At 52.5% G+C, this 57,671-nt stretch carries 47 protein-coding genes and 1 tRNA gene (2 of these 48 only partly in view); 22 read left to right on the top strand and 26 right to left on the bottom strand.

Annotated features, from left to right (window positions below; genetic code table 11):
* Window positions 1–1,646, bottom strand: the 5' portion of a protein-coding gene (locus tag GmarT_RS10965; protein ID WP_052301282.1) for a PSD1 and planctomycete cytochrome C domain-containing protein. 778 nt of this gene lie to the left of the window's left edge; 1,646 of the gene's 2,424 nt are visible here — the first part of the coding sequence; it begins with the start codon at window positions 1,644–1,646; its stop codon lies off the left edge, out of view.
* Window positions 1,647–2,000: 354 nt separating this feature from the next.
* Between GmarT_RS10965 and GmarT_RS10960 the strand changes: the two genes are divergently transcribed.
* Window positions 2,001–6,677 (top strand): PQQ-binding-like beta-propeller repeat protein, encoded by a 4,677-nt coding sequence (locus GmarT_RS10960; protein ID WP_002648851.1) that lies wholly within the window; start codon window positions 2,001–2,003, stop codon window positions 6,675–6,677.
* A 64-nt stretch (window positions 6,678–6,741) separates the two neighbouring features.
* On the opposite strand, the gene GmarT_RS10955 is transcribed toward GmarT_RS10960, so the two are convergent.
* The 5 genes from GmarT_RS10955 to purD all read right to left on the bottom strand — a co-directional run bounded on the left by GmarT_RS10955 (window position 6,742) and on the right by purD (window position 12,312).
* Window positions 6,742–6,812, bottom strand: a tRNA-Gly gene (locus GmarT_RS10955).
* 78 nt (window positions 6,813–6,890) lie between these two features.
* On the bottom strand, window positions 6,891–8,429 hold the full coding sequence (locus GmarT_RS10950) for an FAD-dependent oxidoreductase (RefSeq protein WP_002648852.1): 1,539 nt from the start codon (window positions 8,427–8,429) through the stop codon (window positions 6,891–6,893).
* A gap of 56 nt (window positions 8,430–8,485) precedes the next feature.
* Window positions 8,486–10,153: a glycine--tRNA ligase gene (locus GmarT_RS10945; RefSeq protein ID WP_002648853.1), complete on the bottom strand. Its 1,668-nt coding sequence runs from the start codon at window positions 10,151–10,153 to the stop codon at window positions 8,486–8,488.
* An 80-nt stretch (window positions 10,154–10,233) separates the two neighbouring features.
* Window positions 10,234–10,995, bottom strand: a complete 762-nt coding sequence (locus GmarT_RS10940) for a 2-phosphosulfolactate phosphatase (RefSeq protein WP_002648854.1) — start codon at window positions 10,993–10,995, stop codon at window positions 10,234–10,236.
* A gap of 45 nt (window positions 10,996–11,040) precedes the next feature.
* Window positions 11,041–12,312, bottom strand: a complete 1,272-nt coding sequence (purD, locus tag GmarT_RS10935; protein ID WP_002648855.1) for a phosphoribosylamine--glycine ligase — start codon at window positions 12,310–12,312, stop codon at window positions 11,041–11,043.
* A 480-nt stretch (window positions 12,313–12,792) separates the two neighbouring features.
* Here purD and GmarT_RS10930 point away from each other — a divergent pair, with 480 nt between their 5' ends.
* From GmarT_RS10930 to GmarT_RS10920, 3 genes are all read left to right on the top strand, one after another.
* The gene (locus GmarT_RS10930) at window positions 12,793–13,806 is read left to right on the top strand and encodes an aspartate-semialdehyde dehydrogenase (protein ID WP_002648856.1); all 1,014 of its coding nucleotides are present in this window, start codon (window positions 12,793–12,795) and stop codon (window positions 13,804–13,806) included.
* 103 nt (window positions 13,807–13,909) lie between these two features.
* Window positions 13,910–15,181, top strand: a complete 1,272-nt coding sequence (lysA, locus tag GmarT_RS10925; RefSeq protein WP_002648857.1) for a diaminopimelate decarboxylase — start codon at window positions 13,910–13,912, stop codon at window positions 15,179–15,181.
* Between the two features lie 420 nt (window positions 15,182–15,601).
* A complete protein-coding gene (locus GmarT_RS10920; protein WP_002648858.1) occupies window positions 15,602–17,845 on the top strand; it encodes a HEAT repeat domain-containing protein in 2,244 nt (747 codons plus the stop codon).
* 170 nt (window positions 17,846–18,015) lie between these two features.
* Here GmarT_RS10920 and GmarT_RS10915 read toward each other — a convergent pair whose 3' ends face one another.
* Window positions 18,016–19,383 carry a TlpA disulfide reductase family protein gene (locus GmarT_RS10915; RefSeq protein WP_002648859.1) on the bottom strand — a complete coding sequence of 456 codons (1,368 nt, stop codon included), beginning with the start codon at window positions 19,381–19,383 and terminating at the stop codon, window positions 18,016–18,018.
* A gap of 336 nt (window positions 19,384–19,719) precedes the next feature.
* A complete protein-coding gene (gene nagB, locus GmarT_RS10910; RefSeq protein WP_002648860.1) occupies window positions 19,720–21,618 on the bottom strand; it encodes a glucosamine-6-phosphate deaminase in 1,899 nt (632 codons plus the stop codon).
* A gap of 316 nt (window positions 21,619–21,934) precedes the next feature.
* Between nagB and GmarT_RS10905 the strand changes: the two genes are divergently transcribed.
* Together GmarT_RS10905 and GmarT_RS29490 are read left to right on the top strand one after the other, a co-directional pair.
* Window positions 21,935–22,699: a PIG-L deacetylase family protein gene (locus GmarT_RS10905; protein ID WP_002648861.1), complete on the top strand. Its 765-nt coding sequence runs from the start codon at window positions 21,935–21,937 to the stop codon at window positions 22,697–22,699.
* A 38-nt stretch (window positions 22,700–22,737) separates the two neighbouring features.
* Window positions 22,738–22,908: a hypothetical protein gene (locus tag GmarT_RS29490; protein WP_002648862.1), complete on the top strand. Its 171-nt coding sequence runs from the start codon at window positions 22,738–22,740 to the stop codon at window positions 22,906–22,908.
* 75 nt (window positions 22,909–22,983) lie between these two features.
* Here the strand turns inward: GmarT_RS29490 and GmarT_RS10900 are convergent, their stop codons facing one another.
* The 5 genes from GmarT_RS10900 to GmarT_RS10880 all read right to left on the bottom strand — a co-directional run bounded on the left by GmarT_RS10900 (window position 22,984) and on the right by GmarT_RS10880 (window position 29,450).
* On the bottom strand, window positions 22,984–24,345 hold the full coding sequence (locus GmarT_RS10900; RefSeq protein WP_002648863.1) for an MFS transporter: 1,362 nt from the start codon (window positions 24,343–24,345) through the stop codon (window positions 22,984–22,986).
* Between the two features lie 27 nt (window positions 24,346–24,372).
* On the bottom strand, window positions 24,373–25,284 hold the full coding sequence (locus GmarT_RS10895; RefSeq protein WP_002648864.1) for a dihydrodipicolinate synthase family protein: 912 nt from the start codon (window positions 25,282–25,284) through the stop codon (window positions 24,373–24,375).
* Between the two features lie 44 nt (window positions 25,285–25,328).
* Window positions 25,329–26,729: a hypothetical protein gene (locus GmarT_RS10890; protein ID WP_002648865.1), complete on the bottom strand. Its 1,401-nt coding sequence runs from the start codon at window positions 26,727–26,729 to the stop codon at window positions 25,329–25,331.
* Between the two features lie 61 nt (window positions 26,730–26,790).
* A complete protein-coding gene (dgoD, locus tag GmarT_RS10885) occupies window positions 26,791–27,969 on the bottom strand; it encodes a galactonate dehydratase (protein WP_002648866.1) in 1,179 nt (392 codons plus the stop codon).
* Between the two features lie 215 nt (window positions 27,970–28,184).
* The gene (locus GmarT_RS10880; protein WP_002648867.1) at window positions 28,185–29,450 is read right to left on the bottom strand and encodes a tetratricopeptide repeat protein; all 1,266 of its coding nucleotides are present in this window, start codon (window positions 29,448–29,450) and stop codon (window positions 28,185–28,187) included.
* A 251-nt stretch (window positions 29,451–29,701) separates the two neighbouring features.
* Here GmarT_RS10880 and glyA point away from each other — a divergent pair, with 251 nt between their 5' ends.
* Together glyA and hisD are read left to right on the top strand one after the other, a co-directional pair.
* Window positions 29,702–30,943 carry a serine hydroxymethyltransferase gene (gene glyA, locus GmarT_RS10875; protein WP_002648868.1) on the top strand — a complete coding sequence of 414 codons (1,242 nt, stop codon included), beginning with the start codon at window positions 29,702–29,704 and terminating at the stop codon, window positions 30,941–30,943.
* Between the two features lie 18 nt (window positions 30,944–30,961).
* The gene (gene hisD, locus GmarT_RS10870) at window positions 30,962–32,338 is read left to right on the top strand and encodes a histidinol dehydrogenase (protein WP_002648869.1); all 1,377 of its coding nucleotides are present in this window, start codon (window positions 30,962–30,964) and stop codon (window positions 32,336–32,338) included.
* A gap of 149 nt (window positions 32,339–32,487) precedes the next feature.
* On the opposite strand, the gene GmarT_RS29485 is transcribed toward hisD, so the two are convergent.
* Complete coding sequence (locus tag GmarT_RS29485) at window positions 32,488–32,634, bottom strand: hypothetical protein (RefSeq protein WP_187782357.1); 147 nt, start codon at window positions 32,632–32,634, stop codon at window positions 32,488–32,490.
* Between the two features lie 125 nt (window positions 32,635–32,759).
* On the opposite strand from GmarT_RS29485, the gene GmarT_RS10860 reads away from it, so the two are divergent.
* From GmarT_RS10860 to GmarT_RS10845, 4 genes are all read left to right on the top strand, one after another.
* Window positions 32,760–33,143, top strand: a complete 384-nt coding sequence (locus GmarT_RS10860) for a hypothetical protein (protein WP_002648870.1) — start codon at window positions 32,760–32,762, stop codon at window positions 33,141–33,143.
* 221 nt (window positions 33,144–33,364) lie between these two features.
* Window positions 33,365–33,643: a hypothetical protein gene (locus GmarT_RS10855; RefSeq protein ID WP_002648871.1), complete on the top strand. Its 279-nt coding sequence runs from the start codon at window positions 33,365–33,367 to the stop codon at window positions 33,641–33,643.
* Window positions 33,627–33,977, top strand: coding sequence for a hypothetical protein (locus GmarT_RS10850; RefSeq protein ID WP_002648872.1), 351 nt, complete (start codon window positions 33,627–33,629; stop codon window positions 33,975–33,977). The genes GmarT_RS10855 and GmarT_RS10850 overlap by 17 nt, the downstream gene beginning before the upstream one ends.
* Window positions 33,974–34,483, top strand: coding sequence for a hypothetical protein (locus GmarT_RS10845; protein WP_002648873.1), 510 nt, complete (start codon window positions 33,974–33,976; stop codon window positions 34,481–34,483). The genes GmarT_RS10850 and GmarT_RS10845 overlap by 4 nt, the downstream gene beginning before the upstream one ends.
* A gap of 826 nt (window positions 34,484–35,309) precedes the next feature.
* Here the strand turns inward: GmarT_RS10845 and GmarT_RS10840 are convergent.
* From GmarT_RS10840 to GmarT_RS10830, 3 genes are all read right to left on the bottom strand, one after another.
* A complete protein-coding gene (locus GmarT_RS10840; RefSeq protein ID WP_002648875.1) occupies window positions 35,310–36,332 on the bottom strand; it encodes a hypothetical protein in 1,023 nt (340 codons plus the stop codon).
* Entirely contained in the window at window positions 36,310–37,233 is a 924-nt protein-coding gene (locus GmarT_RS10835) for a hypothetical protein (RefSeq protein WP_002648876.1), read from the bottom strand. The genes GmarT_RS10840 and GmarT_RS10835 overlap by 23 nt, the downstream gene beginning before the upstream one ends.
* Before the next feature lie 143 nt (window positions 37,234–37,376).
* On the bottom strand, window positions 37,377–37,733 hold the full coding sequence (locus GmarT_RS10830) for a hypothetical protein (protein WP_149302685.1): 357 nt from the start codon (window positions 37,731–37,733) through the stop codon (window positions 37,377–37,379).
* A 994-nt stretch (window positions 37,734–38,727) separates the two neighbouring features.
* Between GmarT_RS10830 and GmarT_RS10825 the strand changes: the two genes are divergently transcribed.
* The 5 genes from GmarT_RS10825 (at window position 38,728) to GmarT_RS10805 (ending at window position 44,900) form a co-directional block, all read left to right on the top strand.
* Window positions 38,728–39,126 (top strand): hypothetical protein, encoded by a 399-nt coding sequence (locus GmarT_RS10825; protein WP_149302682.1) that lies wholly within the window; start codon window positions 38,728–38,730, stop codon window positions 39,124–39,126.
* Window positions 39,127–39,190: 64 nt separating this feature from the next.
* Complete coding sequence (locus GmarT_RS10820; protein ID WP_198139455.1) at window positions 39,191–41,776, top strand: DUF4132 domain-containing protein; 2,586 nt, start codon at window positions 39,191–39,193, stop codon at window positions 41,774–41,776.
* Window positions 41,777–42,388: 612 nt separating this feature from the next.
* Complete coding sequence (locus GmarT_RS10815) at window positions 42,389–43,336, top strand: DUF1559 domain-containing protein (RefSeq protein ID WP_002649318.1); 948 nt, start codon at window positions 42,389–42,391, stop codon at window positions 43,334–43,336.
* Window positions 43,337–44,084: 748 nt separating this feature from the next.
* On the top strand, window positions 44,085–44,333 hold the full coding sequence (locus GmarT_RS30345) for a helix-turn-helix domain-containing protein (protein ID WP_081459636.1): 249 nt from the start codon (window positions 44,085–44,087) through the stop codon (window positions 44,331–44,333).
* A gap of 87 nt (window positions 44,334–44,420) precedes the next feature.
* Window positions 44,421–44,900 carry a VOC family protein gene (locus tag GmarT_RS10805; RefSeq protein ID WP_002649322.1) on the top strand — a complete coding sequence of 160 codons (480 nt, stop codon included), beginning with the start codon at window positions 44,421–44,423 and terminating at the stop codon, window positions 44,898–44,900.
* Window positions 44,901–45,023: 123 nt separating this feature from the next.
* Here GmarT_RS10805 and GmarT_RS10800 read toward each other — a convergent pair whose 3' ends face one another.
* The gene (locus GmarT_RS10800) at window positions 45,024–45,332 is read right to left on the bottom strand and encodes a cyclic-phosphate processing receiver domain-containing protein (RefSeq protein WP_002649323.1); all 309 of its coding nucleotides are present in this window, start codon (window positions 45,330–45,332) and stop codon (window positions 45,024–45,026) included.
* Between the two features lie 438 nt (window positions 45,333–45,770).
* Here GmarT_RS10800 and GmarT_RS10795 point away from each other — a divergent pair, with 438 nt between their 5' ends.
* Window positions 45,771–46,724: a DUF1559 domain-containing protein gene (locus tag GmarT_RS10795; protein WP_002649324.1), complete on the top strand. Its 954-nt coding sequence runs from the start codon at window positions 45,771–45,773 to the stop codon at window positions 46,722–46,724.
* A gap of 225 nt (window positions 46,725–46,949) precedes the next feature.
* Entirely contained in the window at window positions 46,950–47,393 is a 444-nt protein-coding gene (locus tag GmarT_RS10790; RefSeq protein ID WP_002649326.1) for a peptidase associated/transthyretin-like domain-containing protein, read from the top strand.
* Window positions 47,394–47,474: 81 nt separating this feature from the next.
* Here GmarT_RS10790 and GmarT_RS10785 read toward each other — a convergent pair whose 3' ends face one another.
* Window positions 47,475–48,179, bottom strand: coding sequence for a GntR family transcriptional regulator (locus GmarT_RS10785; protein WP_002649327.1), 705 nt, complete (start codon window positions 48,177–48,179; stop codon window positions 47,475–47,477).
* Window positions 48,180–48,385: 206 nt separating this feature from the next.
* Here GmarT_RS10785 and GmarT_RS10780 point away from each other — a divergent pair, with 206 nt between their 5' ends.
* The 3 genes from GmarT_RS10780 (at window position 48,386) to GmarT_RS10770 (ending at window position 51,105) form a co-directional block, all read left to right on the top strand.
* The gene (locus tag GmarT_RS10780) at window positions 48,386–49,291 is read left to right on the top strand and encodes a DUF1559 domain-containing protein (protein WP_002649329.1); all 906 of its coding nucleotides are present in this window, start codon (window positions 48,386–48,388) and stop codon (window positions 49,289–49,291) included.
* 170 nt (window positions 49,292–49,461) lie between these two features.
* Entirely contained in the window at window positions 49,462–49,887 is a 426-nt protein-coding gene (locus GmarT_RS10775; protein ID WP_002649330.1) for a hypothetical protein, read from the top strand.
* An 87-nt stretch (window positions 49,888–49,974) separates the two neighbouring features.
* The gene (locus GmarT_RS10770; protein ID WP_002649331.1) at window positions 49,975–51,105 is read left to right on the top strand and encodes a sialidase family protein; all 1,131 of its coding nucleotides are present in this window, start codon (window positions 49,975–49,977) and stop codon (window positions 51,103–51,105) included.
* Between the two features lie 268 nt (window positions 51,106–51,373).
* Here the strand turns inward: GmarT_RS10770 and GmarT_RS10765 are convergent, their stop codons facing one another.
* From GmarT_RS10765 to GmarT_RS10735, 7 genes are all read right to left on the bottom strand, one after another.
* The gene (locus tag GmarT_RS10765) at window positions 51,374–51,925 is read right to left on the bottom strand and encodes a hypothetical protein (RefSeq protein ID WP_002649332.1); all 552 of its coding nucleotides are present in this window, start codon (window positions 51,923–51,925) and stop codon (window positions 51,374–51,376) included.
* A gap of 324 nt (window positions 51,926–52,249) precedes the next feature.
* On the bottom strand, window positions 52,250–52,816 hold the full coding sequence (locus GmarT_RS10760) for a type 1 glutamine amidotransferase domain-containing protein (RefSeq protein WP_002649333.1): 567 nt from the start codon (window positions 52,814–52,816) through the stop codon (window positions 52,250–52,252).
* 138 nt (window positions 52,817–52,954) lie between these two features.
* The gene (locus GmarT_RS10755; RefSeq protein WP_002649334.1) at window positions 52,955–53,272 is read right to left on the bottom strand and encodes a four-helix bundle copper-binding protein; all 318 of its coding nucleotides are present in this window, start codon (window positions 53,270–53,272) and stop codon (window positions 52,955–52,957) included.
* Between the two features lie 600 nt (window positions 53,273–53,872).
* Window positions 53,873–54,169 (bottom strand): hypothetical protein, encoded by a 297-nt coding sequence (locus GmarT_RS10750; protein WP_044240315.1) that lies wholly within the window; start codon window positions 54,167–54,169, stop codon window positions 53,873–53,875.
* A gap of 72 nt (window positions 54,170–54,241) precedes the next feature.
* Window positions 54,242–55,228 (bottom strand): DUF1559 domain-containing protein, encoded by a 987-nt coding sequence (locus GmarT_RS10745; RefSeq protein WP_002649337.1) that lies wholly within the window; start codon window positions 55,226–55,228, stop codon window positions 54,242–54,244.
* Window positions 55,229–55,593: 365 nt separating this feature from the next.
* Window positions 55,594–56,262, bottom strand: a complete 669-nt coding sequence (gene pcp / locus GmarT_RS10740; RefSeq protein ID WP_002649338.1) for a pyroglutamyl-peptidase I — start codon at window positions 56,260–56,262, stop codon at window positions 55,594–55,596.
* Window positions 56,263–56,364: 102 nt separating this feature from the next.
* Window positions 56,365–57,671: the 3' portion of an SDR family oxidoreductase gene (locus GmarT_RS10735; protein ID WP_002649339.1), read on the bottom strand. Its footprint extends 193 nt past the window's final position; 1,307 of the gene's 1,500 nt are visible here — the last part of the coding sequence; the start codon falls outside the window, past its right edge; it ends in the stop codon at window positions 56,365–56,367.

Here is a 57,671-nt window from a genome sequence, read left to right as displayed (position 1 = left end):
CCCCGACCAAAATGATGCTGCCAGATCCGATTGACAATCACCCGCGATGTCAGCATATTGTCACCATCGGCAATCCACTCCGCCAGTACACGACGTCTGCCTGAAGTTTGTTGATTTTTCCCGGGCGCTGGAATTTTTGCCTGGGTATTACCAAACAGTTCCGGAAAGCCCGGTTCTACCTTATCACCGCGTACGTGCGGATTTCCCCGCAACAGGACAAAGGTTTCACGGGGCTCCTTCTGACTCCGCCTGACGCTGAGTGCTGCTTTCCGGGGAGGTAGTTTTTTGCGTTCTGCTTCCAGCTGTTTTAACTCTTCCTTTAATCCCTGATAGGTCTGACTCTGTTCCGGTTCCAGATATTCTGCCAGTTTTTCTTTAAGCAGTTTGCCCCGTTCACGAGTTTCTGATCGTCGCTGATCGACACCGGGCATCTTTTTGATTGCAGCCTCTTCGATCGCATGCATTTTTTTCTTCAGCTCACTTTTCTGCTGATCGTATTCAGCATACTTCGCCGCCAGTTCCGGAGTGGTAATATCCGTCTGGTTAAACGACAGCTGATCTCCACGTGTCCCATAGGAATTCAAACCATGAAAAAACGCCATGAACCGATAATAATCTTCGTGAGGAACAGGATCGATTTTATGTTCGTGGCAGCGGGCGCAGTTTAAAGTCAGCCCCAGAAAGACCTGGCTGGTCGTGGAAACGATATCATCCAGTTCGTTGTAATAACTCAAAAGGGGATCCGCGGGTTCGTCATCCCACAGGCCGAGACGGTAATAACCGGTCGCAATAATCGTGTCATTCGTTACCTGATCCAGTTCATCCCCGGCCAGCTGTTCTTTAATAAACTGACTGTAAGGTTTATCTTCGTTAAAAAATCGGATGACGTAATCGCGAAATCGCCAGGCATTCGGCTTGTCACCATCCCGTTCGAAACTGTTCGTGTCAGCATAACGTACCAGATCCAGCCAGTGACGCGCCCAGCGTTCCCCATACCGGGGGGAAGCCAGCAGGCGATCGACCAGTTTCTCGTACGCATCAGGAGAGGAATCATTTACAAACTGATCGACTTCCTCCGGAGCAGGGGGCAGTCCTGTCAGATCAAAATAGACGCGGCGGATCAAAGCCACGCGATCTGCGGGAGGAGCAGGCGTCAGCCCTTTTGCTTCCAGCCCGGCCAGGATAAAAGCATCAATCGGATTTTTCACCCACTGACTCTGATTGGTTTCGGGGGGACTTTTCCGCTCTGGTGGTTGAAACGCCCAGTGTTTTTTCCATTCCGCACCCTGCTGGATCCAGTTTCTAAGAACCTGAATCTGTTCGGGCTTGAGTCGCTCTCCCTCAGGAGGCATCTGCAAACTGTCGTCTTTGGATGTGATACGCGCAATCAGCTCACTCTGGTCCGGGTGATTCGGTACAACGGCTGTCGCCTCTGATTCCAGCTTCCTGAATGCCAGCTCGCTCTGATCCAGACGTAATCCACCTTCCTGCACATCAGGTCCATGGCAGGAGTAGCAATGTTTCGCCAGTAGGGGTTGAACCTCCTGCGTGAAATCAACGGGTGTTTTTGCCGATTCTTTCAGCGGGATTTTGTTCGATTCAGCGACACTCACCGTGTTCCATGGCAGACCAGCCCACAAAAGCATCCCGCAAACAACTTTAGCAAAGAATCTGAATCTGCAGTGATTGAAGCAAGGCATGCGGATCTGTCTCTCCCGACTGTACAGTCTTCAGTGAAGGAATTAATACATTCCGTAATCTGTCCAGGATCTTATTTTCCTATTGTCGATGATTCACATGACTTATGTCAATTCAACAATAAACAACCCTAACTTATTTCCTGTACTTGTCATGCGGGCATTTATTATATTGAAGAGGATGGCCTCCTTTTTAAACTAGCCTGTCTGCATTTCCCCGGATTGTGTTATAATGTTACCGCCTGTGTTCGGTGATGCGCTTAATGGCAGGCACCTGTTTCTGATCTGAGGAGAATCCGCAGGATGAATCGATTATTTCCTCCATTCTCGGGATTTCAGTTCCCGAAGAATGTCTCAACCAGAATCTTGCTCTGTCTTGGTGTGGTTCTGTTTTATCCCTGTTTCTATCTACTCTCAGGTGAAAAACAGAACAGGCAACCGCTGCTGGCATTCCTCGACCCGCCAGAACAGAAGGAAGTCCCGGATCAGAGTGAATCGGATCAGTCGGTCTCAGAGGAACGCGAAGCGTTAATCCACCGAATATACAGAAACCGGAACCTGCAGACTCAGTTTGATCGGGCAGAGCAGAAATTCCAGAATCGCGAATTCACTGAAGGAGCTTTACAGCTCGAAAAGCTTCTCGATCACCAGGAAGATTACTTCTTCTGGTCCGATGATCAGCCACGCCCGGTGAATTTCCGCGAACGCACCCGTCAATTGTATTCCCAGTTTTCGCCTCGCTCACTGGCAGACTACGAACGTATCTCGGGGCCTCAGGCAAACCAGTTATTGCAGCAGGCAAGGCAGACAAATGATCTGCGACTCTATGAACTGCTGGCATTACGATTTTTTCCCCTGCGAGCAGGCTTTGAAGCCCTGAATTATTTAGCCACCCATTACATGGAACAGGGTAACTTCGATTTCGCTGCACGCTACTGGGACCTGCTACTTGAAAGCCGTCTGCAACAGTCACGGCTGGAACCGGTTCATTTACTGAAAGCCGCTTTAACCTATCAGCAGTCACATCAGCATGAAAAAACCACACAGATTCTGGAAGCATACGGGACAGCAAAAGTCATCGTGTCCGGTAAAACACTCCGGCTGGAACAGGCGCTCCAGATTCTGGATACTTCGCTCACCGGAGCCTCCTCGCAGCAGAGAAGTGACTGGCCCGTTTCACAGGGTAATCCAAAACGCAACCAGTCCGTCGACGCCAGTCTTCCCTATCTGAACCCGGTCTGGAGCCACCCGATTGGATTGACCGACAAAGACCGTCCACTCGAAACCTTACGCAACTGGGAGACCAAACAGTTTCGGGAAAACCTCTCGACTGCGGTGACGAACCAGCCCATCGCCGTGGATGATCTGGTGATTTATCGGGATTTCAAAGGGATTCGTGCGGTCAATCTGGATTCCGGGAAAACAGCCTGGCTGTTTCAGAGTGCCGGCAGCCTCAGCCAGCTGATTGATCAACTGGAAGAACACACACCCTCTCATTCAACCTATTCCCAGAATCTGCCACTGGAAAAGTTTTATAATTATAACTCCATCTATGGTTCCCTCAGCAGCAATGGCCAGTCTGTATTTGCGATCGACTATTTGCCAGATACACTGCCTCCTGCTCAGGTCAACATGGGACTGCGGAAAGCGACGTCTCATTTTTCCCTCGTGTCCCAGAAGGGGAACCGGTTGGTGGCACTTCCTTTGAACAGGAAACCTGCTGCAGACCGCCAGAAGACAGGCGTGACAGCATCACCTGCAGGCAGCGAAACCGCTGAGTTGCAGACAAAACCGACATGGACTATTGAAGGTTACTATTTCCTCGGGGCGCCATTGCCTGTCGGAAATTATATTTACGCCATTGCTGAACATCACAGTCAACTCTCTATTCTGTGTATCAACCCGCAAAACGGAGCGATTCACTGGAAGCAGGGAATTGCATTCGTGAATCAACCGATTTTCACAGATCGTACCCGCGCCTATATGCACTGTCCGCTAACCAGCAGTCAGGGGGTTCTGGTCTGCACAACCCAGATGGATACTCTGGTCGCCATCGATGCGACAAATGGTGATCTCCTCTGGAACTACTATTATGGCGACGGAGAACAGTACCGCCGGATTTCACAGAAACGGTATTACCGCCCTCTCGCTTTTGGGCATCCCGGTCTGTCGAGTGCCCCCTTAATTGATCAGCATCGCGTGTTTTATCTTCCGACAGGCTCCCCCTATATTCATTGTGTCGATTTAAATACCGGTCTCCCGCTCTGGGAAGAAGTTCACCGCGAAGATGCAGAATATGTCGCCGCGGTGGTCGACGAGACAGTACTGATTGTCGGCTCTGACTATTGCCGAGGCCGGCATATCGAAGATGGGAGAGAACTCTGGCATCTGCACGTCGGTCCTGTCACCGGTAAAGGATTTCTGTCACACAAAAACTACCTGCTGCCCATCAAAACGGGGAGCGTACTCAGTATCGATATTCCCACGGGAAAAGAATCTGGCTTTACCCTGAGTAATACCACACAAATCACAGAGATCCTGAACAGAGATTTTAAACAGAAACTGCGTCAGGGTGCGGCATACGCCTATCAGGGCTCTGCGCAGAAATCAAATCATGACCAGTCCAGGCACAGCTGGTATCCCGGAAATATTATTGCCCATCAAGACAAGGTGATCTCACTGGGGCTCTGGCAGATTGATGCTTTTCCTCAGGCAGAAGCCATGCTGACCAGCTTACCTCAGATCGATCACCAGAGTCTGAATTCGCCCCAAAACCAGGGCAACCAACTGCTAAAAGCAGAGCTGGAGCTGGCGCTGGGTAATTTAAACAGTGCGCAACACAGGCTGGAGACTCTGCTCTCCATTCCCACTGCTGCCAATGTCAAATCACGTTCTGAGTCGCTCTTACGGGAATTGCTCTATGCCGAACTGAATCAGTCGACCCAGGATGAATTTCAGATCCTCGCGAAACTCGAACGGCTTGCCACCACCCCGCAGGAACGAGGTCGTTACCTTTCACGCAAATCCCGATATCTGCTGGAGCAGGAAAACTACCAGGCATTGATGGATGTTGCCGAAGAATTTAAGAACATTGATGTCATTCAGCCCCTGGCGATGGCGGGAGACACCGATCACCTGGTCACCACCAAAAGCCTGATCGCGGGACTGATGGAAAAAGTGACCGCGAAAGCAGATCGAGTAGACCGCGAAGCACTGGATGCAAAAATCACCGATGATCAACAGGCCGCATTGAAAGATGGTTCCATTCCCGCATTGCAGGCGTTTCTCGACACCTATGGCAGCTGGTCACAGGCAGTCGCAGTCCGCAGCAGACTGGCAGCCCGACTGACCGAACAGGGACAGATCCAACAGGCAGAATTCCTGCTGATGCTCAACCGCAGTCATCCCGACGGGCAGATTGCAGCCAATGCCACCTGTGAACTTCTGGAACTCTGGCAGGCGGCAGGGCTGCCTCATGAGGCAGCTGCGTTACTCAGTGAACTGGACAACAAATATGCGCAAGTCATACTCGACACCGATATCACGGGAAAGCAGTATGTCAATCGCTTTGATCGCAGTTCTCAGACCTGGAACATCTTTCAGGCCATGCAGCCACTGAAACACGAGGTCTCTCACCTGATCATTCGCCAGAGTGACCTGGGAACACCATCCCCGGAAATCAGAAATACGTATAAAAATTATGAGCGTAAGTTTCTCCCTCCACCGGAAATCTCTCAACTGCTGTTGAAAGCCGGGGGACAGCTGCATGTCATCAACAAACACGCGGGGCTGACGATTGGAAAGATCGAAGTGTCAGACCGCATTTCCTATCCCTATCATTCACAAAATACCCGCGTCGGTCATTTCATTCCACTCGGCAGCAGCCGCAAGATTCATGGAGTCTCGCTGCTGCAACTGAATGAAGATATTTCGTCGCCGCTCTGGACGAAGGAATTCGATGACTTAAACAACTCGCAATCACTGTTTTACGTTGGTCCTTCCGGGCCGCGTGTCTGTGTTTTCCAATGGGATAATCGTCTGTTCGGATTAAATCCAGCTACAGGGAAAGTCTTGTGGGAACGCAGGAATATCCCTTCCAAATCGGGTTTCCTCAGCGATTCCAGCAAGGGGTTGATTGGTGACCAGCAGGCACTGGTTGCGTTTAATATTAATCGTACGAACTACGATGTCTACAGTACCATTACAGGAGAACTGATTCGAAAAGGAGAGCTGGATTTGAACAGTCGGTCCCGCCACGTCTTCGGCCGCAAGCTGTTCTACGAAACGACATCGACCACTGAAAAACGGGTCCGACTCTGGGACCCGCTGACTGATCAGCACCTGCTCGACGAACCAGTTTCCAACACAAGCCTTTCCGCTCAGATTTCTGAAACAGAGCTTGCCGTCCTGCTGCCTCCCAATCGGCTGCGGGTACTCAATGTGGAAACGGGAGAGACCATCATTGAATCGGTAATCCCTGACGAATACCTGAAAAGCCTCAATAAGTTTATCGGCTTCAAAGATCAGGAACGCTACTACTTCAATTTTTCCTACACTTCACCACGCAGGCGATCCCCGCAAAACGATTTTTACGTCAGCGATTCGTTTCTGAATGTGGTGCATGTCGACAATGATTTAATCTGCATCGATGGGAAAACGGGACAGATTCTCTGGAGCCGCAATCTCCCCAAACGTTCCTGGGTTGATACCTCGCAGTACCAGCTTCCGTTTTTGATCTTTATGAGTAAAATCCGGACGGAATCTCGAACCCGCAGCTATTCATTCCTGCTGGAAATCCTGGATGCCAGTACCGGAGATACGATCGGTTTTAAAGACAATATCCTGAAAGATACGATCCTGCAGCTGCAGATTGATCCCCGCTTTCATAAAATCATTCTACAGGGATTGCATAGTGCCATCGAAATCGACTTCAGTGATAAAGCGAAGTCCCTGGATAGTATCTTTGAGAAGCCACTCTGATCGCAGAAAGAAGATTCAGGCTTGAACTCAATCTCAGTTTCGGGGAAGCAGGGAGTCTGAAAAGAGCGGCTGAAGGGAATCGAACCCTCGTCACCAGCTTGGGAAGCTGGGGTAATACCATTATACGACAGCCGCTGAACTCGGAAGAGACAGATTAAACATCACGCTGGTTCGGGTCAAGCAATTCCGAAGGCAGCATGATCAGTATTTCAATTAACTTTTTACCTGCTGGTTTTCACCGGAGCGAATCAGCTCCAGTTGTTTGGCGACCTCAGGGAAGGGGACCTCGTGAGGCAGTTTCTGCGTGGTCGCTGCCAGAGCAGAAGCAACCCCCGCCGCCTCACCCATGGCCACGGCATTCCCGGTCACCCGATAACTGCTGTGAGCGATGAAATCTCCACTGATGCATCTGCCTGCCATCATCAGGCCGGTCACATCCCGGGCAATCAGTGCCCGCAGGGGAATATCGTAAGGCTTGGATTTGAATGGTTTCTTTTCAATGGCTTTCGTTTTACCAGGATTGGTCGAATGCACGTCAATTCCAAATCGAACATGGCAGATACCGTCTTCGAAGCGTGCTCCGTTTTTCAAATCTTCACTGGAAACATGATAACGTCCCATAATTCGGCGTCCTTCACGGGTGCCGATCTGTTCTGCAGTCGCAATGATCTCGAGATTGGTCCAGGGATCACCGAGTTTTTTCAGGCTGTTGACCAGTTTATGCACTTCACGCCGGGCCTGTAAAGTCGCGTCGGTGACATGGGCAGCATCGATGGCCAGCGTCCCGTATTCATGGTTGGCCATCATCGCAAACAGGCCATCCCGAACCCGAAAAATAGTCGGGCCGCCATAAGAAGGGTCAATCCCCGCCCGCTGAAATTCTGCCAGTAGATTCTTCTTCGGGTTCCCCAGTTTGCGGGGTTCTGCATCTCCTCTTACAAACTGAGCAATCCCATCCAGTGTCACCCCTGTGAGCAGAACCATCAGGCTCATCGGCTGAGTCAACCCGGTACCAGGCTGGCCGAACTCGTAAGCACACCCCGCTTGCGCTGCCAGATCACCATCGCCAGAGCAGTCAATAAACGCCTTGGCTCTCCAGGCCTGCCGCCCCGATTTGGATTCGGTCACAACCACCGACAGACGATTATTAATGTCGGTCACCGCACCCACGACGCGTGTGTGCAATTGAATTTTGACGCCCGCTTCCAGCAACAGATCTTCCAGTAACAGCTTGGTTTTTTCGGTATCATAAGCGACCGAACCGTTGGGCAGGGTATTACTGGCGCCGCGTTCTTCCAGCTTCTGTAACAGCTCCCGCATAATGCCCGGCTTATTCTGGGCATCAATGATCAGCGTTAATGCGCCGGCTGTCCAGACACCACCGATACAGCCATTGACTTCCAGCAAGCGGGTTTTCGCACCACTGCGGGCAGAAGCCAGAGCCGCAGCAACCCCGGCAGGACCACCGCCACAGACGATGACTTCATCTTCCTCGACAATCGGAATATTCCGGGCCGCCTCATGAAAGATTTTCCCATCAGGTGAAACCCAGCCACTGGTCCGTACATGCTGCGCAGTTGAATTCCAGACTGACTGACCGCCTCCGTCAAGTAACAGCGTATTTGACGGACGCGTCACACCATCGACCACCGGTTCTTTTGCAGAAGCCGCATTGGCACCGGCTAAAAAAGCAGCCGTACTGCCAGCGAGATACTTACCGAATACGCGACGGTCTATATTTTCGTTGGTCATACCAGACTCCTCTCGATTCATTTTGCAGGAATAGTTTTTGATACGGACTGATTCATTCAGCCATAAATTCGTTTATGAATCTCTGTTACGACATCGTCAATCGGAATTCTGACCTGTTCCAGTGTATCACGATCACGCAGTGTCACACAGTTATCCTGTTCGGTCTCCCCATCCACTGTCAAGCAGAAAGGTGTTCCAATCTCGTCCTGACGACGATATCGGCGACCGATGGCGCCCTGCTGATCGTAAACGGCTTGAATTCCTGCTGATTTCAAGCGCTGGTAAATGGACGAAGCGATTTCCGGCATTCCCGCTTTTTTGATCAACGGAAAAACGGCAGCTTTCACGGGAGCCAGTCGCGGATGGAATCGCATGACTGTTCGCGTCTGCATATTCCCCTTTTCATCGGGTTGTTCATCTTCGTAATAGGCTTCGCAGAGAAATGCCAGCGTCGCGCGGTCTGCACCGGCGGCGGGCTCAATCACATGCGGTATGAATCGCTCGCGGGTCTGATCGTCAAAGTAGGTCAGATCTTTGCCGCTCCCTTTATATTTGGGTTGACCATGTTCGTTCTTCTCTACGACCAGTTGATCTCCTTCACGTACCAGCTTGCCTTCCATATGCGAACGCAGGTCGAAATCACCACGATGGGCAATCCCTTCCAGTTCGCCATATTCATTCTCTTCCATGAAGGGGAAGGCGTACTCAACGTCTGCCGTTCCCACGGAATAATGCGCCAGTTCTTCCTGGGTATGATCGCGCAAAATCAGGTTGTCTTCTGCAATCCCGTGTTTGATGTACCAGGCATAGCGGCGGTCCCGCCAGTACTGGTACCATTCAAATGACTCATCAGGATGACAGAAGAACTCCATTTCCATCTGCTCAAATTCACGCGAACGGAAAATATAATTCCGGGGTGTAATTTCATTTCGGAAACTTTTTCCGATCTGAGCGATCCCGAAAGGCACTTTGACACGCCCGCTGTCGACCACATTTTTAAAGTTCACAAACATCCCCTGTGCGGTTTCCGGCCGCAGGAACGCGGTTCCTTCTTCACCTGAGAGCGCACCGATGATCGTTTTGAACATCAGGTTGAATTCACGAGGCTCAGTCAGTTCGCCACCCGTTTCCGGACAGCGTGCTTCCAGTTTACCGGTCGCGGGGATATTCGCTTCCGCCAGCATTTTCCGGTACTCCATCAGATTACAGACAGAAATCTGGGGAGTTTCACTGGCGTCCAGACTGTTCTCTTTTTCGTATTCCGCAAGCGCTTTTTCCAGACGTTTGCGTTTGGTTTTGGAGAGTCCTTCCTCGCCGATATCTGCCATGTAGGTTTCACAGGCGACCGGAGTCTGATCAGCAGCATAAGCAACGGCCACCGACACATGGTCGACACGAAACCGGGCTTTGGACTCTTTAGAATCGACCATGAAGTCATGAAACAGGTCAAAGTGCCCGGAGCTTTTCCAGACACTGGGGTGCATGATAATGGTCGTTTCGACCCCCGTCATGGAGAACGGTTTGGGAGCCCCTTCCGGAGCCACCAGTTCGTTGTGGGTGGTAATCATGTCAGACCACCAGGCTTCTCTCACATTTCGCTTGAGCTCGACTCCCAGCGGACCATAATCCCAGAACCCCTGCAGACCGCCGTAAATTTCAGACGACTGAAAAATAAACCCGCGCCGTTTACACAACGCTACGATTTTCTCCATCTCTTTTTTCATTGTTCTGGTCTTCCCTTTTGTCTTCAGTAAGACACTCTCGTAAAACGATTTTATGGTTACTTATTTAAGACAGCAGCGATTCAGCCTGCTGAAGATAACATAATTTTTCCCGATTCGTGACAGAACTCAGGAAGTACCGAGTAACGATCACATTCGGAACATAGTCGAACATCCTCTTCAAAGCCACGTTGAATCAGATTTCGTCCCCCCTGACTGGCACGCATCGCTGTCAGCAATCCACCCGGACCGCTGATCTGCGTTCGATAATAGTCGACGACCATTCTGCTTGCATCATCCAGTGTCAGTTTCTCACTGGTAATTTCCTGCAGTCCCGCAGCAATTGCGCCAGCACACAGACAGTCTTCGCCTGTAACAGCTCCATCTGTCCCCGCACAGACCAGGTAAACAACACCCGAACTTTGACTCAATTCTTTCACCACCGCAGCCAGATTCAAAAACGAACCAATCAGAATGCGATCTGCCTGAACCGCACGCTTCAACGCCCGTGTTCCATTACTGGTCGTAAATACGATCTGTTTGCCAGTAACCATATCTGCAGAGTAACGGGCAGGGGAGTTATCCAGATCGAAACCATCAATCATGATTCCCATGCGTTCTCCCCCGAGTAATACCCCTGAATCAGAAGTTTCACTCAGATTACCGGCGATCTCCTGTGCTTCTTCAATTTCCTGACAGGGAATCACGGCAGCGGCCCCGGCATGGAGCGCTGTCGTAATCGTAGAGGAAGCGCGAAGAATATCGAGGATCACGGCAGTGCTCCCCGAAAAGTCTTCCGGTTGTGACAACACAGGCAGTAAGCAGGTTCGAATTTCATCAGGCATGGCTGATCGAGCACATTCTTTCAATGCTTAAGGGAACTCGGGGGCTCAGCGAGCCTTATCTGAAATATCCTTGCGGCACCAGGCGCCATCCCAGCGGACGCATTTGACCGCCTGATACGCTTTCAGTTTTGCCTGGCTGATGCTGTCACCAATCGCCGTTACACCCAGTACTCGACCGCCGTCGGTCACGACCTGATCGTCTTTCATGGTTGTTCCGGCATGAAACACTTTGGTATCAGGCAGTTCAGCCGCTTCACTCAAGCCGCGAATGACTCTCCCTTTTTCATATTCATCAGGATATCCTTCAGACGCCATCACCACGCAAACTGTCGGCCGTTCATCCCACTCCAGGTCGTCAATCTCGTCCAGACGCTCTTCTGCCGCTGCCAGCAGCAGTTGTGCGAGGTCCGTCTTGAGCCGCATCAGGACCGGCTGGGCTTCAGGATCGCCGAAACGGACATTGAATTCCAGTACCTTGGGTCCCTGATTGGTAATCATCAGGCCGGCATAAAGAACACCGTTAAAAGGACGATCTTCAATTTTCATCACATTGACCATGGGCACGAGAATTTTCTCGATAATCTCGTCCATCAGTTCTGGTGTTACCAGGGGAGCAGGGCTGTAGGCCCCCATCCCACCGGTATTAGGTCCTTTGTCATCATCGTAGGCTGCTTTGTGATCCTGAGATGTTTCCAGAGGAACAATCGTCGATCCACTGACGATTGCCAGAATACTGACTTCCTGACCGATCAGCTTTTCTTCAATAATGACGGTTTTCCCTGCATCACCGAACTCGCGAATTTTCATCAGCGATTTGATGGCATCCAGAGCTTCCTGCTTGGTATCGCAGATCAGAACCCCTTTACCAGCAGCCAGGCCATCTGCCTTGATCACCAGAGGCTGTTCTTCGCGTTCTTCCAGGTAAGCTTCCGCAGCTTCAAAATTGTTAAATGTCTCTGATTTGGCTGTGGGAACATTCGCCTTCCACATCATCTGCTTGGCAAATGATTTGCTGCCTTCCAGTTCAGCGGCTGCCTTGGAAGGTCCAAATACTGAGATCCCGGCGGCACGCAGTGCATCTGACATCCCGGCGACCAGAGGCACTTCCGGGCCGACCACCGCCAGTTGGATCGCTTCTTCTTTGGCGAAAGCCACCATCTTCGGAATATCGCTGACACTGATGGCAACATTCGTCCCATCCAGCTGGGTTCCTGCGTTTCCAGGTGCACAAAAGACCTGACTGACACTCTCCGACTGGGCCAGTTTCCAGACCAGCGCGTGTTCGCGGCCTCCCTGACCAATCACTAAAACTTTCATCGTGTACGGTACCTGCTCGTTATCTTCTTCTTAAAATTTCAGGCGAGACAATCTCTCTCACTGACTTGATTCTACTCCCGTGGAGTATATCAGCACTGTTTTGCCCCTAGTAGCATCGCTTCCCGAAATTTGGACTTTGCTGCTAAAAAGCTCGTATATTACTTCTATTTCAGAATAAAACAGGGCCGGTCGGGAATAAAGTTTCTTCAGAAATCACCACTCTTCCGGCAGTACGCGTCCAGCATTGGACGAATCCACCTTCAGATCATATAATGTCCCATTCAATCTGTTTTTTATTGCTCTGCGATCCCCGATGATGCTCTGAACCTCTTTTCCAAGTATCTGTCACAATAGACAGAGACCTCAATAGAGAGAGGAGAGAGACGAAATTACTGTTATCGTATTCCTGAGTAATAGTAATTGACCTAAAGTTATTCTGTTAAAAGACTTTTAACCTTTTTGTTTACTGGAGAATTCAAAGTGTTTGATACTGTCGCCATTATTGGTGCCACCGGTGCCGTCGGGCACATCATGCGGAAACTGCTGGAAGACCGGAACTTCCAGGCGAAACAATTTCGATTTCTGGCCTCAGCGCGTTCCGCAGGCAAAACACTGGAATTCCAAGGCAAAACATACACACTGGAAGAATTGACCAAAGATTCCTTCGCCGGCGTAGAACTGGTCATTGCTTCTACTCCCGATGATGTCGCAGCTGAATTTCTTCCAGCAGCCGTGGAAGCCGGAGCGATTGTTATCGATGAATCAGGTTACTGGCGGATGAAGCCTGAAGTCGCGCTGGTGATTCCGGAAATCAATCCGGAAGCCGCACTTGAAGCGAAAGGCATCATTGCCAGCCCCAACTGCTCCACCACACAGATGGTGATGGCCCTGAAACCACTGCACGATGCTTCCCCTGTTCGCCGCGTAATTGTCAGTACCTACCAGGCAACCAGTGGCGCCGGTGTAGCAGGAACCAGCGACCTGCTGGAAGGTTCTCGTGCCTATCTGGAAGGCAAAGAGCATGATTACCAGGTCTTTGCTCATCCGATCGCGTTCAACGCCATCCCACAGATCGGCAGTGAAAAAGAAGAAGGCTACACCAGCGAAGAAATGAAAATGGTGTACGAAACCCGCAAAATTCTGGGCGATGAATCGATCCAGATCAATCCCACCTGTGTGCGGATTCCTGTTGCCAACTGCCACAGCGAAACCATCACAGTCGAGACCGAACGCCCCATTTCCCCGGAAGAAGCCCGTCAGTTATTCTCTGATTTCCCGGGAATCACTGTCGTCGATGACCTGCAGAACCTGTCCTATCCGCTGCCTTCCACCTGTGATGGCAGTGATGAAGTCTATATCGGCCGAATCCGCCGTGATATTTCTTCTCCGAATGGACTTAGTTTCTGGTGCGTCAGTGATAACCTCCGTAAAGGTGCTGCCACCAACGCTGTTCAAATTGCAGAGTTGCTCGCTAAACACAAAGCCTGTACCTAAGCTGTGTTCGCGTCTTCACTATCGTCACTGCGGGCGGATTACTGCTTGAAGAGTTCCACCCGCCAGTGCCTTTTTTCAAAGATTACCTCGTAAAGGCTACGCAATGTCTGCATTTCATTACCAGAATGATGAACTGTTTTGTGAAAATGTCCCCGTCGCTCAACTGGCAGAAGAGTTTGGCACCCCTCTGTGGGTTTATTCCAAATCAGACTTTCTGGGTCGTTTGAAAGAGATTCAGGACGCCTTTGCGGAAGTCGATCCGGTCATCTGTTATTCCGTCAAAGCCAACGGGAACTTGAGTATTCTCAAGACTATGAATGACGCTGGCAGCAGTTTCGATGTCGTTTCCGGGGGAGAACTGTTCCGGGTACAGCAGGCCGGCGCCGATACCTCACGCGTCGTCTTTGCGGGTGTCGGTAAAACCGATGAAGAAATCCGCCAGGCACTCAAAGCAGACATTCTGATGTTCGACGTCGAGAGTGAAGCCGAACTTGACGCCATCGCGCGCATCGCCGGTGAATTAAACTGTGTGGGACGCGTCGCTTTGCGTCTGAATCCGGATATCGACGCCAAAACACATCACAAAACCACAACCGGTAAAAAAGGCAACAAGTTCGGCATGGATATCGAACGGGCCACCGAACTGGCCGACAAAGTGCTCAAAGACGAACACCTGGAACTGACGGGCATTCATATGCACCTCGGTTCTCCTATTCTGTCGACCGATCCCTATGCGAAAGCAGTCAAAAAAGGGGCTGAAGTCATCTCCCAACTGCGGGAGAAAGGCCATAATACCAACTGGCTCAACCTGGGTGGCGGTTTCGGGATCAGCTACAAAACCGATGAAGGTCCTTCAGCTCAAACTTATGCAGATGTCATTGTCCCCACCATTAAAGAAATTGGCTGTCGGCTGGCGTTGGAACCGGGCCGCTTCATTGCCGGGAACTCAGGCGTGTTGATCAGCCAGATCGTCTTCACCAAGCGGGAAGGGGGCAAGCTGTTCTACATTCAGGATGGTGGTATGACCGATCTCGTCCGCCCTGCCATGTACGATTCTTACCATCGTGTCTGGCCGGTCAAACCAAAGGTCCCCATGCCTTTCGACTGTGAAGGTGAAATTGAAGGCTGTGAACCGGCTGATGTTGTTGGCCCGGTCTGCGAATCCTGTGATTACTTTGCCAAAGACCGCTATCTGCCTCCCATGCAGCGGGGAGACTATCTCTGCATGTTCAGCGCAGGCGCATATGGTTCAGTCATGAGCAGCAATTACAACGCGCGTCCCCGCAGTGCAGAAATTCTGGTTGACGGCAGCGAGAATCAGGTCATTCGTCGGCGGGAAACCTATGAAGAACTGATCGCACTGGAACAGACCTGATATCAATACCGACATACAGATTAGTCTCTCGTGTATGTTCAGAAGATCAGTTTTCCGGGGTACGGTTATAACAGTTAATAAGTTCGTGCGCTCTGTAATACATTCGGTACAGCAAAGATACGTGCATCCGCTTTCTTCGATTACACCGTTATCGCCGTCAGAAACGATAATAATAGATACAGAAGCTTCTACACTGAATATGTCTATTTGAATACATAGCACCTGATTTCTGTGAAGACTTGAACCGAAACAATTGAATTCTGTTGTTTTGGGTAAGGTGATAAGAATAGTATATAATTTCTGTAACTGTGTATTCTCATCAGAGATATTCAATCTGCCAGCCAGACAGCACCGGAAACGGGTCTGTTCGCCGGCAGCCCCATGAATAGCCGACAACCATGACGACACGGAGTCGACTGAATGTCTTTTAATAATCGGATCCTGGCAGCATTTGCTCTGGTCATTTCCTGTACCCTGAGTACGTCCCCCCACGTCTGGTCACAGGATGAAATTCCTCCGCAATTTCAGAAGCCGGCAACGATTTCTAACCTGTCTCCCGACGAATTACTGCTGTCGAAACCCGAAACACCCGCACAGCTGCTGCAGGCTGTCATACAGTTGACCGGACTCGGACACGCGGCTTCAGCCAAACCCTATCTGGATCAACTGCTGAAAGCCAACCCCGACCAGGAAACCCTGTTGAAACTCCGAGATGAACATGGTCCCGCAGCCTTTCTTTCACTCGCAAACAACAAAGCATTGCAGCCGGAATCTGTCACTTTGTTGAATCAGATGGAAGCAGCCTTCCGAGCTTTCGCCACTGACCCTGCGCGAATTAACGGGTTAATCAATGATCTGTCTGGAACTCCCACAGATCGTAACATTTCGATCATCCAGCTCAAATCTGCCGGATCAATCGTGGCACCTCCCATATTGAAACAGTTGAGTCAGAGTGAGGATCCAACCAGAAATGACGAACTGGCCTTCGCTTTGTCACAACTTGGAAAACCGGTAGTCGAACCGCTGATCGCTGCTTTACGCGCCCCGGAGAATCGAATCCGCAAGATCGCTGCTGAAGTTTTGGGAGACATTGCCGATCCTTCTGCTGCCCTCTATCTCTGGAATCCGGCTTTTTCAGAGAGCCAGGAACAGAGTGTACAAATCGCTGCCCGCCAGGCACTCTCAAAAATTCTCGGAAAAGATCCCCGAAATGTATATGAACTCAACCGTCACAAAGCACAGCAGGTTTTAAAAAATGCGGCTTTGCAGTTTTACAAAAATCACGTTGATGCAGCAGAAAAGCAGAAAATCTGGGTCTGGGACAGCACACAACAGACGGTCGTACAGAAAGAACTGGCTTCACAGGAAGTCGGCCTGATTGAAGGCCTGCGCCTGGCTAAAGAAGCTCTGGAGATGTCACCAGACAAACAGGACGTGCAGACTCTTTATCTGTCAATGGTACTCGCCTTGGAAGCCTATCAGGTCGGCTGGAATCATCCACTGCCTGAAGGTCCCGGCACGGCTTTTAACCTGGCATTACTCTCCGGTCCCAAAGCAGTCAGCCAGGTTCTGGCTCTGGCAATGAAGCAGGGGCATACCCCCAGTGCACTGGCAGCCTTGAAAGCATTGGGACAGATTGGATCCCGCAACCTGCTGTATGAGAAACTCGATCAGCACTCCTCCGTGATTGCCGCTTTGAATTATCCTGACCGCCGCGTACAGTTCGCTGCAGCAACCACGATTATGCAACTCGATCCTGCAAACACGTTTCCAGGGGCAACGCGCGTCATCGCCATCCTGACCCGTGCCCTGGGGGGGGCAGGAAAACAGTCGGCCATTGTTGTCGACAGCAGCATTCCTCGAGGACAGACCATGGCGGGGCTGTTTAATGAACTCGGGTATGAAACAGAGTATACTCAGACCGGGATGGCAGGCTTTAAAGATGCCACCCAGCGCATGGATGTCGAATTCATTGCTCTCGAACATAATATCATGCGTTGGGGACTTTCACAGACGATTGCCAATCTCAGGGCTGATTCCCGTACGGCTAACATCCCCATTATCATCTATGGTCCACTGCGTCTTAAAAATAAAATTGAATATGTAACACGACATTATCCCCTGGTGCAATATGTCGTGGAATCAGAGAACACTGAAGATATCGCCACACAGGTTAAACCATTTCTTAACAGCCTGAAAACCCCCGAATTGACCGGCGAACTCCGTTCAGAATATCGGGCTGCTGCTCTCTACTGGCTCTCGCATATCGCATCCAGCCAGCGAGGAAAAATTTACGATCTGACGCCGGCGGAAAAGCCTCTACTGCAACTGGTCTCCGACCGGTCTCTGGCTTCAAATGCCCTGATCACACTAGGCGGAATTCCCACTCGAACGGCTCAGGCCGATCTGGTGACGATTGTTACCAATAAAACGATGGATAATGACATCAAAGAAATCGCCGCCCTGCAACTGGCATTTCATATTCAGAAATTCGGGCTGCTCGTTGATTCCAAAGAAGTCGCATCGATCCGCGAAGCCTACCAGGCCGCCACCGAGCCCCGCCTGAATACGGCGCTGGCATCCGTAATGGGAACGCTGATGCCTGATAATAAAGTGGTTGGCGAACGACTGCAGGAATTCAAACCTGCCACTCCACTTCCATGAAACTGCTCCCGCTGAGAAAAAAGCTTCGAAGATTTCAGAAACCTTCGAAGCTTTCATCATTCAGCCTGTTTCTTTTCAACCAGGGCGCATCACATTGAAACGCAGCGTCTCTCCATCTGATTTACCCGGTCAAACAGCCTTGGAAACGCGACAGTAAAACGGGATCTCGTCTACTTCGCGTTGGCTGCCGTTTTCTTTCGCAAGAGTGATCGCAGCGGTTCTTCCAGATCTTTTGCATCTGACGTTACCAGTTCCGTTACTCCTGTATGATCCACCAGCATCAGCATAGGCACAGTCCGCACACCGTAAAATACAGCTGCCGGATTGTTCCAGCCACGCTTGTCGCGGGAAGAATAAAAGATCTGCCGCCAGTCCAGAGGTGTCTTTTCCTGAAAGGCATCAATGGCAGGTTCTTCCAGATCCAGGTTCACGCCGACAATTTCAAAACCGTATTTTCGGTACTTTTGTGATAATGCCTGAATTTCAGGTAGCTGTTCAATAAAGGGTCGTGCAGTCGTTGCCCAGAACACGACCAGTACCACACTCCCTTTATAATCATCAATCGAAACGAAACCACCCTCGATCGTTTCTCCAGCTAACTGCAGCGGATGCCCTTTCAACTTCAGCCGGCGTGACAATCCGAGAACCTGAGCGGTCTCATTACTTCTGGGAAACCGCGACTCCAGGTCGAGACAGCAATCCAGTGCCTGTTTATTCAAGCCATAAAGCTGGCTGGTTTCTGCCGCTGCCTGCAAAAGCTGGGGAGCACGAACCGTTTCCTGGGGAAACCGTGAGGCAAACAGTCGTGACTGCTTGACGAACTCTTCAATCCAGCGGGGGTCCTGTTTCGCAAAACGTTGTGCACTCGTATTGGCAAACTTGGCGACTGTAAAACCTGCGTCGGCAGCAGACTGCGATTTAGGATCACGTTTAAACAGGGACTCAGAATGATCGTACAATGCGTCGATACTTTCCTGATCACCCTGTAATGCCTGTTGCAGGTGGGCTTCCAGCAGATGATTAATACAGACAGCGAACAGACGCTGCTTTTCCTTGTCAGCGTGTGTCTGTTTGACCGCTTCCATTGCCAGTTGAATGATCTTTCTATTTCGTTCTGAGCGGGCAGTTCTCAGCTCTTCTACATTCTCGGTTTTGGGAATGGCCTGAACTTTCAGCCGGGTAATCTCCCGCACATTCCATTCGGCAGTCCCTTCTTTTAATTCCTGAATTTTCACTTCTTCATCCGCCAGGGAAGGCTCATCCCCATCCACATCATCCAGGTCGCGCTGCTCGCGTTCCAGGCTGGCAGTCTGCACCATATTAGGTGTTAATGCAGGACCAGATCCTGTCTGGGAAACCTGGGTGATCGAAGCCTTGGGCACAGCCTGTAACTGAGGATCCGCAGGGGCGCCATCCAGCTTACCGTCTGTGAGATTTCCAGCAGCCTGAGGTGCAGCCGAATCTCCGTCGCCACAACCGAACTGAGTGATTAACAGCAAACCTGCTGCGATCGAAAGGATTTGATGTCGATGCCTCATCGTTTATTGCTCTCCTTCCTTTGAGAGTCTGTCACTATTTGAAGAACCGAGGTCGCGAAAGCTGTTCCCGAATTGGGATTTCTGTAACGTTTGGCCCGCGTCAATTTGATGAATGACCGTTACAGTTCTGCGGAAGACGCCTTGAAGCGAATTCTACTACTCCCTCAGCAAAATTCCTGTGGATAACACTTTATGCCGCGAGTTTTACGCGAAAAACTACTTCTAAGGCAAGACGAAGCTGGAAAAAATTACAATTCGGGGACCGATTTCAGATAGTTTTCCGCTCTCGCTGCCCAGAGCAGGGGGGACTCGCTTAAATTCAAAAGCAAAATCAACTCAAAGCTCGCCATGATAGTGTTTGAAGGCTTCGATGGCAAAATATTCGGGCAATCCCAGTTCATTGTAAACTCTGGCTGTATTACGAGTTCGATCCTCCGCTCGTACCCAGAATTCCCGTTTATCACTCCCGGGGTAGAAGGCACTGTCCTTCTGTGACTCATGCTTGAAAATCGCCTCCCGTTTGCGAAGCACCACTTCCGGACTCAAGGGAACCGCCCGTTCAATCTCATGCGGTTCGTACTCTTCCCAGGCCCCGCGATACATCCAGAACTCCGGAGCAATACCTTCATCAGCCACTACATTCACCGCATTGATCACGGCTTCGGCACAAACCCGGTGAGTCCCATGCGGATCGGAAAGATCGCCAGCCACATAAATCTGATGCGGATTCACTTCCCTCAGCAGGTCTGCCACGATGGCAATATCTTCTTCACCGATTGGCTTCTTGGAGACCTGACCTGTACGGTAGAAAGGCAAATCCAGAAACCGCAGACGTTCCTCCGGTACCCCCGCGACATCCGCACCGGCAGTCGCCTCTGTTTTTCGGATCAAACCTTTGATTCCGAGCATCTCCTCCGTGTCCAGGTCTCCGGCTTTTTTGTTTTCAATACTTGTCTTCAGGTTCTGTAGATTCTCCAGCACCACCCGATCATCTGCATGAAACAGCTTGTGAAATTCACAGACGAAATCGATATGCCGCAATGCATCATGATCAAACACGGCTATATTTCCACTGGTCATGTAAGCGATATACACTTCGTGTCCCTGGTCGGCCAGGGTAATCAGTGTCCCCCCCATCGAAATCACATCGTCATCAGGATGCGGACTGAACACGATCACGCGCTGAGGCTCAATGCCCGCTGGTTTGGTACAGATTCCTTCCAGCAGAGAATCAAATACGCTCTCCCGAATCTGTGCCACGGAACCATATTTATGCAGCATCTGATGCAGGTGATTATGCAGAAAGTCTTCTTCTTCCAGCTTCAGTAGTGGCTTTCCCACTTCTCGAGAGAGCCAGATCACCGCTTTTTTTTCCAGGACAGGAGTCCATTCAATATTCCCGACGATCCAGGGAGTTTTCACCGCCGTCAGTTCTGCAGCGGCCGCACTGTCAACGACGAACACGGAATTGGTATGGGTCTGCAGAAAACTCGCGGAAACGTCATCGGTCACTTCGAGTTCAGCCGCTTTTTTGACAACGGAAGCTTTATGTTCTCCCAGAGCCATAATGATGATTTTCCTGGCGGACAGAATACTCCCCACACCCATCGTGATTGCGTGATGGGGTACGTTGTCTTCGCCAAAAAAGCCACTCGCAGCATCTCGCCGGGTCACGGGGTCCAGATTCACCAGGCGCGTCAGACTGTTGCGGGCACTTCCCGGTTCGTTGAATCCGATATGCCCCGAACGTCCAATCCCCAGTAGTTGCAGATCCAGGCCGCCAAACTGTTCGATGGTTCGTTCATACTCTTCACAGAACAGGTCTACTTCTTCCGCCGGAATATCACCGCGGGGAATATGAATATTTTCCGGTTTCACATTCACATGATCGAAAAAGTTCTCCTGCATGAATTTGTGATAGCTGTGAATCGATTCCGGATCCATCGGCCAGTATTCATCCAGGTTGAACGTGATCACGTTAGAAAAGTCCAGCCGTTCCTCGTTATGCAGGCGAATCAGTTCGCGGTACACGCCCAGGGGAGTCGAACCGGTAGGGAGCCCCAGGATGGCTGCGCTGCCGGCCTTGTTTTTCTTTCGAATCAGATCTGCTACCACCCCGGCCACATATTTGGCCAGTTCAGACGACGTTTCGAAAATGACCGTAGGTACTTTCGTATGTCGTACAAATTTAGACTTGGGAGTAACATGAACAGAACGTGAAATATCGATTGCCATCAGTCGAGTTTTACCTGTAAAGCAAGAAAGAAGCGGAACCATTCTCCAGCAGAATCACATCTCTATTTTTAACGATTTCACCGGACTGGACCACAAATTTAAAGTAACCACGCGAACAGTAACCCCGGTGTGCGTGTTTTTTTTATGAATGTTTATTATAACTGGAGCTCAACACATTTTACCATAGCGTCTTGCGAACTAATATGCTCGGTTCCAATTACTCTGCAGACGCTTTAGTAAAAACGGAATACAGTCTAATCTGCTGATAACCTTACTACCAATAAACTGACCTAAATGTACAGAGAGAGAACATTCCATGGCAAATCAGGCAGAATCTCTACGAATTCTCGCGATTCACGCCCATCCTGACGATATTGAAATCCAGTGCGCGGGCACTTTAGCCCGGCTGAAAAATCTGGGATGCCACATCACCATTGCCACGATGACCGCTGGCGACTGTGGCAGTGCGGAAATGGGACCGGTGGAAATCGCCAATGTCCGCCGCGCCGAAGCCAAAAAAGCGGCAGATATGCTGGGAGCCGATTACATGTGCCTCGAATTCCGCGATCTGTCTATCGTAATCGATCAGGATTCCCGTCAACGGGTTACCGAAGCCGTTCGTAAAGCCCGCCCGGATATCGTCATCACTGCACCTCCGGTTGACTATATGAGTGATCACGAAATGACCAGCCGCCTCGTCCGGGATGCCTGTTTTGGCGCTTCTGCTCCCAACTACACCACCCATCAGTTTCAGCCCGCTCCTCCCACGGAGAAAATTCCGCACCTGTACTATGTTGATCCCATTGAAGGCTGTGATTACTTCGGGAACCCGATCGAACCACAGTTCATCATCGATATCTCAGAAACGTTCGATCTGAAAATCAACATGCTGGCCTGCCATGAAAGCCAGCGGGCCTGGCTTCGCAAACAGCATGGCCTGGATGAATATCTAGACGGAACCGAACGCTGGTCAGCAGCCCGCGGGGAAAAAATTGGCGCCGCCTACGGAGAAGCCTTCGTCCAACATTGCGGACACCCGTACCCTTCCAGTAACCTGTTACTGCAACTGCTTGAAAAGTAAACCCCACACTCCAGACAGTCAGAAATAGAGCCGACAACATGAATGATCCACAAACCAGTCAGGAACTCCCTTACACCGAGACAGAAATTGAAACAATGGCAACTGAAGATGCCAGCGCGGGAAAGTTTCTCACCGTGTTAATGGTCTGCACCTTCAGCTACACCGTGATTGTCGGCACCTATGTCATTTTCTGGAGCCTGAAGAATTAATTCCGCTCTGCCTGGAATCACAAATGAGATTTTAACTCTGACCAGTTTCGGCCTGTCAGAGTTTTTTTTCGCCCGCTACCGGGAGCGTTTTTCTTCAAACACGGTCCCATTCGGATTGAGCAGCATCCAGCAGACCGCAGCACTCACATAAATCCCCGCCATCAGAATCAGCACCGTTTCATACCAGCCTGCATCGAACATCACACCGACTATCACCGGCAGCAAAGCGGCTCCCAGGTTTCCCGTCATATTCATCATCCCGAATATCGGTGCCACATGCTGACCTCCTTTGTCAATTGTCACCGTGTAACCGCAGGCTCCACCCAGTCCGGCAAAAAACATACTGACTGAAATCAGTGTCATCGCCAGCGTCATTTCCTGCACGAAGTAGGCGCATAGCGTACAGAGTCCACAGCCCAGCATCGCGACAATCGCGACTCCCTGCCGGCTCCAGCGACGGCTTCCAGTGCGCTTCAGCACCCAGTCTACCACGACGCCCCCCAGAAAATTCCCTACGACAAACGTCAGCAAAGGGAGACTCGTCAAGAGCCCGGAAGAGGCCAGGCTGATACCCCGCGCCTCCTGTAAATAAACCGGAAACCAGGTCATGTAAAAAATATTCCCCGCAGCCCGAAAGAACTGCTGGCCGCAAATCATCCACATCGAGAAACTTGTCAGGATCTGATCCCAGGGCGTCGGCTCGACATGTTCTTCCTTTTCCTGGCCCTTTGTCTGTTCCGCTGGCGTTAAGGCTTCGTCACCCCGAATGAGCTCCAGCTCTGCCGCATTCACACCACGATGCTTTTCAGGTCGGTCGCGGAACCAGTAATAAAATACTATCGCCCACACAACTCCCGGCACCGCGCAGAGATACATGATCGTTCGCCAGCTCATTCCCGGAATCTGGTTGCCACCAATCTGAAATCCCGCAAGCAGCAAACCAATGCTGAACGCTCCGAAGGCACTGCCGATCGACATGAAACTTCCCAGCAGACCACTGGCGAGCCCCCGCCGTGCATGTGGTAGCCACCTCGAAATCGTACTCGCACAACAGGGAAAGATTCCCGCCTGCGAAATCCCAAAAATCAGACGCACGCCAATCAGCATCCCGAACCCGGTCACCATTCCCGTCAATGCGGTTGCAATTGACCACAGAACAGCAAACGCGGTCAGCGACCGTCGCGTCCCCCAGACATGCGCGACCCAGCCGCTCGGTATCTGTGACAGGGCATAGCTCCAGAAAAAGGCACTCATCACCCAGCCCATCTGTGTCTGGCTGATATCCAGCTCTTCCTGGATCAGTTTCGCAGGCACAGAAATCGCATTGCGACTGATATAAGCCACCGCTGCCACCAGACACAATAGTGTCAGCACCTTGAAACGTGCTCGCGTGGGTGTTTCTTCGGAAATGAGTTTCGGCTCGTCCTGATCAGTCACAAAGATCGTCCCTCTCGGCTCATGGTCTTATTCGTCTAATGATTCCATCAACAGTTCATACAAGCGGTCCACTTCCACTCGAGTCTCTTCATCCAGACTCCACGCGTTGGGTTCACAGCGACGATCCGAACCGAAAATCCCCCGCTTGACCAGCAGATATTTTTCAATCGCCAGAAAACCGTCCAGCCCCGCCTGTAACTGCAGCGCCACAATCGCACAGATCGGAAAATAGATCCGATAGACGGCCGCATCATCGCCCGCCTGCAGCGCCTTCCACAAAGCCATGATCCCATCCAGCAGATCCACGCCCGGCATCGTACCACTGATCCCACGCCGATAAGCATCCACGAGCAGAATGCCCCCCGATCCATCAAAGATCCGGGCCTGTCCCCCCGTCGCATCCCGCAGCGCAGACAGATTGGGGCCGATCGGCGAAGCTTCCGGTTTGAACAGAATCTTTTCGGGACCGAACTCATCCAGCAGTCGTTTATAAAACTCGATCGAAATCGCCCGACCGACGTAAGACGAAGCATCCTGCACCACCAGCGGCAGACTGCATTGTTTTGCCAGCGTCGTAAAATAATCCCACAGCGCCCCGTCGGGCAGGGCAGTCGTCACCGGGGGAATCGCCATCACTGCTGCACAACCAGTATCCTCAGCCTGACGCGCGAAGGCAACCGCCTGCCGCGTACTCTCTGCTCCCACACTGGCAATCACCGTCCCACGCCCCGCCGTCAGTTCCACCATGAACTGCGTGAGATTCAGTCGTTCCTCATAGGTCAGTCGCAGCACTTCTGAAACCATCGCGCCGCACACGCCATCCGCGCCCCGTTCGAAACACCAGTCAATTTCCCGCGCGAACGCGTCCCCGTCAATCGTCTCGTCCTCACAAAGAGGCGTATGCAGAACCGGTAACACACCCTGAATCAATGTCGCCATCTGTCTCTTCTTCCCGTCTGGAAATTCAAATATTTTTCGCGAGCTCAAACTGTTTCCGTTTCGATGATCTGCCCGATCGCATCCGCCATCGCTTCGATGACCTGCTCCAGTCCGCCGCGTTCAAACGGTGTCTGCCATACCTGGTACAAGTCCAGATCATACAACTCCGCCGGTGCCAGATATCCGGTCGTTCCGTTGATCAGATTCAGACAGGCAATCGTCCGCTCGGGATACCTTCGCCGCAGTTCCCGCTGCAGAATTGAATATGCTTCCGTCGGGCTGCCAATCAGAATCGTCTCTCCCATCTGCCACACCCAGATCGGTAATTCCAGCGTCTTGCCGTCTCCGATTCCTCGACGAATATTCCTGCGTCGCCGTAACCGTTCTTCCAATGCCCGGTCCGTACACGCCTGTCGCTGCGCTTCCAGTTCATCCGCCGTCGGCCAGTCTTTCAATGGAATTTCCACCAGTGTCTGTAATGTCTTCAGCTTCAGTCCCGGCTTGTCCACCACATGCTTCCACACCGCCAGCGGCGCCCCGGATTCCATTACCCCCGAATATTTCAGACACGTTCCCGGCGGTTCCATATCTTCCAGCGTCGCCAGCACTGCATACGCCAGTTGCCGACCATGTCGATCTGCGACCGCAACATCACCCACATATTGATAGCGCGGCGAAAGCTCTCCCGAAGCCCCCTGCATGAACAGCGCAGGAACGTCCAACGTCTCCTTGATCGTATCCCGCATCGCTCCCGGATAGTCGGGTGAGATCGCCGTATTCTCCCAGGCCAGCGTCGTCGGATGACACGCGTAATTGACGATCACAGCCTGTAACGCTCCCTCCAGATCCGTGATCCGCCCCACAACCAGAGTATCGTCAGCTGGTTCATCCGGATTCCAGCCACAGATGATTCGCTCCGCCTCCGGATCAGGGTCCGGCAGGTCCCGCATTGATGCCAGTCCGCAACATCCGGTCTTCCACTCCAGTACCGCTTCCGTCGCATTCTTCATCGCCGCCCGTGTGACTTTAACAGCAGCCAGGTACACCGTCTCCAGATACTCCGCCAGCGATGCACTCGCGGGCAGATCCGGGTCGGGATCGGTCAGTGGCGGCGAAGCATGCGTGTGACTCACTCCAAAAATCAGCGACGCTTCATCCAGTTCCAGCTCTTCCAGCAGTCTTGATTGAAACCGGCGAAAGGTCGGCAGCGAACGCCACCAGCCCAGATCGGCATCCAGAAATACCAGCGGCCGTTTGGAATTGGACTCACTCAAAACCAGTGCATTCAGCGTCAGACGGCGGTGAATCCAGTCTGCCACATCATGCTTGGCGGCTCCCCAGTTGCGGGCGTAAATTCCAGTCGGTGGCGTGATATCAACGGTCGCCACTCCAATCCGTCCCCGAAAGGCAGACTGTGTTTTCGCCTGTAGAGTTGATTCACTCATGAGTCGTTCCGTTCATCGAATGAGAGTTGAAGAATTGAGAGAGCCAGGCGTGAGCCGCGCCTTACCAGTCCCCGACGGCGCCATCCTGGTAGAAGACGCGCTGCACGGTTTCCTGCTGAAACGGATGCTTCTTCACTTCCGCTTCGTTAATCGAAATCCCCAGTCCCGGCTTCTGGTTCGGCTTGACCGTCCGCGTTTTGGGATCGATTACAAAACCTTCTTCCACCACATCCTGTCTCCAGGGTACATCGTCGTGCACCGATTCACAAATGATATAGCTTGGCTGCGAGAACCCGAATTCCAGCGAAGCCGCCGTACTCACAGGCCCCTGTGGATTATGCGGCGCCAGCGAAATCCGGTACGCGTCCGCCAGCGCAGCGATCCGGCGTGCTTCCGTGAAACCGCCGCAATGTGTCAGGTCCAGCTGACAGATTTCACAACCCCGTTTCTCAAACAGATCGCGAAACGCCGCCAGATGCGTTAACCGTTCGCCCGTTGCAATCGGCGTCGTCACCGCGGCATTGATCGTCGCCAGGCTGTCCATCGATTCCGGCCAGCAGGGCTCTTCGAAGAAATACAGACCGTAAGGATCCAGCGCCTTCGCGAACTGCAGCCCCATCGCCGGTGAAGGGCGGGCATGACAGTCCACCATGATATCCACGTCATCACCCACCGCATCCCGCATCGCTGCAACACAGTCTTCGGCTGCCTTGATCGGTTTCAATCCCTCGATCGGCATCGTCGGCGGAACCGCCATCGATTTGAACGCCGAAAACCCATCGGCGACCGCTTCCTGCGCCAGATCTGCAAACTGCGCCGCATTATCGGTCGAAGTCTGGTAGAACGATTCCATGTTCCCGCCACCCAGGTGACAATACAGCCGGATGTAATCGCGAACCGGTCCGCCCCACAACTGATGGCAGGGCACACCATGAACTTTCCCCAGAATGTCCCACAGCGCCAGGTCTATTCCCGCAATCGCCGTCGATCGCGTCACGCCACTCCCATGCCAGAAATGCTGACGCCACATCATCTGCCACAGATATTCCACCCGCCGCGGATCTTCGCCAATCAACAACTGGGACAGATCTTCAATCGTCCCCGCGACGCCACGCGTATGCCACTCCAGCGTCGCTTCTCCCCAGCCATACAGGCCCGGCTGATCGGTGATTACTTTGACAAACACCCAGTTTCGCATCCGGGCATAACACACCAGAGTTTCGATGCGTTCTATTTTCATCGGGAATTGGTTCCAGTCTTCCAGGGTTTTATTTTGGCGTCAAAATAACAACATAACCCGAAAGCATTTGGGAAGCAAGCAATTATGCCAAAGAACTGAGTAACAATTATAAGGAGGGGCGCAGCGGGCAATAGATGAATATCAGACGTACAGACCTGAGCCGTGAACGAAATAGTGAAAGAGGTTCACTGCCCCCAAACCCTACAGTTCAACCGTTACGGGAACTGCAGATCTTCGCCGTCGTCGTATTCCTGCAGACGCTGTCGCGCGAGGTCTGCCCACGGGCCCATCTCATCGAAGTCCAGGTAGATCTTCCAGTGGGGAACCGCTTCTTCGACCCGGTTCAGCTGATGCAGCACTTCTGCTTTATGCAGATGCGCATCCGGGTAATCGGGGTGAACCCGTAGTGCGATCTCAAATGCCTGCAGCGCCGCCTCCGGATCCCCCAGCTCATTATGCAGGCACCCCAGTTGCGTCCACGCCTCAATGTAATCGTGATCCCATTCCACAGCCGCGTAATAGCGTTCCAGCGCCCCTTCGGCCTTCCCGTCCAGGTACAGCGCCTCCGCCAGATGCAGATGCGCTTCGGGCATATCGGGTTGCCCCAATAACGCCAGACGAAATGCTTCGATTGCCGGCTTCGCTTCGCCGGCATCCAGCAGCTGGCAGCCTTCGTCGAACCATTCGTCCGCACTCCGGTCCACTGGTTCTGCTGGCTTCAGATGCTCTGTGAACTCAATTGTTCCCTCGAACGTTTCCTCGTCCGCCAGCTCAGGCACTTCGGTCTCTGCAGTTCCAAAGTCGAACACCCGCTGACCGTGCCGCGGATCAATCAGACCCCGCTCATCTTTCAACAGCAACTGTGCATCCTGTGCCAGTAAGGTTAATTGAGAGAGCGGTGCGTCGATCTCGTTGAAGAATTTCCCCAGGTGCTGCAGGCTGCTTTCCAGCTCCCGCGGATTCACTCCCGATTCCAGCAACTGCGACAGCCGCCGTACGCTCGCCACTTCCTGAAAGGAAAAATAAGGCAGACGGTAAATCTTCCGCGCCGGCTTGATCAGTCCCTGACGTTCCCAGCGGCGAATCGTCCCCACGGGTATATCCAGCATCTGCGTCAGCATCGCCGGCGTATAAAGCTGATCCACATTCACGCCCGGCTCGCGGAGCTCAATCAGCGCCAGCCAGTCCGATTCCTTGATGATCTGAATCGCAACACCCTCGGCAATCAGCTCCTGGGCATGCGTCAGATTCACCGAAGGCGATCCGTCCGCTTCCAGCGGCCACCCCTCTTCGCCCACTACCAGCAGCGTTGTCTGTCGACTCACATGTTGAGCGGCCTGCCCACCATGCTCCTCGACGAACTCGCCCGCCTTCTGATGTGTCATCGAAGCAAGCGTGCCCGTAAACACCACGCGTTCTCCCTGCAGAGCAGGGGAGCCTTGAAGCAGTTGATCAGGTTGTTCTTCTTCAGTCTCAGACATAGATCAAGTAATAATGCATTAATTCAGAAATATCGAGTAAAAAGGGGGTTACCAAATGCCAGATGCAAAAATATCATACCCCCCAGAGAGGTAAAACAGCAGTAAACTTTCTCCGAGGATAATGATACGGGAATCCGTTGGGTAGCTTTCAGGGCAATCCTTCATTATAAGGGAGCAAAATATGTTTTTTCCTGCTGAAGGTACCGTTTGTACCCCCAAATTTGACCATATATCCATGGGAGTTGATTGGAATGTCCGTGCTCGAGTCGTGTGATCCCGAAATCTGGAAGTGTATTCAGTCTGAAGCCCAGCGCCAGAAGAATGGCCTGGAGCTGATCGCCTCTGAAAATTACACCAGCGCCGCCATTATGGAAGCGGCCGGCTCGATCCTCACGAACAAATACGCCGAAGGACTCCCTGGACGTCGTTACTACGGCGGATGCGAATATGTCGACGTCGTCGAAAACCTCGCCCGCGATCGCGCCTGCAGCCTCTTCGGAGCCGAATACGCTAACGTCCAGCCGCACTCCGGTTCCCAGGCCAACATGTCCGTCTACTTCACCGTGCTGAAACCAGGCGACACCTTCCTCGCCATGGACCTCGCACACGGCGGTCACCTCACGCACGGCATGAAATTGAACTTCTCGGGAACCCTCTATAATCCCGTTCCTTACGGCGTGCGTGAAGATAACCACCAGATCGACTACGACCAGGTCGCCAAACTCGCCCGCGAACACAAACCCAAAATGATCATCGCCGGTGCCTCCGCCTACCCGCGTGAAATCGACCACCCCAAGTTCGCCGAAATCGCCGCCGAAGTCGGTGCGGTTCTGATGGTCGACATGGCCCACTATTCCGGTCTCGTCGCCGGCGGCATGCACAACAACCCCGTCGAAGTCGCCGACTTCGTCACCTCCACCACTCACAAAACCCTGCGTGGCCCCCGGTCCGGCTTCGTCCTCATGAAAAAGAAATACGCCAAAGACCTCAACCGCGAAGTCTTCCCCGGCATTCAAGGTGGTCCCCTCGAGCACGTCATCGCCGGCAAAGCGATCTGCTTCCAGGAAGCCAATACCGACGACTTCAAAGCCTATGCCCGACAGATCGTCGCCAATGCCAGAACCCTCGCCGAGACCCTGATGGCAGGCGGCATCAAACTCGCGTCTGGCGGAACCGACAACCACCTCATGCTCTGTGATGTTACCGCGATTGACCTCTCCGGTAAAATCGCCGAAGAAGCACTCGACAAGGCCGGCATCACCGTCAACAAAAACATGATCCCCTACGATCAGCGTAAACCGCTCGATCCCAGCGGCATCCGCATCGGAACCGCCGCCCTCACCACCCGGGGCATGAAAGAAGACGAAATGAAAAAGGTCGGTGCCTGGATCCTCAAAGTCCTCGGTGCTCCCGCAGACGAAGCCAACATCGAAACCGTCAAAGGGGAAATCGCGGAATTCGCCCAGAGCTATCCCGTGCCCGGCATCGCGTAACAGACTGATACCCGACTCATGACACAGCACAGCGAACTCGACATCACCACCATCGACTGCACCCGCGACGATGCCACCGCGCTCTTCAGCGAACTCCGCGAAAAGCTCAGCCCGCGCGGCAATGTCGTCTCGGAAGCCGGCCGTCAACGCACGATCGAACTCTTCGGCGAACCCCTCTCGCCGCAGGAAGTCGTCGAACGCATCTGCAACGATGTCCGCGACAAAGGTCGCGCCGCGCTGCTTGATTACTCGGAAAAGCTCGACCGCAAGCAGCTCACCCCCGAGACCATGCGCGTCTCGGCTGAGGAACTCAAACAGGCGCACGCCAAGGCCGAGCCCGAGTACCTCGCCACGCTGCGTCGCATCCGCGAGAACATCATTGAGTTCCAGTCCGCTCTGCTGCCCGACGACGTCAAAGTCCTCCGCGAAGCAGGGGAGTCCCGCGTCGAGCTCCGCCAGCGTTATCTCCCATTGAAACGGGTCGGCGTCTGCATTCCCGGCGGTGCGGCCGCGTATCCGTCCACACTGCTGATGACCGCCATCCCCGCACAGACCGCCGGCGTCAAAGAGATCGTCGTCGTCGTGCCACCCACCGATTTCGGCGGTTACAACACCGACATCCTCGCCGCCTGCCAGGAACTCGGCATCACCGAAATCTACCGGGTCGGCGGTGCCCAGGCCGTCGCCGCACTCGCGTATGGCGTCGAAGGCATCGAACGCGTCGATAAAATTGTTGGCCCCGGTAATCTGTTCGTCGCCCTCGCCAAGCGTCACGTCTTCGGCGAAGTCGACATCGACAGCATCGCCGGCCCCAGTGAAGTCATCGTACTCGCCGACGAAACCGCCAACCCCGCGTTCATCGCCAGCGACCTGATCTCGCAGGCCGAGCACAGCCCCGGTTCCGGCGTCCTCATCACCTGGCACGCGCCACTGATCGAAGCCGTCCGCGATGCACTCATCAGCCAGCTGGGCGAACTCCCGCGCGGCGATCTCGCCCGTCAGAGTCTGCTCGACTACGGCGCGTTGATTCTCGCCCGCGACGAAGACGAAGCCGCCCGCTATACCGATCTCCTGGCTCCCGAGCATCTGCACATCTCGACCGCCAACCCCGATCAGCAGCTCGCCAAAATCCAGAACGCCGGCGCGATCTTCATGGGCCACTACACCCCGGTCGCGACAGGTGACTACTACGCCGGCCCGTCTCATGTGCTCCCCACCGGAGGGACGGCCCGCTTCGCCAACGGTCTGTGTGCGATCGACTTCCTCAAACGGTCCTCGGTGATCTACTACAACCAGCAGGGACTCAAAAACGACGCGCCCGGCATCACGCTGCTCGCCGAAAAAGAAGGCCTCACCGCCCACGCCGCCAGCGTCACCATCCGTCTTGACGACTGAACGTCCCGCACCTGCTGCTGCACATCCCCGCACTCCCGCTGCATAGAATGCACTTGACCGCGCCGCGCCAACAGCGATAAGCGTTGTTTCGGGTCGCGCGCGTGCCCAGTTTACAGAGCACTGAAACACGCGACACCGGTTCCCGATCTTCACTGGAATCCATAGTGAAAATCGCCGAAATTTACGGGCACAAACGGCAGTAGTTCGCGCTGTATGCCTGCGGGTCGCCGCACTTCGCAGTCCGTCGTCCCCGAACCACCCGGCTGTCGCGGCGGATCGCCCCGGTATCGACTCATATCGACCACTCGTTTTCTTCAGATGCCCCTTGACCCGAGCGCGCCCTTCGCGAAGATCCTTGACACCCCCGGGCAGGCACGGCACGCGATCACCCGACCAGAAATTACAGAGAGGAAACAAACTCATGACCGACTCCCTTCTTAAAACCCGCCAGCGTCTGAGCCTCGAACAACGGACCCAACTGATCAATATGATCATGCTCCAGCTGGAGTTGAACGCGCGCGTTTGTGACATCAAAACCGAGTGCGCCGCCGAAACCGGCCTCAAGCCACGCTCCATCGAACGTTACATCCAGAAAGCCCGCCGTGAAATCGAAAGCCGCGACAGCCAGCAACAAGTCGCCGCCAGCCTCGAACTGCTGATCATGCTGGAAGAAAAACGGACCGAACAACTCTTCGCCGATTCAGTAAACTTCTACCAGAACATCATCGCGGACCCCAAAACAAGCACCCGCGAACAACTCCACGCCCGCAAACGCCTGGACAAACTCCTGGGCCTCCACAGATAACCAACCCCACCAGCCCCCAAAAAAGACCAGCAGAGAAACAGAAAGAATGATAAGAATCGGCACGGGGGAGGGGAGGTGAATGTTGAGAAGTAGTGGTGTATGAGTACCCAGCCATCGAGTGGCACTGTTGGCTCGCCAACAGTGATCAGAAAACATCCCAATCCAGATAAAAAAGATTGCCACGCCGCCGTTGGTCTGCAATAATTTCTCTGGAGGGTTTCATGAAACTGACAAAAGAACAATCTGATGCGATTTCTCGCGGAGAAGAAATCCCCGTGGATGTCGAAGGGACAGATTGTGTTCTGGTACGTAAGGACATCTATGCCAAGATTTGTGGTGTGCTCAGAAAAGCAGGTTCCGATGAATTAACCGAAGAAGACCTCCGCAAGCTGCTCGCCCGTTCCTATGAATCCAGTGACTGGAACGATCCTGCAATGGATATTTACAACGACTATGACACAGTAATAACCGGAAGCAGGAATCATGCCAGAAAATTTTGACAGAGACTCCTGGGCAAGTTGGTATGCTCAAGAACATCTTAAGACTGACCCTGGAATTGAAAAGATCTTCTATCTGCCAACGAATGCAGATGAACGCGAAATTCACTTTGTTGAAATTAATACATTGATAGGAGATCGAACTGAGGACTCGTTGGAACCAATCGATTTTGGTATCGACACGGGAACTGAAAATGCTCACAGACTCTTTGTTCTTGATGTGACACCTGCTCAATGGCAACAGATTCAATCTGAAAATTTGTCATTGCCAAACGGCTGGTCACTAGACGATTTGATCGCATTCCCCAATGACCAGTTTGAAACCCTTCCCCAATGAATAGTTACCAGGAACAATGGTGGCATCAGGCAAAATCCGATCATGAGGCCTTTATCCTCTTAAAAAGCGCTGGTATCGCTCAATGCCACACGCTCCATTACCTTCAGATGGTGACGGAAAAAATAGCAAAGGCATATCTCTGGAGGTCTGGTTCCCCTCCTCCAAGAAGTTATGCTGGTTTTGTTCATTTTCTCAGATTCTTAGGACAAATCCGTCAGACGGATCGAGAACGAATTGCGACTCTTTTTACTTTTACAAATTACAATCAATTCCAAAGTTGGTTGCGATCTGTATTACCAATCGCCTATGACCTGGAACGAATTTCTCCAGCTCTTGCCAACAATGGACCCAATACAGAGTATCCATGGCCTCACGCTACTCCCAGTTCAGCTCCTGTAAATCATGATTTTTCCGTTTGGAAATCTTTAACAAAAGGCCAAGGGCGCGACTTGATGCGTCTCATTCAAATAGCTGTAAATCGATTCCCGGAATACGCTGACACCTGAGTTTTACAATAAGACATTGGGGGCAATTTAAATACCTGCCAGCGTTCCAGAAGTAACAACGTCTTGATTGAGCTGACGACTCCTGCAGGAAGATGCCTCTCTCCCCAAAACGTTCGTCACCGGCAGCTGAGACCTCCTGCTCGCTCCGCTCGTCCCGGATTACATCCGCGACCACCCCTGGTTTCTGACCTCACCGGTTAGAAACGTTCGTGTCATTTCGTGCTGTTCGTGCTAGAAAAAAGAGTACCTGACAATTTTCTCCGGGTGGCCTCGAATGTAATTCGAGGTTGCCGCAGGCAACAGGAGGTCGCAGGGGAATCGATCAACTGAGAATCGACTGAGCTGACTTGCTTCTGCAGGCAGATCGCTCTCTCCCCAAAACGTTCGTCACCGGCAGCTGAGACCTCCTGCTCGCTTCGCTCGTCCCGGATTACATCCGGGATCACCCCTGGTTTGTGATCTCACCAGTCAGAAACGTTCGTGTCATTTCGAATTTTTCGTGGTAGAAAAAAGAGAACCTGTCTATTTCTCCCTGGGTGGCCTCGAATGAAATTCGAGGTTGTCGCAGACAACAGGAGGTAACAGAGAAATCGATCAACTGAGAAACAACTGACCTGACTTGCTTCCGCAGACCGATTGCTCTTTTCCCGAAACGTTCGTCACCGGCAGCTGAGACCTCCTGCTCGCTCCGCTCGTCCCGGATTACATCCGCGACCACCCCTGGTTTGTGATCTCACCAGTCAGAAACGTTCGTGTCATTTCGTGCTGTTCGTGGTAGAAAAAAGAGTACCTGACAATTTTCGCCGGGTGGGGAACCATTGCGATGTTACCTGAGCGGGACGCCGGCGATGAGGACCAAGTCTTCTTTGTACCAGGTCAGCTTGCGACCGCCGGCGGACTGTTTTGCTTCCAGACCGCGAATCATCAGCTTCTTCTGTCTCCCGACCTGGGTAAAATACCAGTTAAAGGTCGTCTGGTAATGAGGTGTGTAACGCGGGGCATGCGCACGATTATTCGTATACAGCACCAGATCCTTATTATCCTGGGAGCGATAGATGGCCAGTCGCTGCACGCGGGTAAACTGCAGGTCCCAGCGTTTGCGGTTCACCGCTTTCCCTTTTCCCGAAAGCACGTTGTCCGGCTTCTCTGCAAACACAACGCTGCCAAACTGCGGGTCGACGAAGTTCACCACCACCGCCGACTTCTGAAATTCGTACGTACCGATTTTACGGTCGCCGTCCATCACCAGTTTGTTGGGTGTGAAGTCGCAGGTCAGCCTGATGAAACTGTTCGTTCCCGGCAGGATCGCCACGAACTCCCAGACATCGACAATCGAATCCTGCAGGCCAGGCGCGGGTTTGGTACCAATCATACTTTCCCCGGCTTCCTTGGGCATCGTTTCCGGCGCGACGATTTCCGTCTTGAGCGTGGCGTTATTCATGATGACGCGTGCATCAATGTTCCAGCCGCCGACCCAGTTCCCTTTATAAAACGCGCCGCCCGCACGCGGATCGGCTTTGCCCTCCTGGCCGAAATCGACGGTATCGCGGATCAGAGTCCAGGGGAGTCCCTTATCCGTCTTGCCATCCGACATCAGCGTGAGACGCCCGTCAGTCAGGTGCTTGCGATACGTGGTAACCACTTCCCACACACAGACCGGTTCCGCCGCCTGCTCAGTTGCCGTTCCACAGACGAGCAGAATTCCCCATAGGATACACGTCTGTCTTGCTCTGGAAATCATGCCGGTCATTGGTTCGGTTCTCTTTGTAGTCTGATACAGGTTTTGAGTCTGGGATTTCAATCCGGAGAGGCGCGTCTCCGGTTTCTTATCGAGGCGGGACGCCTGCAATCAGGATCATCTTCTGGCCCGACCAGGTGAGCTCCCGTCCGCCGGCGGAAAGCGTGGCGTCGCCGCTTTGGCACGCGAGTCGTCGTGTCCCTCCCTCTGTGTAGAAATACCAGTTAAACGTCGTATAGTAGTCCGGCGTATAACGCGGCGAATTCACACGATGGTTGGTGTAGAGAATAAAGTCCTTATTGTCGGCAGTCTTATAGACGGCCTGTCGCTGCACGCGGGTAAACTGCAGTTCCCAGCGTTTGCGGTTCACCGCTTTCCCTTTGCCCGAAAGGACGTTGTCGGGTTTCTCTGCAAACACGATGCGACCAAATTGCGGGTCGATGAAGTTGACCACCACCGCTGATTTCTGAAATTCATACGTCCCGATCTTCCGATCGCCGTCCAATACCAGTTTGTTCGGCGTGAAGTCACAGGTCAGCCTGATAAATCTGTTTGTCCCCGGCAGTATCGCAACAAACTCCCACAGGTCGACAATCGAATCCTGCAGACCCGGCGCCGGTTTTGTGCCGATCAGACTTTCGCCCGCATCCTTAGGCATGGTTTCGGGAGCAACATATTCCGACTTGATGATGGCGTTATTCATGATGACGCGGGCATTCAGGTGCCAGCCGCCAATCCAGTTCCCTTTGAAAAATGTTCCGTCTGCACGCCGCACGGCTTTGCCTTCTCTACCGAAGTCAACGGAATCACGAATAATCGTCCAGGAGAGTCCCTTGTCAGACTTTCCGTCTGACATCAGCGTCATCCGCCCGTCATCCAGATAAGTGCGATACGTGGTGACCACTTCCCAGACACAGATCGGTTCCGCCGCCTGCACGGTTGCCGTTCCGCAGACGAGCAGAATTCCCCATAGGATTACTGTTTGTCTCGCTTTGGAAATCATGCCGGTCATGGGATTTGTCCTCGTAACTGTCTGTATCAGGTCTTCTAGGAATGTGTCAGCGCTGATTCACTATATTAACGCCAGCATGCCCCCGCATGCAACACCTGTATAGTCAAACAGCATCTACTCGCTGAAAAAACAGTCGTTCTGCATCAGCCAGCAGCCTGTGTTGCCAGCCGTCTCTGATAATAAAACCACCACCAGAGTGAACTGATCGCAGCTCCCACGCAGTACCAGAGAACATCCAGGGGATCGCCGGTAACCCAGCGCGACCAGAAGGGGAGTTGCGGATAGATCAATTCAAACTGAATCGACCACACCAGCAGCCAGACAATCAACAGCAGAATCATACTGCCGATGGAATAGAGTTCCCGTTTACGACGGACTTCCACAATGAACTCCCTGAATGAAAGCAGCTTCAATTTGAGCAACTGGCGAGGCGATCTCCAGATTAGACGATGCACACGATTGTTTCCAATCAGTCTTGCAGACAAATGAAAATCCATCATCAACACGTCCATTTCGCTACTGTCAGTTTTCGTGTTTTTCGTGACTTTCGAGGTAGAAAAAAAGAGAACCTGTCTATTCTCCCTGGGTGGCCTCGAATGGAATTCGAGGTTGTCGCAGACAACAGGAGGTAACAGAGAAATCGAGAGATTAAGAAACCACTTACCTGATTCTCTCCCGCAAGCTAATTCCTCGTTTCCCACAACGTTCGTCACCGGCAACTGGGACCTCCTGCTCGCTCTGCTCGTCCCGGATTACATCCGGGACCACCCCGGGTTTGTGATCTCACCGGTCAGATACTTTCGTGTCTTTTCGTACTTTTCGTGGTAGAAATAGAGAACCTGTCAATTCTCTCCGGGTGGCCTCGAATGTAATTCGAGGTTGCCGCAGGCAACAGGAGGTCGCAGGGAAATCAATCAACTGAGAAACAACTGACCTGACTTGCTTCCGCAGGCAGATCGCTCTCATCCCACAACGTTCGTCACCGGCAGCTGAGACCTCCTGCTCGCTCCGCTCGTCCCGGATTGCATCCGGGACCACCCCGGGTTTGTAATTTCACCGGTCAGATACTTTCGTGTCATTTCGAATTTTTCGTGGTAGAAAAAAGAGAACCTGTCAATTCTCTCCGGGTGGCCTCGAATGGAATTCGAGGTTGCCGCAGGCAACAGGAGGTAACAGAGAAATCGAGAGATTAAGAAACGACTGACCTGATTCTCTCCTGCAGACCGATTGCTCTTTTCCCGAAACATTCGTCACCGGCAGTTGAGACCTCCTGCTCGCTTCGCTCGTCCCGGATGACATCCGGGACCACCCCGGGTTTGTGATCTCAGCGGTCAGAAACGTTCGTGTCATTTCGTACTTTTCGTGGTAGAAAGATGAAGATCAAATGAATCAGACTTTCCGGCAGAAGCAAGACTGGCATCCGAAATCCGACCAGAGTACAATCGCACAGTAAGACTATTCTGTTCTTCTTGAGCTTTATAGAAGGGAACCTTCATGTCTGCGACCACTTTGACCATTCGTGATGAAACCATGGCCGGGAAAATTACCGGCGAAATCACGCTCGAATTCCTGACGGAAAACATCACCGTACGCGAACTGATCCGCAGCCGCGTCTACCAGGAAGTCAAAGATTTTAACGCAAAGCAGACTGAGCATTTCCGGGGACTGATCCAGCCCACGGATACCGAAGAAACCCTCAATGGCTTCAAGCTGAAAAAAAGTCGCGAGATCGACTGGCACGAGCAGTTCGCTAAAGCCGTCGAAGCCTTCGAACGGAACCAGATCCTGATTCTGGTGAACGAGCGGCAGGCCGAATCATTGGACGAAGAGATCAAGATCACGCCGCAATCGGAAGTGTCGTTCCTGAAGCTGACGCTGCTCGTGGGTGGCTGATCGCTACACTCGCTCGACCGACCGTTCACCCGCTGCCCCTCACCCCGGAACTGACAGTACACCCATGCAATACTCTTCCCGCGCTGATGAACTCTATCGAAAGTTACTGATCGCCACAGAAAACAAAGAGGTCTGCGACTTCTCAGAAATTGCCAGTCTCTCCTGCGTGGAAGAGATCATGGCAGAGCAGAAAGACGTCCAGCGTGATTTTATCTTTCTGGCGTTCGGTCTGAGGTATCTGGGCTACGACGACCGCTACAACAACATCTGGCCCGAGAACTTCCAACAAATTTATGATTCACTGCCAGAGCAGAGACCTGAGTATTCTAAAGTGCCTGTCCACGTTGCAGCCCGGCTGATCAGTCGCAATCTCCCCTTCACCATGCCCGAATATGCCTGGCTGGCAGATTGCTGTGCCTGCACCAGGGCCCACGACGAGTGGAGTCATCCTCACATAAAAGCGTTCGTCAAGCGCATCAAAGGTTATCTGGATAAATCCGAAGAACAGCCAGACCACCAGCTCAAACAATCACTGTCCGGACTGGCAGAAGCTCTGCTCAAATTAAAGGACGAGGAAGTCTTCCCGCTCATCAGAACACTGCAGGCTCTCAGTGACAATCATACCCGGTTTCCGCTCAAAGCGGGGGAAGCCTGGTCGGACAGAGCCCTGGCCGACAGTGCAGAGATGCCCGGCCCTTTGCAAAATGCGTGGGGGGCCTTACTCTCGCACTGCCAGACCGCTTCGGCCGGCAAGCCCTCCGCTAAATGGGTGAAGACAGCCACACCCCTGGTTGGCGAGATCGGCGAAGAACAATTCACCAACACTCTGCTGGAGTGGTTCCCCCTGGTCGACAAGCCCCGCACACAGTCTTTGAATCCCCGCCGCTGGGGTCCCGACCCGAATATGATGCTCATCGACATTCACACCGATACCCTCAAAGGCCTCGCCTGGTGCTGCAGCCTGACCGATGATCCTCGACTGGCTCGCGCTCTGGCTGCACTGGCGATTTCCACCTACAAGAAAGTTCCCGGCGTCGGTCCCCGCGCCATTAAGGTGGGCAACGCCTGTGTCTGGGCGTTGGGACAGATTTCCAATGAGACGGCGCTCGGTCAACTGGCATTCCTGAAGGTGAAGGTCAAGTTCGGCACCGCCCAGAAGGGGATCGAAAAAGCACTCAACGAAACCGCCGAACGCATGCAGGTGCCCCGGGAAGAGATCGAAGAAATGGGCGTGCCCGCTTACGGTCTGACAGAGGTCGGCCAGCTCGAAGAGCCATTAGGCGACTTCACCGCCCAGCTCACCATCACCGGCACTACAACGACGCAACTCACATGGCTCAAAGCAGACGGTAAACCGCAAAAATCGGTTCCCGCAGCCGTCAAGAAAGACTTCCCCGAGGAGCTGAAAGAACTCAAAGCGGGTGCCAGGGACATCCAGAAGATGCTCCCCGCCCAGCGCGAACGCATCGACAACCTGTTCCTGGAACAGAAAGTCTGGCCGTTCGAGATCTGGAAAGAACGGTATCTCGATCACCCCCTGGTCGGCACGCTGGCCCGGCGGATCATCTGGAGTTTCAAATCAGGTGACGACGTCGTCGACGGCATCTGGCTCGACGGTCAACTGGTTGATCGCAGCAGCACCCCCATAGAAAACCTGACTGCCACCACAACCGTCACACTCTGGCACCCGATTGAACATGCGACCGAGGAGATCATTGCCTGGCGCGACTGGCTGGAAGAACACAAAATTCAGCAGCCCTTCAAACAGGCACACCGGGAAGTCTACCTGCTGACCGACGCGGAACGGAATACAGGCATCTATTCCAACCGCTATGCGGCTCATATCATCAAACAGCACCAGTTCAATGCCCTCTGCGGTGCCCGGGGCTGGAAAAACCAGTTGCGGCTGATGGTCGATGACTTCTATCTCCCGGCCAGAAAACTGCTCCCCAAATGGAACCTGCGGGCGGAATTCTGGGTGGAAGGGATCGGCGACAATTACGGAGTCGACACCAATGATGCGGGGACATACCTCTATCTCGCGACGGACCAGGTCCGCTTTTATCCACTGGAAGCAGCCGCGCGGGTGTCCCACGCCGGTGGAGGCGGTTATGGCACCTGGGGAGAGCAGGGGAACGACAATCCGATCAACCTGGAAGAGATCCCGCCACTGGTTTTCAGCGAACTGATGCGCGATGTTGACCTGTTTGTCGGCGTCGCTTCCGTCGCCAATGATCCCACCTGGTCCGACGGCGGACCGGAAGGACGTTACGTCGATTACTGGCAAAGCTACTCATTCGGCGAGCTGACTGAGACCGCCCAGACCCGTAAAGAGATCCTGCAGCGACTCGTCCCGCGACTCAAAATCGCCAGCCAGTGTTCCTTCAAAGAGAAATTTCTGCTCGTCCAGGGAACACTGCACACCTACAAAATCCACCTGGGGAGCGGGAACATTCTGATGTCGCCTCACGACGCTTATCTCTGCATCGTCCCCAATCAGTCGATGGCCGATAAAAGCACGAACAACCTGTTCCTACCATTTGAAGGGGATAAGATGCTGTCGATCATTCTCAGCAAAGCCTTTCTGCTGGCAGACGATACTAAAATCAAAGACCCGACCATCGTCAGTCAGATCCAAGCCAGAACCTGAGCAGAGCAGGGGAGCGGAATCTCATTTGATCACCTGGAGAGCCGGGAAGAACCCCCGGAGACTGAACAGGATTCGTTTTTTCTTTTCGATCCACAAAAAATTCATAAATTATCCGATCCGGCCCACTTCCCACCAGGCCGTTCCGCGCTCTCAAAACCATCTTAAATGAATTTTTCCTGTGCTTCTCATTAAGATTCAATGAACCGTATCGTGATTCCACAAACCCCTGTTTTTTCAGGCTCTCCTAACAGGAAATCACGTCTGCCAGAGGATTTGATCACCTGAAATCGCCTCCGGAAATCACAGTTTAAAAACCAGCCCTCCATTATTCATAAACTCTTAACCATAAAGAGTTACATCAGTGCTCGCTTACCCCTTAATAACATCACACTCCCCTCACAAAACCTTCACAATTCTGCTGTAGACTCCCGGCACACCCGTCAAACGAGAACTCGTCTCATCAATCTTTAACTGCTGGAAACGCTCATCAATGATGACTCTTCCAGATAGCAATATACCAGTCTGTTTATAAGACAGACCGATTCCATCTCAACCAGCTTTTTTCTTTCACTGCATGTTCCTGCATACTTAATTCTTTCAAGGGGGAGACGAATGAAGAATCGAAAAGGATTCACATTAATTGAACTATTGGTCGTGATCGCCATTATTGCGATCCTGATTGCACTGCTCTTACCGGCGGTCCAGCAGGCCCGGGAAGCCGCTCGCCGCAACAGCTGTAAAAACAACCTGAAACAGATCGGGCTGGCATTACACAACTACCACTCCAGTTTCAAATCTCTGCCCTCGGGCAGCATTGTTTACTACAACGGTACCAAATACTACGGTCATGGCTGGACCTGGCACGCCAGCATCCTGCCTTATCTCGACCAGGCGAATATGTATGACCAGATCCAGGGTCCTGACTCCAGTGGCATGGGCGCCGAATCAGGAAGTACCACCAGCGCCAAACAGCAGTTGGCAGGTCAGACCGTGCTCTCCGTCTTCTGGTGCCCTTCACAACCCGATGTGACCACCGGCGTACAAAAAGGGGGATACTCTCCCTCCAACTATAATGGCAACATGGGTACGCTCATCGGTAACTCAGGAGATAACTGCTACGGCGGCTCGATTACCACGCCCGCCCAGATGGCTGCCAAGGGTGGATGTATGGGCGCTGACGGTATCTTCTTCATCAGCAGTAGCGTCGCGTTCCGTGATGTCACTGACGGTCTCTCCAACACCATCTTCGTCAGTGAAGTGATTGACTCGGGGGGAGACGCCGATCGACTGGGTGGTGGCGGCAGTGACCGCAAGCACTGTTTCTCAGGCGGCGCCGACAGCAACCCGCCGACAGAGATGAGCGAATACCTGATCGCCGCTGAAAGTAACGACCCGATCAACGGCTATGCAGAAGAAGCAGCCGGCAGCTATCACACCGGTGGTGCGCAGTTCGTGTTCGGCGATGGCCGCGTTCGCTTTCTCTCCGAAAACATGGACATGACCCTCTACAGGGCCATCAGCACCAGGGCCAAGCGGGAAACGCTGGGACCTGATTTTTAAGCTGAAATAGCATAAAAACAGGACGCCGGAGCAAACGGAAACCATCCTCACTCCGGTCAATCAGCCACGCGGGCGGACACTCAAGTCCGCCCGTTTTTGCTTTCGCAGAACGGGATTGCTGCCTCTCATCACTCGAACACTCTGGCAGATTTTCGATGCTCCCATGCCAGGACCAGTCGCCGATTTTTCCATCAGCGAAAGCGGGAACAGAGCAGGGGAGCGTAACTCTCACAATCACCGACAGCGACACTACGTCGTTGCTGTGATGCCTCGAGAGAACGCCGCGAAAAGACTATCTGAAAATATTCTTCGCAAATATTTAAAAATTGTGAACTCTGATATTTCAAATTCTGCAAAGATTGGTAATTTACGCGTCGATATGAATATCTTAGTTCATACCTGTTTCTTAACCTCCTTATTACTGGAGAACGAGTGATGGCCAAATCTACTTCTAAGATTGGGCAAGGTGCCAAAAAGCAAACTGGCAAAACTGTTGAGCCAACAACCAAAACTGCCAAAGGGAAAACCAGCAAGAAGAAATAATCTTGCTGCCTGACTCCAAGGCAGACTTTCAGCCCCCCGTTTTTGCTGTTCTTTGAACGCAGGAATGGGGGGAAATTTTTTTGGTAGAGACGCGGGCTGACTTCGGTTCGCCCCCTGCGGAACTCAGGAGACACCCGGTGGAACGAACTCCCGCTTCGCAGTAGCATACAATGCAGCGAATCAGTCTGTCGCTAACCAGCGTTTCATTCGGCAGTTCCAGAATTCGGTCGGACTCACCCCCAAACCGTATTTCCGCATTCAGCGTTTTCAGTCCGTCCTGGATCAGATTGTCAGCGGCGAACAGATCCCCTGGGGCAAATTGGCTCTCGAGAACGGTTATTACGACCAGTCCCATCTGATTCATGAATTCCGAGATTTTACGGGTGTCACACCGCCGGAATCCAGACCGGTCGCCCCGGATCGGAAAAACCATATGCTGCCAGGCTCTGGGTAATCATTTTTTCCAATACAAGCCACTTCCTTCAGAGTAGACTGGTTGACGTCTTAAAACTTCACCCGACCCGATACAGGAATTGAAACGATGACCAACAGCAATCCTGACGCAAACCAGATCCATGAAGTCTTTCCTTACCTGCGGACCCGGGACGCTGCCGCTGCCATCGATTTCTACCAGCAGGCCTTCGAAGCGGTCGAGGATTTTCGTCTGACAGAGCCCGGCGGACGGATCGGCCATGCGGAACTCAAATTCGGTGCAGCCACCATCATGGTTTCGGATGAGTACCCAGAATACGGCATCCATGCGCCCGCCGAATCCGCGCTGACCGGTTCTGCGATTCATCTCCACGTGCAGGATGTCGACGCCATGACGCAGCAGGCTGTCCAGGCCGGCGCCACGCTGATCATGGAACCCGCGGACCAGTTCTATGGAGAACGCGCGGCGAAAATTCGCGATCCGTTCGGTCATGAATGGCTGCTTGGTTCGGAAATCGAAAAGGTCACACCAGCAGAAATGCAGCGTCGCTTCAACGCCATGTTTGAGGAAGGTGATCAGGAGTGCTGATTCCATTCAACAAAATACTCAATCAACCCTGACAACAAAAACGGCAGGGGCATCCCGGGATAAAATCAAAGCAGCTGATTTTACCGGCAGCCACAGGGAGCCCTCTGCGTTTTGAAAATCATTTCAGTCTGCGCCGCAGCAACACTCCGTCAGACGTTGAATTGTTCGGACGGCAGCGATCATGCGATTGCGCGCCGGCGGATTGGCAGTGTGCACCTGAATAACGGGAGGATCAAAGTCACACGTGACGACCGCCTCTTCAATCCAGAGCAACACATCGTAGCCCGTACCACGCGCGTCATCGCCCAGATCGTGATCGAGACTGATCTCTTCTACAACGCCGGTCTTTAAAAATTGAATCGCTTCTTCCGGCCAGCGTACCTGTTGCCAGCCGGGCGGCGCCGTTCGTTCGTCGTCCAGATAGACTTTCATGATCTTTCCTTGTATTTCGCATTAAGAATCAATGAATCCTGCCTGATTTCTGCAGATCCCTGAATTTCAGTTCTTTTCGTAACTCGGACACGTCAGCTCGGCGAATAGTTCGCGAAAAATAATCTCTCAACCGGACTATGAAGTCACATCACGAAATTATTCATTGTTTCTTAACTGAATAACATCACATAAGTATCAGTTTAACTCTTTCTAAGATCACACATTCTTCACAATGTATTCACATGGCAGGATTAGAATCCCGCCAAACATGTCGAATGAGAATTCTTTTTAGTCAATCACGGGGAGCATTCTCAAAGGCATTTCTTCCCGTCAGTTAATACCCATTTCTGATTTAACAGAAGAATTCCATCAGCACGTAATATCTTTATTTTTTCCAGTACACGTTCCTGCTAAACAATTTTTTAAGAAGAGGTTTTTATGAAAAATCGAAGAGGGTTCACTTTGATTGAGTTACTGGTGGTCATCGCAATTATTGCGATTCTGATTGCCCTGCTGTTGCCTGCGGTCCAGCAGGCACGAGAAGCTGCCCGTCGCAACACATGCAAAAACAACATTAAGCAGATCGGTCTGGCGATCCACAATTATCATGAAGCCTTCAGCTCGCTGCCACCAGGGAGTATTGTGCTGCTCAACGCTGCCGGTGATACTTATAATGGTCATGGCTGGACCTGGCATGCCAGTTTGCTGCCTTATCTCGATCAGGCCAACCTGTACGATGCCATTCAGGGACCAGATTCCAGCGGGATGGGGGCCGAATCCGGCGGGGTCAATGATCCCAAGCAACAACTGGCCGGGCAGACAGTCCTGTCCGTCTTCTGGTGTCCTTCCCAGCCTGATGTGACCAAGGGAGTCCAGAAGAACGGATACTCTCCTTCCAATTACAATGGCAACATGGGCACGCTGATCGGCAGCTCGGGAGACGATTGCTATAGTGGTGGTATTACCACTGCCGCCGGCATGGCTGCAACAGGTGGCTGCATGGGCGGCGACGGCGTCTTCTATATCAGCAGTAGCGTCGCCTTCCGCGATGTCACCGATGGCCTCTCCAATACCATCTTCGTCAGCGAAGTGATTGACTCGGGCGGAGATGCCGACATGCTGGGTGGTGGTGGCAGCGACCGCAAGCACTGCTTCTCTAACGGAGCCGACAGCAACCCGCCTACTGAAATGACGGAATACCTGATCGCTGCGGAGAGCAACGACCCGATCAACTCCTACGGCGAAGAAGCCGCCGGCAGCTATCACACCGGTGGTGCCCACTTCGTGTTTGGTGACGGCAGAGTGAAATTTCTCTCCGAGAACATCGACATGACCCTGTACCGGGCCCTCAGCACCAGAGCCAAACGGGAAACATTAGGCGCTGACTACTAAGACACACCGCGATTCGAACTGCGTCGCCATACACAGCGACGCAGTTCTTTTCCATTCGGATCACCGTATTGATTCGAAAAGGCGCTCTCAATTAGAAACAGGCGACTTGAGTAATGAACTGGTTGAGTAAACTGTTTGTCCTGATTGCGGTCCCCGGATTGCAGAATATCACCTGAATCGAGAGCAGCCCTGATCTGATACTTCAAACAGAGAGTGAGTAGAATAATGAAATTAAAAACAGAATCTCTATGGACAATCACACTGCTGGCACTGAGCTTCAGCCTGGCCGGTTGCGGAGGGGGAGTAGATGACCAGCCGGAACTGGGGCAGGTCAAAGGGACCGTCACCATGGATGGCAGCCCCCTGGCCGGGGTTTCCGTAACATTTTCTCCGGACAGTGGCCGTCCTGCTACTGGAAAAACCGACGTGGCCGGAACCTATGAATTAATTTACATCCGCAATACACCTGGCTGCAAGCTGGGGCATAATACCGTGATGATCAGCAATTCCGGTGAAGAGGATGAGATGGAAATGGAAGGGGACGACGCCGTCATGCCCACCACGACTGAAGAGAATGAAATTCCGGCGAAATACAACAGCAAGACAACACTCGAAGCCGATGTCCAACCCGGCGAAAACACCTTCAACTTCGATTTGAAGAAAAAATAATCGCGTTTCACCATTTTTGATCTCACAATCACTGCGGGGTGGACCTGTGTGTCCTCCCGCAGTGTGAGAGCAGACACCTTTTCAGGAACGCCGTTCCTGTCTCAGGAATGCCAGCACATCGCGACAGCCACGCTGTATCTGGGCACTCATCACTTCGCGGGCCAGGGGACCGTTTCCATCACGCAGCGCCTGCAGCAGCTCTTTTTTGCTGTCACAGGTTTTCTCTGCGAGGTCAATCGTCAGAATTTTCGAACTGTTTCGCTGCGATTCAAATACCGTCGAAACCGCACGATGTTCGCGAATGACCTTGGCGATCAGACGATTCCGCGAGGCGTCAATCACCGTCTCATGAAAGGCTTCTTCCAGATCGAGCCAGCGATGAAACTGGGCCGGAGTGGCATGGCCATCACTCCGCTCGCGGATCAGATCCCGAATTTCAGCGAACTCGTCCAGCATCGCATCAAGATCGTCCAGCTGATGCGGCGTAATATACCGCGATGCTTCTGCAGCGGCGCAACTCTCAAGCGCATCCCGCAGCATATACAGTTCTTCCAGGTCCTCGCGATTCGGGTTCCGTACAAAGGCGCCTGCGCCGGGAACATGCTCGACCAGACCTTCTGAAACCAGGCGGTGAATCGCTTCCCGAACCGGGATGACGCTCACCCCAATCTCCGCTGCCAGCTTGCGATTCACCAGTTGCGAGCCGGGTACCAGTGACCCCTGCTGCATTTCCTGCTTGATATAACGATAGGCCCGATCGGCCAGATTCTGTGTGACTTCATACATTTTTCATTTTCCGGTTGACAAACCATTCTCCTTCGCTGAGAATATGTAACATCATGTTATAACACGTTATCACATTATGTCAAACGTTTTTCAGACTGGTCTCTTTTTTTATCAGAATCCACAAAGATTCACACCAGTTCTGAGCTTCGGGAGAGACATACGATATTTCCATCTACTTCATTTCCCTGACTTCTCTGGAGAAAATCATGAAAATCAAGCGCGGATTTACACTGATTGAACTTCTGGTCGTAATTGCCATCATCGCCATTCTGATCGCCATCCTGCTCCCCGCCGTCCAGCAGGCCCGTGAAGCGGCGCGGCGTTCCAGTTGCAAAAATAATTTCAAGCAGGTCGGCCTGGCGCTGCATAATTATCATGAAACCCACTCCATTTTCCCGCTTTCGGATCACCGTGATTCAGGGCGGGGCTGCTCCGGCGCGGTCTGGTCACAGAATGCCGTCTATCGCTATAGCTGGGGTGCCATGATTCTTCCTTTTCTGGAAGCAAACGCGATCTACAAGAATATCGATTTCAGCACCAATTATAATGTTGCCCCTTCCAATCATATTCAGGCAGTTGGTGCCACCATCAATGTCTTCTTATGCCCTTCCGATCCCCAGTCTGAACCACGCTGCAACCGTACCGGCGGGATCAACAATGGCGGCCCTGGAAATAAAGACGACCTGGGACGTTCCAATATGGCAGGAGTCGCTGACTCCAGAACCTGGGAATGTGCCACCAACTGGGGACGTTCCGACGGAGATGGCATGCTGTATAACAATTCGAATACCAGAATGCGCGACGTCATTGACGGTTCCAGCAATACGCTGTTTGTCGCGGAAGTTGCCGGCGGATTGCCGGGTTCGTTCGATTGCAATCACTGGAGCGTCGTCAACCATATCGACACCGCCGGTGGCATCAACGGGCCGCATACCTCTCCCGGAAACGGAACCTGGACCCTCGCTTCACAGGAAGCGTCAAGCTGGCATACGGGCGGCTGCCACTTTCTGATGGGTGACGGCAGTGTCCATTTTATTTCGGAAAACATCGACGCGGGCGTCTTGCGATCGTTAACCACACGTGCAGGCCGTGAAGCGGTCAGCTTCCCTTAACAGGTGTGTTCCACTTACTCTTGTGCCTGCTGACGGTGTCGCTCTCGATTTCTGTAATCGAGAGCGGCATTGTCGCTACAGGTTGCCGGCACAAAAATCACCTGCAGGCATTCCGAACACGGTGCACCAGTCTGCAAAACAAACTCATATTCACACGAAAGTGACGACTTATGAAATCACTCTTATTCATCACCAGCGTATTTCTCGGGCTGAACTTTTCAGGCTGTGGCTCTGAGGCGACCGGCCCCGAACGTGTCATCGTCACAGGAAGCGTGACCTTTGATGGAAAACCGGTCTCACAAGGCGAAATCTGGTTCATCCCGGCAGCCGGCAGAGAAGCGCCCCAGGCCGGTGCAATTATCAAAGAGGGACAATACCGGGTCGAAAATAAGGGAGGCGTACCCATCGGTGCCTGCCAGGTAAAAATTACTGCTGAACGTCCGCAGGAGGAAATCAAAATCGTTTCGGACGGCGGTCCCGAAGAAATTCCCACCACCCAATATTTACCCGCACGTTTTAATGAGAAAACAGAACTGACAACCGATATCCAGTCCAGTTCCGATCCGGTCAGGAAAGACTTTGATCTGAAGTCCTGACATGTTCATAATGTAACGCATGCAAACGAAGACACTTTTGAACCTTACACTGATTTCTCTACCTGTGAATAGCGAGAAAGAAATTTCATGAAACTCCTGTTTTCCCTCCTCACGTTTTTATTTCTGATGACAAATACACTCCCGGTTTCAGCAGACGACAAACTCCCTTTGATCGATGTCTCCGGACAGACAGAGCAGCATTCTGTTATCGCCGCTGGCACGCCTCAGGTCTACCAGGGGCACCCCACGACATTACTGCTGCCCGATCAGAAAACGCTTCTGGCCGTCTGGTGCATTAACCACGGAGGTTCAGCCGGCCCGATGGCTCGAAGTGAAGATGGCGGCAAAACCTGGTCCCGCATCGATGAACGCCTACCCGCCGGTTATTCGACACATCAGAACTGCCCCAGTATCTACCGCATGATTGATTCGAAAGGGAAAGCCCGCCTCTGGGTCTTTTCCGCGGCACTCGGCAAACGCGGTGGCCCCGGGATGCCCAGCATCATGAGTGAAGACAACGGCGCCACCTGGAAAGAGATGCCCCCGCTCGGGTTCCCCTGCGTCATGACCTTCAGCAGCATGGTCCGCCTGAAAGATGGTCGCTATCTCGGCCTGTATCATAAAGGACCGGACGGCAAAGACCGTGCCCCGCTGGTCGTGCTGCAGACCATCTCCGCCGATGGCGGCTTCACCTGGTCGAAACCGCAGGTGGTCGCCGAAGTCGCTGGCAAAAACCCCTGTGAACCCTGTGTCTTCCGCAGCCCGGACGGCAATCAGCTCTGCTGCCTGATGCGCGAAAATACTCACAAAGGTAATAGCCTGATGATGTTCAGCAACGACGAAGGCGCCACCTGGACTAAACCGGTCGACACTCCCTGGGGTTTAACTGGCGACCGTCACAAACAGGTTTTCACTCAGGACGGGCAACTTGTCATCTGCTTCCGTGACCAGGCGCCCGGCAGTTCCAGCCGCGGACACTTCGTTGCCTGGGTCGGCACATACGACGACATCGTCAATGGCCGCGATGGCAAGTACCGCGTCAAGCTGCTGCATCATCATGGACGCACCGGTGATTGTGGCTATCCCGGTGTGGAACTGCTCCCCGATGGCACCATCGTCGCCACCACCTATGTCAAATACCGCGATAACAAAGACAAAAACTCCGTCGTCGCCGTACGGTTCAAACTTGATGAGTTATCGAAACCCGAAGATAAATAGCGAGTCTTCAGTCCTGCTTCACACCAGAGAAAGTTAAGGCATCAAAAAACATCCTGGGTAGCCCCGAATGCAATTCGGGGCTGTCGCAGACAACAGGAAACTGACAGAGAAAGTGTTCCATTGAGAGGAACAGAACCAACTCTCTCAGAGCAGGGTACAGGTCCATGTATCCGCACGTCAGGAGGGTTTCAAGCGAACTTCACGACATTGATGAGACTGATAGAAGCGTTTTATCTTTTCTACCACGAAAGAACGTAAGGGAAAGTGTCTACGGGTACTCAGGCGTATCAACAAAACCTTCGCCTACTTTTTCCATGATGTACCCCAGTCCCACGGCGCCTCCTTCGAGAACCGCGAACAATATCACCAGCCACAGACGTTCTGAAAAAGTAAACGCGACCACCGAGAAGAAATTAGGGATCTGGCGGAACGCATTTCCAATGAAATCCATCAGCGAAACAAAGGCGGTCTTGAGCATCGCGCTCCGGGCGGCTCGACGTCGCGTGGTATGAAGTTCAGATTCCAGATCGCCTCCGTTTTCGGCAGCGAAGCGTTCGGTTTCGTTGTTGCGCCAGCCCTCTTTCACATGTGCATAAGCGGCTGCAGCACACGCCCAGCCAAACACCGCAATCCCCAGCATCACCAGCGCGATGAGTTTATGTGTTGACGGTTCATCAGCCTGTGATTTCGCTTTCTTTTTCTTACCTTTCTGACTGGTCTCCGTTTTCACACCCGTTGACTTTTTCGTGTTCGTCAACCCTTCAGCGGTCGATTTTCGTTTGCGCTTACGTCGCGGTCTCTGATATTCTTCTGCTGCCATGATAAGCTGCTCACTTCAGTCAATTTTCGACATCACATAAACCAGGAATCTCTCTTCCAGAACAGAACCCTGGCCACACGAACACTTATTATGGCACAGCATTTTCCGAAGTCAACACGCCGAGATGCACTTAAACAAACACTTAACAATCAACTCGATACGGGCATCGCAACAACCCGCACGACTTTTGATTCAACCCATTAATGCAGAACGCCCTGCAATGGATCTCTGCTTGTGATTAAATCACATCCACTGCAGGGTACGTCCTGGCATGTTTTTCTCAGCTCAATCCGGGCGTAAATTGTCCCGGCTGAATCAAACTAATCAAGCGGTCTGTTTTGCGTGTTTCCCTTCGGCAAACTCTTCCAGCATTTTACTACAGAACGCAGGCAGATCATCCGGATTACGGCTGGTCACCAGGCCTTCATCGCAGACGCATTCCTCATCCACCCACGTCGCGCCGGCATTTTTGAGGTCGGTCTTCAGACTCGGCCAAGAGGTCACACGACGACCAGAGACCACATCTGCTTCCACCAGTGACCAGGGGCCATGGCAGATCGCGGCTACCGGTTTTCCCTGCTTGAAGAAGTCGCGCACAAAGTCCATTGCGGTTTCATGCACCCGCAGCGCATCAGGGCTGAATACGCCGCCGGGAAGCACCAGTCCCTGAAAATCCTCCGCGCTCACTTCATCGACGGTTTGATCGACCGCAAACTGATCGCCTTTTTCATCGTGATGCACTCCCTGAACCTTGCCTGCATTCAATGAGATCAGTTGCACATCCGCACCTGCCTGCAGGGCTGCCTCCCAGGGCTCAGTCAGTTCGACCTGCTCAAATCCATCGGTTACCAGAAATGCAATTCGCTTTCCCTCTAAATTAAATTTCGACATAAGATTAAACCTCGATTGTTTCTTTGAAAAATGATCTGCTTCTACGGGACCAGGGGAGTAAGTTCACAATTTCCTCTACAGCCGCCATGGGTGCGGAAGACAATTGAATCATGTTGCTCCCCTGGAATACAACGACTGTCAGACAGTGACGATTTCTTTGCATTCCGCGGCACACTTCCGACAGGAAGCGGCGCATGCCTGACAGTGATAATGTTCGTGGGCCTCACACTGCTCTGCGCACCAGGTACAGATGTCAGCGCATAACTGGCTGATCTGTGATGAATATTTGCTGTTACGGGCCAGCGCCTGCGCTGTATAAAGACAGATATCAACACACTCGCGACAGCAGTGAGGGCAGTCGTTATCGCTCTCTTTTCCAATCATGGCGTCCAGACAGAATTCACAGTCTGTCGCGCATTTCAGACAGGCGTCGATACAGGATTGTTTGAGACTCATTTTCTTCCTCCTTAAAATGGTATATGATTTTTGACCACATCGCATTTCACCGTAGCGTCTCCCAAACAAATACACTCGGCCTGAATGGCCCGGAAAACGCTACAGTAAAACCGGAAACAGTCTTTCGAATAAAGGACAATCACAGATATGGGTATCTATCTGTCCTGACTTCAAAGTTGTTCAACGCGTACGCGCAATATTGGTTGCTGTTTCGAAGCTGAGAAAATCAGAACGCAAATCGTATGCCGGTGAGCAGCATTCAAAGAAGATCCTGTAAATACAGGAGTTGGCGCGGAGATTTGCCTGGAATGGCGGTCGCGTGTCAGACAACCTGAGTGGTAAACGCGCAGAGCAGATTCTGTTACAACAGCGAACTGCGACAGAATGGCTGTAGGGAGCAGGGCAGCGTCAATCCCCGCTGTGAGAAGCTCTGACATCCAGACTTCTCACAGCGGTTGATCGACTGCGGAAACAGAGGTGATTTGAAATCGAACAGCTATTCAATAGCAGGAAGATCCCAGCTCACAGTACGTTGACCCGCCCTGGTTGCTCATGCCGGTTGAGGATGCAGAAGACGAATCGCTAAACCTGAAGAGCAGGTTAATGTTGTGGAGGACGTGGTTGTTCCTCTTTCATTTTTGGCATGACCACCTCTTTCATAAACTGGTTCCAGGCATTCTCACTTTCCAGCTCGGGATCACTGGCTCTCAATCGCTCCAGGGTGTCAACATCATATTTCTGATTGATGTCCGTCATCTGATTCCATTCATCCAGCGAGATTGGTGGAGGCGTGGAAACATCAGAGGGAACGCCAATCTGCACATCAGAATCAGAACCGCCACAACCAGTCAGCAACACTGGCCACAGCAATAGTAGCACACACACAACACGAAACATATTTCTCTCCTGAACACAGGCATGCGACCGGTATATTTTCATGCGAGTCGCAGCCTGGTATTCAACCTATGATTAAGGAAATTCAACGATCTCACCATCGGCACGAGTCGAGAGTGCCTGGTACAATTCATAGTTAATATTTTCTGAAAGAAAATGGACGGAACCATCTGCCATTGCGAAATGTGCTCCTCCAGGATGCTGGCTGCGAAAAGCACCGTAGGTATAAAATAGATCCGCAGAGTTTACTTTATGGTTATTAAAGCGATGATAAGTATTCCCCCATGAGTAGCCGATATATCCATAAGCCCAGACACAGCCATAGGTAGTTGATGGTTTACCCTGGGGTGCAAAATCAGTTTCCCCTAACAGGAACGTATTGGTTGTCCCATCTGTAATATCACGCATTTTTGTTTTTTTCTGATAACTGGGACTTGCAGAGTCATTGGGATTTAATCGCCTCGGAATAATTGCACCATCGAATGCTTCCTCAGCAGCAAAAGCACCGGGATATTGAAAATGCATCGGATCCTTTGTCCCTGAACAGAAAATGTAACTGGCAGGAGCCCGGTTATCGCTAAGGGGTGCACTGGGCATTGTCATTGAGGGGCATAAAAATGTGGGAACGATCATCTGCACCAGCATCGCATTGGTGAAGCCATCTCCATCCGAATCATCAGTGCTGTTTCGTGGCTGCTCTTTATCCCAGCGCCGTGCTACGGCATCCTGTTCCAGGTAGGGCATAATTTCAATATGTCCCGTGATCCAGGTCGCACCAGGTAAATTATTCGGATCCGACAGATCAGCAGTGACTTCATAGTCTGAAACCGCAAACGGGAACCGCAAAAACGTATCGTGGAAATTATGAGTCGCCAGGGCGACCTGTTTCAGATTATTCTTACACTGCGAACGGCGAGCCGCTTCACGTGCCTGTTGAACGGCGGGTAACAGCAACGCAATCAGAATCGCAATAATCGCAATCACGACCAGTAGTTCGATCAGAGTAAAACCAGCGCGCTGCGGAGCGCGGAAACGGGGACGATGTGTTGTACGAGACAACATGGTGGGTATCTCCTTCAGTTGGAAACCAGTAAAGGGGTCATTCACATCCCACATGGACGTGAAACTCGCCGGAGCGATTGGCTGGCTACTGAGGAGACCTCTATTTCAGAAGAACAGGGGAGCAATCAAATACTCTCAACACTGCCTTCGCGTTGGTCCTGATACCTTTTGCGGGCTAATCCGGAAACGAAACATTGATTCTTATTGAGCCCAGACACAAAACTGACACTGAGTCTCAATATCAACAATATAGCGAGCCAGAAAGGAAAGCGTCAAGTCGCTTCATAAGAAAGCGGAGAAAAATGTCGAAATCCATTTCGGACATCTACCGATTGATATAAACAACTTACATATAGGTCTTTACGTCATATCAACAGGCGGGAAGGGCTGGCTTCATTGAGATCCTCAGGATAGTCCAGGGCTGCCTGAATCCCCATTTTCACTCCCGCGACGGCAGTCTCAACAGACATGCTGGGAGACCCCAGATTTTCCTCCAGGGCCGCCACCGCGGGTAGAAACGGGAGATGAATCCAACCCGTCCGGATGGCTGACTGCTTCTGTGCGAGATAATGCAGAACGCCATACATCAGGTGATTGCAGCAGAACGTTCCCCCTGCATCCGAGATGTCGGCGGGAACGCCTGCCTCCCGCATCGCTTTGACCATGGCGCGCAGGGGAAGCGTCGCATAATACGCAACGGGCCCCTCTGCAGCCGTCAAATCCTCCTGCGGTGACTGGCCCGCATTGTCGGTTAAACCGTACCGCGTCCCGTCATTCAGGTTCTGTGCCAGTCGCTCTACGGTAACCATCGACCGGCCCCCGTATTCGCCCATCATCACCACCAGTTCCGGCTGGACTTCTTCGATCGCTGCGGTGACGAAATCGATACATTTAAAAAACGTATTCGGCACAATCCGCGAGACAATCTCCGCGTCTCCAACTGTTGTCCCCTCCAGCGCCCGCGCCACCGATTCAGCGGGGTTGATCGGCGTATAACCATAGGCTTCAAAACCAGTCAGCAAAACTTTTTTCATGAGTTGCCTCACGTCAGAGTGAATAATTGTGCTGTCTGCAGTTTACTGAGTCATACAACAGGCAGCCTGCCGAATAATTTAACGCAAATGAGAGCAGGGAAGCTACCCGATTTCTGCAGAACCTGTATCACGTTCCGGAATCGCTTCTGCAGCAGCCGCGATGTTGTGAATCATCCCGGAAAACACAAAGTGATGCAGCGGGCAGACCGCATACCAGTACAATCGCCCCCACAGCCCCACGGGATCGAAGATCGCTGTCTGCGTGATCGTCGACGTCTCACCTGTGCCGGTCACTTCGAATTCCAGCCACGCACGACCAGGCAGCTTCATCTCCGCCAGCAGTCGCAACCGCCGATTCGGTTCATAAGCTTCAACCCGCCAGAAATCGACCGTATCGCCGACACGCAGCGTTTCTGCGTTCGCCCGTCCCCGTCTCACACCAATCCCGCCGACCAACAGGTCCAGCCAGCCCCGCAGATGCCACAACCAGTTGCAGGCATACCAGCCCGTATCGCCGCCAATCCTGCGAATCGGCGTAAACGTGATCTCTGCAGGTCGCGCGACATCAACAGAACGGGAATCAATAAACCGCGTTCCGAAACGGACCCCGGTCCAGGTGGGCAGGGAACCCGACGAAGACAGCGAATCCGACCAGCGCGTCTCAGCAAACTCCTGTTCTTCATTGATCAACGCCCGCTGGATCGCGGCTTCAATGCCCATCGGTTTGATATCGAACGCCTGCAACGCACTCTGATCCTGCACAACCGTTGAATGCACGATACTTTCAATCAGCTTGCGACCAATGCGGGCATAGAGCGGCGTCACCAGACCTAACCACAGACTCGACAGGTAAGGCGTCAGTACCGGCACCGGAATCATACGCAAGCGAATCTCGCGACAGCGGGCATACACGCGCATAATTTCCGCGTATGAAACTTCGTCGGCTCCGCCAATCTCATACACTCGGCTTTCCGGTAACGACACATCCAGCGCTGCAGTCAGATAAGCGATCAGGTCCTCAATCGCAATCGGCTGTGCCGACCGCATGACCCATTTGGGTGTAATCATAACGGGTAGACGTTCCACCAGAGAGCGGATCATTTCAAACGACAGGCTGCCCGAACCGATCACAATCGACGCCCGAAACTCCAGCACCCGCACGCCCGACTCTCGCAGGATCTGTCCCACTTCCTGGCGACTCCGCAGATGTGGCGAGAGTGTTTCTGCTTCATTCCCCAGTCCACCCAGATAGATGATCCGCTCGACACCCGCGTCCCGGGCCGCGTTGGCAAAATTCTCAGCAGCCCGGCGGTCATTCTCTTCAAACGAACCTTTCTCACCCATCGAGTGAATCAGGTAATACGCCACCTTCACGCCCTCCAGCGCTGGCGGCAGTGTCTCCGCATCCA

Origin of the sequence: Gimesia maris (assembly GCF_008298035.1) — a bacterium.
Lineage (GTDB): Bacteria > Planctomycetota > Planctomycetia > Planctomycetales > Planctomycetaceae > Gimesia > Gimesia maris.
This window is presented reverse-complemented; position numbering and strand designations above follow the sequence as displayed.

Excerpts from the sequence above, each read along its gene's own strand:
- GmarT_RS10960 (WP_002648851.1), top strand. The coding sequence starts at position 2,001 with ATGAATCGATTATTTCCTCCATTCTCGGGATTTCAGTTCCCGAAGAAT.
- GmarT_RS10950 (WP_002648852.1), bottom strand. The coding sequence starts at position 8,429 with ATGACCAACGAAAATATAGACCGTCGCGTATTCGGTAAGTATCTCGCT.
- GmarT_RS10945 (WP_002648853.1), bottom strand. The coding sequence starts at position 10,153 with ATGAAAAAAGAGATGGAGAAAATCGTAGCGTTGTGTAAACGGCGCGGG.
- GmarT_RS10940 (WP_002648854.1), bottom strand. The coding sequence starts at position 10,995 with ATGCCTGATGAAATTCGAACCTGCTTACTGCCTGTGTTGTCACAACCG.
- purD (WP_002648855.1), bottom strand. The coding sequence starts at position 12,312 with ATGAAAGTTTTAGTGATTGGTCAGGGAGGCCGCGAACACGCGCTGGTC.
- lysA (WP_002648857.1), top strand. The coding sequence starts at position 13,910 with ATGTCTGCATTTCATTACCAGAATGATGAACTGTTTTGTGAAAATGTC.
- GmarT_RS10920 (WP_002648858.1), top strand. The coding sequence starts at position 15,602 with ATGTCTTTTAATAATCGGATCCTGGCAGCATTTGCTCTGGTCATTTCC.
- GmarT_RS10915 (WP_002648859.1), bottom strand. The coding sequence starts at position 19,383 with ATGAGGCATCGACATCAAATCCTTTCGATCGCAGCAGGTTTGCTGTTA.
- nagB (WP_002648860.1), bottom strand. The coding sequence starts at position 21,618 with ATGGCAATCGATATTTCACGTTCTGTTCATGTTACTCCCAAGTCTAAA.
- GmarT_RS10905 (WP_002648861.1), top strand. The coding sequence starts at position 21,935 with ATGGCAAATCAGGCAGAATCTCTACGAATTCTCGCGATTCACGCCCAT.
- GmarT_RS29490 (WP_002648862.1), top strand. The coding sequence starts at position 22,738 with ATGAATGATCCACAAACCAGTCAGGAACTCCCTTACACCGAGACAGAA.
- GmarT_RS10895 (WP_002648864.1), bottom strand. The coding sequence starts at position 25,284 with ATGGCGACATTGATTCAGGGTGTGTTACCGGTTCTGCATACGCCTCTT.
- GmarT_RS10890 (WP_002648865.1), bottom strand. The coding sequence starts at position 26,729 with ATGAGTGAATCAACTCTACAGGCGAAAACACAGTCTGCCTTTCGGGGA.
- dgoD (WP_002648866.1), bottom strand. The coding sequence starts at position 27,969 with ATGAAAATAGAACGCATCGAAACTCTGGTGTGTTATGCCCGGATGCGA.
- GmarT_RS10880 (WP_002648867.1), bottom strand. The coding sequence starts at position 29,450 with ATGTCTGAGACTGAAGAAGAACAACCTGATCAACTGCTTCAAGGCTCC.
- glyA (WP_002648868.1), top strand. The coding sequence starts at position 29,702 with ATGTCCGTGCTCGAGTCGTGTGATCCCGAAATCTGGAAGTGTATTCAG.
- hisD (WP_002648869.1), top strand. The coding sequence starts at position 30,962 with ATGACACAGCACAGCGAACTCGACATCACCACCATCGACTGCACCCGC.
- GmarT_RS29485 (WP_187782357.1), bottom strand. The coding sequence starts at position 32,634 with ATGAGTCGATACCGGGGCGATCCGCCGCGACAGCCGGGTGGTTCGGGG.
- GmarT_RS10860 (WP_002648870.1), top strand. The coding sequence starts at position 32,760 with ATGACCGACTCCCTTCTTAAAACCCGCCAGCGTCTGAGCCTCGAACAA.
- GmarT_RS10855 (WP_002648871.1), top strand. The coding sequence starts at position 33,365 with ATGAAACTGACAAAAGAACAATCTGATGCGATTTCTCGCGGAGAAGAA.
- GmarT_RS10850 (WP_002648872.1), top strand. The coding sequence starts at position 33,627 with ATGCCAGAAAATTTTGACAGAGACTCCTGGGCAAGTTGGTATGCTCAA.
- GmarT_RS10845 (WP_002648873.1), top strand. The coding sequence starts at position 33,974 with ATGAATAGTTACCAGGAACAATGGTGGCATCAGGCAAAATCCGATCAT.
- GmarT_RS10835 (WP_002648876.1), bottom strand. The coding sequence starts at position 37,233 with ATGACCGGCATGATTTCCAAAGCGAGACAAACAGTAATCCTATGGGGA.
- GmarT_RS10830 (WP_149302685.1), bottom strand. The coding sequence starts at position 37,733 with ATGATGGATTTTCATTTGTCTGCAAGACTGATTGGAAACAATCGTGTG.
- GmarT_RS10825 (WP_149302682.1), top strand. The coding sequence starts at position 38,728 with ATGTCTGCGACCACTTTGACCATTCGTGATGAAACCATGGCCGGGAAA.
- GmarT_RS10820 (WP_198139455.1), top strand. The coding sequence starts at position 39,191 with ATGCAATACTCTTCCCGCGCTGATGAACTCTATCGAAAGTTACTGATC.
- GmarT_RS10815 (WP_002649318.1), top strand. The coding sequence starts at position 42,389 with ATGAAGAATCGAAAAGGATTCACATTAATTGAACTATTGGTCGTGATC.
- GmarT_RS10805 (WP_002649322.1), top strand. The coding sequence starts at position 44,421 with ATGACCAACAGCAATCCTGACGCAAACCAGATCCATGAAGTCTTTCCT.
- GmarT_RS10800 (WP_002649323.1), bottom strand. The coding sequence starts at position 45,332 with ATGAAAGTCTATCTGGACGACGAACGAACGGCGCCGCCCGGCTGGCAA.
- GmarT_RS10795 (WP_002649324.1), top strand. The coding sequence starts at position 45,771 with ATGAAAAATCGAAGAGGGTTCACTTTGATTGAGTTACTGGTGGTCATC.
- GmarT_RS10790 (WP_002649326.1), top strand. The coding sequence starts at position 46,950 with ATGAAATTAAAAACAGAATCTCTATGGACAATCACACTGCTGGCACTG.
- GmarT_RS10785 (WP_002649327.1), bottom strand. The coding sequence starts at position 48,179 with ATGTATGAAGTCACACAGAATCTGGCCGATCGGGCCTATCGTTATATC.
- GmarT_RS10780 (WP_002649329.1), top strand. The coding sequence starts at position 48,386 with ATGAAAATCAAGCGCGGATTTACACTGATTGAACTTCTGGTCGTAATT.
- GmarT_RS10775 (WP_002649330.1), top strand. The coding sequence starts at position 49,462 with ATGAAATCACTCTTATTCATCACCAGCGTATTTCTCGGGCTGAACTTT.
- GmarT_RS10770 (WP_002649331.1), top strand. The coding sequence starts at position 49,975 with ATGAAACTCCTGTTTTCCCTCCTCACGTTTTTATTTCTGATGACAAAT.
- GmarT_RS10765 (WP_002649332.1), bottom strand. The coding sequence starts at position 51,925 with ATGGCAGCAGAAGAATATCAGAGACCGCGACGTAAGCGCAAACGAAAA.
- GmarT_RS10760 (WP_002649333.1), bottom strand. The coding sequence starts at position 52,816 with ATGTCGAAATTTAATTTAGAGGGAAAGCGAATTGCATTTCTGGTAACC.
- GmarT_RS10755 (WP_002649334.1), bottom strand. The coding sequence starts at position 53,272 with ATGAGTCTCAAACAATCCTGTATCGACGCCTGTCTGAAATGCGCGACA.
- GmarT_RS10750 (WP_044240315.1), bottom strand. The coding sequence starts at position 54,169 with ATGTTTCGTGTTGTGTGTGTGCTACTATTGCTGTGGCCAGTGTTGCTG.
- GmarT_RS10745 (WP_002649337.1), bottom strand. The coding sequence starts at position 55,228 with ATGTTGTCTCGTACAACACATCGTCCCCGTTTCCGCGCTCCGCAGCGC.
- pcp (WP_002649338.1), bottom strand. The coding sequence starts at position 56,262 with ATGAAAAAAGTTTTGCTGACTGGTTTTGAAGCCTATGGTTATACGCCG.